The sequence below is a fragment of the Luteolibacter sp. Y139 genome, from assembly GCF_038066715.1.
Lineage (GTDB): Bacteria > Verrucomicrobiota > Verrucomicrobiia > Verrucomicrobiales > Akkermansiaceae > Haloferula > Haloferula soli.
Map to the genome: position 1 here is coordinate 115,344 of NZ_JBBUKT010000015.1, position 50,996 is coordinate 166,339.

Annotated in this window: 46 protein-coding genes, 1 tRNA gene and 1 pseudogene (1 of these 48 only partly in view); 23 read left to right on the forward strand and 25 right to left on the reverse strand. The window is 61.1% G+C overall.

Going from position 1 to position 50,996, the window contains the following annotated elements; all coding sequences use genetic code 11:
• On the forward strand, window positions 1-91 hold the 3' end of the coding sequence (locus WKV53_RS26240) for an ExbD/TolR family protein (RefSeq protein WP_341407809.1). It extends 335 nt beyond the left edge of the window; 91 of the gene's 426 nt are visible here — the last part of the coding sequence; the start codon falls outside the window, past its left edge; its stop codon occupies window positions 89-91.
• Window positions 88-570, forward strand: a complete 483-nt coding sequence (locus tag WKV53_RS26245; protein ID WP_341407810.1) for a hypothetical protein — start codon at window positions 88-90, stop codon at window positions 568-570. Before WKV53_RS26240 ends, WKV53_RS26245 begins: the two co-directional genes overlap by 4 nt.
• A 35-nt stretch (window positions 571-605) precedes the next feature.
• Here WKV53_RS26245 and WKV53_RS26250 read toward each other — a convergent pair whose 3' ends face one another.
• From WKV53_RS26250 to hisS, 4 genes are all read right to left on the reverse strand, one after another.
• A complete protein-coding gene (locus WKV53_RS26250; RefSeq protein ID WP_341407811.1) occupies window positions 606-995 on the reverse strand; it encodes a DUF3293 domain-containing protein in 390 nt (129 codons plus the stop codon).
• 126 nt (window positions 996-1,121) lie between these two features.
• Window positions 1,122-2,003 (reverse strand): ATP-grasp domain-containing protein, encoded by an 882-nt coding sequence (locus WKV53_RS26255; protein ID WP_341407812.1) that lies wholly within the window; start codon window positions 2,001-2,003, stop codon window positions 1,122-1,124.
• Window positions 2,004-2,084: 81 nt separating this feature from the next.
• A complete protein-coding gene (aspS, locus tag WKV53_RS26260; RefSeq protein ID WP_341407813.1) occupies window positions 2,085-3,905 on the reverse strand; it encodes an aspartate--tRNA ligase in 1,821 nt (606 codons plus the stop codon).
• 46 nt (window positions 3,906-3,951) lie between these two features.
• On the reverse strand, window positions 3,952-5,247 hold the full coding sequence (gene hisS, locus WKV53_RS26265) for a histidine--tRNA ligase (RefSeq protein ID WP_341407814.1): 1,296 nt from the start codon (window positions 5,245-5,247) through the stop codon (window positions 3,952-3,954).
• Between the two features lie 98 nt (window positions 5,248-5,345).
• On the opposite strand from hisS, the gene recF reads away from it, so the two are divergent.
• Entirely contained in the window at window positions 5,346-6,413 is a 1,068-nt protein-coding gene (gene recF, locus WKV53_RS26270) for a DNA replication/repair protein RecF (RefSeq protein WP_341407815.1), read from the forward strand.
• On the opposite strand, the gene WKV53_RS26275 is transcribed toward recF, so the two are convergent.
• Entirely contained in the window at window positions 6,410-7,105 is a 696-nt protein-coding gene (locus tag WKV53_RS26275) for a LysM peptidoglycan-binding domain-containing protein (protein ID WP_341407816.1), read from the reverse strand. The genes recF and WKV53_RS26275 overlap by 4 nt on opposite strands.
• 161 nt (window positions 7,106-7,266) lie before the next feature.
• Between WKV53_RS26275 and WKV53_RS26280 the strand changes: the two genes are divergently transcribed.
• A tRNA-Ala gene (locus WKV53_RS26280) sits at window positions 7,267-7,339 on the forward strand.
• Between the two features lie 88 nt (window positions 7,340-7,427).
• On the opposite strand, the gene WKV53_RS26285 is transcribed toward WKV53_RS26280, so the two are convergent.
• Window positions 7,428-8,537 carry a DegT/DnrJ/EryC1/StrS family aminotransferase gene (locus WKV53_RS26285; protein ID WP_341407817.1) on the reverse strand — a complete coding sequence of 370 codons (1,110 nt, stop codon included), beginning with the start codon at window positions 8,535-8,537 and terminating at the stop codon, window positions 7,428-7,430.
• Window positions 8,538-9,093: 556 nt separating this feature from the next.
• On the opposite strand from WKV53_RS26285, the gene WKV53_RS26290 reads away from it, so the two are divergent.
• Together WKV53_RS26290 and WKV53_RS26295 are read left to right on the forward strand one after the other, a co-directional pair.
• The gene (locus WKV53_RS26290) at window positions 9,094-9,795 is read left to right on the forward strand and encodes a WbqC family protein (RefSeq protein WP_341407818.1); all 702 of its coding nucleotides are present in this window, start codon (window positions 9,094-9,096) and stop codon (window positions 9,793-9,795) included.
• Window positions 9,796-9,999: 204 nt separating this feature from the next.
• Window positions 10,000-11,463: a lipopolysaccharide biosynthesis protein gene (locus tag WKV53_RS26295; protein WP_341407819.1), complete on the forward strand. Its 1,464-nt coding sequence runs from the start codon at window positions 10,000-10,002 to the stop codon at window positions 11,461-11,463.
• Between the two features lie 64 nt (window positions 11,464-11,527).
• Here the strand turns inward: WKV53_RS26295 and WKV53_RS26300 are convergent, their stop codons facing one another.
• The 5 genes from WKV53_RS26300 to WKV53_RS26320 form a co-directional block, all read right to left on the reverse strand.
• A complete protein-coding gene (locus WKV53_RS26300) occupies window positions 11,528-12,520 on the reverse strand; it encodes a glycosyltransferase (protein WP_341407820.1) in 993 nt (330 codons plus the stop codon).
• Window positions 12,521-12,549: 29 nt separating this feature from the next.
• Window positions 12,550-13,614 carry a glycosyltransferase family 2 protein gene (locus WKV53_RS26305; RefSeq protein WP_341407821.1) on the reverse strand — a complete coding sequence of 355 codons (1,065 nt, stop codon included), beginning with the start codon at window positions 13,612-13,614 and terminating at the stop codon, window positions 12,550-12,552.
• Between the two features lie 106 nt (window positions 13,615-13,720).
• Window positions 13,721-16,807: an efflux RND transporter permease subunit gene (locus tag WKV53_RS26310; RefSeq protein WP_341407822.1), complete on the reverse strand. Its 3,087-nt coding sequence runs from the start codon at window positions 16,805-16,807 to the stop codon at window positions 13,721-13,723.
• Window positions 16,808-16,840: 33 nt separating this feature from the next.
• Window positions 16,841-17,773, reverse strand: coding sequence for an efflux RND transporter periplasmic adaptor subunit (locus WKV53_RS26315; protein ID WP_341407823.1), 933 nt, complete (start codon window positions 17,771-17,773; stop codon window positions 16,841-16,843).
• Entirely contained in the window at window positions 17,770-19,113 is a 1,344-nt protein-coding gene (locus WKV53_RS26320; protein WP_341407824.1) for a TolC family protein, read from the reverse strand. Before WKV53_RS26320 ends, WKV53_RS26315 begins: the two co-directional genes overlap by 4 nt.
• 161 nt (window positions 19,114-19,274) lie before the next feature.
• Between WKV53_RS26320 and WKV53_RS26325 the strand changes: the two genes are divergently transcribed.
• The 10 genes from WKV53_RS26325 (at window position 19,275) to WKV53_RS26370 (ending at window position 29,952) form a co-directional block, all read left to right on the forward strand.
• Complete coding sequence (locus WKV53_RS26325) at window positions 19,275-19,961, forward strand: TVP38/TMEM64 family protein (protein ID WP_341407825.1); 687 nt, start codon at window positions 19,275-19,277, stop codon at window positions 19,959-19,961.
• A 361-nt stretch (window positions 19,962-20,322) separates the two neighbouring features.
• The gene (locus WKV53_RS26330) at window positions 20,323-20,997 is read left to right on the forward strand and encodes a response regulator transcription factor (protein WP_341407826.1); all 675 of its coding nucleotides are present in this window, start codon (window positions 20,323-20,325) and stop codon (window positions 20,995-20,997) included.
• Window positions 20,998-21,070: 73 nt separating this feature from the next.
• Window positions 21,071-21,496: an EamA family transporter gene (locus WKV53_RS26335; RefSeq protein WP_341407827.1), complete on the forward strand. Its 426-nt coding sequence runs from the start codon at window positions 21,071-21,073 to the stop codon at window positions 21,494-21,496.
• A 61-nt stretch (window positions 21,497-21,557) separates the two neighbouring features.
• Entirely contained in the window at window positions 21,558-23,066 is a 1,509-nt protein-coding gene (locus WKV53_RS26340) for an ArnT family glycosyltransferase (RefSeq protein WP_341407828.1), read from the forward strand.
• Between the two features lie 105 nt (window positions 23,067-23,171).
• Window positions 23,172-24,932 carry a phospholipid carrier-dependent glycosyltransferase gene (locus WKV53_RS26345; RefSeq protein WP_341407829.1) on the forward strand — a complete coding sequence of 587 codons (1,761 nt, stop codon included), beginning with the start codon at window positions 23,172-23,174 and terminating at the stop codon, window positions 24,930-24,932.
• Window positions 24,929-26,125 carry a DegT/DnrJ/EryC1/StrS family aminotransferase gene (locus WKV53_RS26350; protein WP_345789688.1) on the forward strand — a complete coding sequence of 399 codons (1,197 nt, stop codon included), beginning with the start codon at window positions 24,929-24,931 and terminating at the stop codon, window positions 26,123-26,125. Before WKV53_RS26345 ends, WKV53_RS26350 begins: the two co-directional genes overlap by 4 nt.
• Before the next feature lie 20 nt (window positions 26,126-26,145).
• Window positions 26,146-27,093 carry a glycosyltransferase gene (locus WKV53_RS26355; RefSeq protein ID WP_341407831.1) on the forward strand — a complete coding sequence of 316 codons (948 nt, stop codon included), beginning with the start codon at window positions 26,146-26,148 and terminating at the stop codon, window positions 27,091-27,093.
• Window positions 27,090-27,983, forward strand: a complete 894-nt coding sequence (locus WKV53_RS26360) for a formyltransferase (protein ID WP_341407832.1) — start codon at window positions 27,090-27,092, stop codon at window positions 27,981-27,983. The genes WKV53_RS26355 and WKV53_RS26360 overlap by 4 nt, the downstream gene beginning before the upstream one ends.
• Window positions 27,980-29,038 (forward strand): bifunctional UDP-4-keto-pentose/UDP-xylose synthase, encoded by a 1,059-nt coding sequence (locus WKV53_RS26365; RefSeq protein WP_341407833.1) that lies wholly within the window; start codon window positions 27,980-27,982, stop codon window positions 29,036-29,038. The genes WKV53_RS26360 and WKV53_RS26365 overlap by 4 nt, the downstream gene beginning before the upstream one ends.
• Window positions 29,035-29,952 (forward strand): polysaccharide deacetylase family protein, encoded by a 918-nt coding sequence (locus tag WKV53_RS26370; protein WP_341407834.1) that lies wholly within the window; start codon window positions 29,035-29,037, stop codon window positions 29,950-29,952. Before WKV53_RS26365 ends, WKV53_RS26370 begins: the two co-directional genes overlap by 4 nt.
• Before the next feature lie 14 nt (window positions 29,953-29,966).
• Here the strand turns inward: WKV53_RS26370 and WKV53_RS26375 are convergent, their stop codons facing one another.
• Together WKV53_RS26375 and cmoA are read right to left on the reverse strand one after the other, a co-directional pair.
• On the reverse strand, window positions 29,967-30,701 hold the full coding sequence (locus WKV53_RS26375; RefSeq protein WP_341407835.1) for a methyltransferase family protein: 735 nt from the start codon (window positions 30,699-30,701) through the stop codon (window positions 29,967-29,969).
• 13 nt (window positions 30,702-30,714) lie between these two features.
• On the reverse strand, window positions 30,715-31,512 hold the full coding sequence (gene cmoA / locus WKV53_RS26380; protein ID WP_341407836.1) for a carboxy-S-adenosyl-L-methionine synthase CmoA: 798 nt from the start codon (window positions 31,510-31,512) through the stop codon (window positions 30,715-30,717).
• 442 nt (window positions 31,513-31,954) lie between these two features.
• Between cmoA and WKV53_RS26385 the strand changes: the two genes are divergently transcribed.
• Window positions 31,955-32,341: a DUF6515 family protein gene (locus WKV53_RS26385; protein ID WP_341407837.1), complete on the forward strand. Its 387-nt coding sequence runs from the start codon at window positions 31,955-31,957 to the stop codon at window positions 32,339-32,341.
• Here WKV53_RS26385 and WKV53_RS26390 read toward each other — a convergent pair.
• From WKV53_RS26390 to WKV53_RS26415, 6 genes are all read right to left on the reverse strand, one after another.
• Complete coding sequence (locus tag WKV53_RS26390; protein ID WP_341407838.1) at window positions 32,314-34,572, reverse strand: ATP-binding protein; 2,259 nt, start codon at window positions 34,570-34,572, stop codon at window positions 32,314-32,316. The two genes, WKV53_RS26385 and WKV53_RS26390, sit on opposite strands and share 28 nt — an antisense overlap.
• A complete protein-coding gene (locus WKV53_RS26395) occupies window positions 34,548-35,288 on the reverse strand; it encodes a CheR family methyltransferase (RefSeq protein ID WP_341407839.1) in 741 nt (246 codons plus the stop codon). The genes WKV53_RS26390 and WKV53_RS26395 overlap by 25 nt, the downstream gene beginning before the upstream one ends.
• Before the next feature lie 461 nt (window positions 35,289-35,749).
• Window positions 35,750-36,022 carry a hypothetical protein gene (locus tag WKV53_RS26400; RefSeq protein WP_341407840.1) on the reverse strand — a complete coding sequence of 91 codons (273 nt, stop codon included), beginning with the start codon at window positions 36,020-36,022 and terminating at the stop codon, window positions 35,750-35,752.
• A 131-nt stretch (window positions 36,023-36,153) separates the two neighbouring features.
• Window positions 36,154-36,849, reverse strand: coding sequence for a superoxide dismutase family protein (locus WKV53_RS26405; protein WP_341407841.1), 696 nt, complete (start codon window positions 36,847-36,849; stop codon window positions 36,154-36,156).
• A 13-nt stretch (window positions 36,850-36,862) separates the two neighbouring features.
• Entirely contained in the window at window positions 36,863-37,603 is a 741-nt protein-coding gene (locus WKV53_RS26410) for a hypothetical protein (RefSeq protein ID WP_341407842.1), read from the reverse strand.
• 4 nt (window positions 37,604-37,607) lie between these two features.
• On the reverse strand, window positions 37,608-38,009 hold the full coding sequence (locus WKV53_RS26415) for a hypothetical protein (protein ID WP_341407843.1): 402 nt from the start codon (window positions 38,007-38,009) through the stop codon (window positions 37,608-37,610).
• Between the two features lie 204 nt (window positions 38,010-38,213).
• Here WKV53_RS26415 and ku point away from each other — a divergent pair, with 204 nt between their 5' ends.
• From ku to WKV53_RS26435, 4 genes are read left to right on the forward strand one after another with little or no spacing between them, the layout of a single operon-like run.
• Window positions 38,214-39,107 (forward strand): non-homologous end joining protein Ku, encoded by an 894-nt coding sequence (gene ku, locus WKV53_RS26420; protein ID WP_341407844.1) that lies wholly within the window; start codon window positions 38,214-38,216, stop codon window positions 39,105-39,107.
• A 36-nt stretch (window positions 39,108-39,143) separates the two neighbouring features.
• Window positions 39,144-41,474 carry a DNA ligase D gene (ligD, locus tag WKV53_RS26425; RefSeq protein WP_341407845.1) on the forward strand — a complete coding sequence of 777 codons (2,331 nt, stop codon included), beginning with the start codon at window positions 39,144-39,146 and terminating at the stop codon, window positions 41,472-41,474.
• Window positions 41,471-42,376: a YihY/virulence factor BrkB family protein gene (locus WKV53_RS26430; protein ID WP_341407846.1), complete on the forward strand. Its 906-nt coding sequence runs from the start codon at window positions 41,471-41,473 to the stop codon at window positions 42,374-42,376. Before ligD ends, WKV53_RS26430 begins: the two co-directional genes overlap by 4 nt.
• A gap of 41 nt (window positions 42,377-42,417) precedes the next feature.
• The gene (locus WKV53_RS26435; protein ID WP_341407847.1) at window positions 42,418-42,942 is read left to right on the forward strand and encodes a DUF892 family protein; all 525 of its coding nucleotides are present in this window, start codon (window positions 42,418-42,420) and stop codon (window positions 42,940-42,942) included.
• A gap of 9 nt (window positions 42,943-42,951) precedes the next feature.
• Here the strand turns inward: WKV53_RS26435 and WKV53_RS26440 are convergent, their stop codons facing one another.
• The 4 genes from WKV53_RS26440 to WKV53_RS26455 all read right to left on the reverse strand — a co-directional run bounded on the left by WKV53_RS26440 (window position 42,952) and on the right by WKV53_RS26455 (window position 46,443).
• The gene (locus WKV53_RS26440) at window positions 42,952-43,239 is read right to left on the reverse strand and encodes a hypothetical protein (protein ID WP_341407848.1); all 288 of its coding nucleotides are present in this window, start codon (window positions 43,237-43,239) and stop codon (window positions 42,952-42,954) included.
• 347 nt (window positions 43,240-43,586) lie between these two features.
• The gene (locus WKV53_RS26445) at window positions 43,587-44,684 is read right to left on the reverse strand and encodes a flavodoxin family protein (protein WP_345789689.1); all 1,098 of its coding nucleotides are present in this window, start codon (window positions 44,682-44,684) and stop codon (window positions 43,587-43,589) included.
• A gap of 40 nt (window positions 44,685-44,724) precedes the next feature.
• Window positions 44,725-44,997 (reverse strand): GNAT family N-acetyltransferase, encoded by a 273-nt coding sequence (locus WKV53_RS26450; protein ID WP_341407850.1) that lies wholly within the window; start codon window positions 44,995-44,997, stop codon window positions 44,725-44,727.
• Window positions 44,998-45,009: 12 nt separating this feature from the next.
• Window positions 45,010-46,443, reverse strand: coding sequence for an OmpA family protein (locus WKV53_RS26455; protein WP_341407851.1), 1,434 nt, complete (start codon window positions 46,441-46,443; stop codon window positions 45,010-45,012).
• 183 nt (window positions 46,444-46,626) lie between these two features.
• On the opposite strand from WKV53_RS26455, the gene WKV53_RS26460 reads away from it, so the two are divergent.
• Window positions 46,627-47,556, forward strand: a complete 930-nt coding sequence (locus WKV53_RS26460) for a glutathione S-transferase family protein (RefSeq protein ID WP_341407852.1) — start codon at window positions 46,627-46,629, stop codon at window positions 47,554-47,556.
• 239 nt (window positions 47,557-47,795) lie between these two features.
• A complete protein-coding gene (locus WKV53_RS26465; RefSeq protein ID WP_341407853.1) occupies window positions 47,796-49,763 on the forward strand; it encodes a hybrid sensor histidine kinase/response regulator in 1,968 nt (655 codons plus the stop codon).
• Window positions 49,764-49,769: 6 nt separating this feature from the next.
• On the opposite strand, the gene WKV53_RS26470 is transcribed toward WKV53_RS26465, so the two are convergent.
• Both WKV53_RS26470 and WKV53_RS26475 read right to left on the reverse strand, forming a co-directional pair.
• A complete protein-coding gene (locus tag WKV53_RS26470) occupies window positions 49,770-50,270 on the reverse strand; it encodes a DUF892 family protein (protein ID WP_341407854.1) in 501 nt (166 codons plus the stop codon).
• Window positions 50,271-50,645: 375 nt separating this feature from the next.
• Window positions 50,646-50,996, reverse strand: a pseudogene (locus WKV53_RS26475) (signal recognition particle-docking protein FtsY); the annotation flags it as partial.

Consider the following 50,996-nt stretch of genomic DNA (forward strand, 5'->3'; position numbering starts at 1 on the left):
CCGCACCCAGGCGGTGATGTCGGTAATCGACGCCGCGCGGGCTGCCGGGGTGGAGAAAGTCAGCTTTGAAACGAAGCTTCAGGCACCGTGAATCCGAAAGTGCTTCCTATCGTCAACGCCGTCGGCTGCATCGTGCTCGTCGGTTTCATTCTGTTCCAATGGTTTGACGGGCGAGCTCTCGGCGATGAACTGCATCAGGCGAAGACGCGCGAGATCCTCGAGAAGAATGCGCGTTTTGAAGCCGAAAAGCACGCCAGCGAGCTTCAGTCCGATATCCAAGGATTAAAGGACTCCGTGGACTCGATCCGCCAAGCGGCGGATGTCGCGGAAAAGGACTTGGCAGCGAAGAACGAAGAGATCGGCAAGTTTGCCGCCGGCCTCGAGGAGGCGAAGGCCAAGATCGTGACGTGGGAACAGGCGGTGAAGGAGCGCGACGAGGCACTCCAGAAGCGCGATGCGGCCCTTGCCGAGCGGGATTCGAAGATCAAGGAAATCAACGGCCAGCTTGTGGCGACTCGCAAGCGGTTGGATGAAGCGGTGGAGGAATTGAAGAAGGCCGGCGCGCACTGAAGTGCGGATGTCTTTATGGCGGCGCGAAGATTCTGTTAGCCTTCTGCGACGATCCTCAGGTCGAATTTGCCAACCGGTATTTCCTCGCTGTCGTCGCAGCCGATCAGCGTCAGATTACCGTTTTCGATCCACCAGATCGCCCGTTGGCCGAAGCGACGGCCGAGGGTGATGGCGTCCTCCTTCGCTATTTCCACGCCCCAGCCGGGTTCGCGATGGGAACGGTCCGGCGAGCAGCCGGTGGCCCGGAAGTAGGGAAGAGCCTTCAATTCCAATGTCCGGCGCAGTGCCTCGTCTTCGAGGAGGTTTTGGGCGGCACTGGTGGGGCGATCCATTGGATTCCAGCCGGTGATGATGGCGAACTTCCTTGGCAAAGGCATCGGCCGGATTCCGAGGAGGAAGACGGTCGAGAGGTATTCTGCGGGCATGGTGGTCATAAGAAAGCGGCAATTGTTTGATTAGAACATCGACGCGAATCCGGCTCATTCCAACGAAAGATGGTCCTAAAGAGCCGGTCATTTGTAACGGAATCCGGCTGTTGAGAAACATGACTTCTAGCCGCCGAAGCTCTTGTTCCAGAGCGAGGCGTAGAAGCGCGTGGGATCCAGGCCGACAGGCAAGCCGGAGACTTGGCCATCGCCGGTTTCGACGATTCGCCAGCTTCCATCTTCTAACAGGGCGACGTCGATGGTGAGAAAGGATGACCGGAACCTTGTTGCAATCTCTTTCCAGCGGCCTATCTCGTCGAGAGGACTCGGCGAGCGCTCGTCCGGCAGCACGAGGACTTCTCCCTGCCAAAAGAAGAGCCGGGTTTCCTCTACCAAGGGGAGGCCGCGGATGTCGCTGCCGCGCTCCACGATGGGAAGGAACTCCCGCAAGACCACGCCGCGGTTGAAGAGCTTGCCGCGCTCATGCCGGAATACTTTGAAGATCTCCCGGAAACGTTCTTCGGAAGTGCTGGCGGGAATGTAGCAGCCGTCCTTCCAGCGAGACTTCGCGGATTTCACCCAATCCTTGATAATGGCATCAGCATGCCGGAAGGACTGATAGAGGTCCCATGCATCATCCGGTGAGTCGCCTTCGATCCACGCGCTTCGCGAGGTGTGTCCTTCGGTATGCTGGTAGGCGAGGGGAAGGTAGTGCGCCTCGTCATAGGCATCGGGCGAGGTGATCGGAGTGAAGCCGCGGTCAGAGAGCCCGTCGTGAAGCTTCCGATAGGTTTCACCGGGAACCATCCATCCGCGCACCAGCACCTGCCGGTCTTCCCCGGGGTCAGGCAGTATCTTCAGGCAAGTGGCGATGTCGCCGACTTCGAGATCCTCGTGGGAGTATGCGAAACACGCGAAGCCCACCGAACGTGCGGCTTCATATTCGGTCACGAAGTCGGGATCGATTCTTCGGGGCGAAAACGGTTCGCAGGGGAAGAGCAGAATCATGGTGGTGGAGGCGGATCAGAGGACAAAAAAAATGCCAGCCCCGCGGTGGCAGGGCTGGCATTGGTGAGGAAACGAAATGCCTTATCCCTGCGCCGCGGCAGCGGGTGCGTTGCCGGGTTGGGTGCCGCCGGGCTTCTTGACGGTCTGGATGCGCAGGTCGCGGAGCTGCTTGGGATCGACCTCGGCGGGCGATTGGCTCATGAGGTCGCTGCCCTTGTTGTTCTTCGGGAAAGCGATGACTTCGCGGATCGACTGTTCGTTGCAGATCAGCATGACGGTGCGGTCCAGGCCGAGGGCGAGGCCGCCGTGCGGCGGGGCTCCGAAGCGGAAGGCATCAAGGATATGGCCGAATTCTTCTGCGGCGGTTTCGTCGGAGATGCCGAGCGCCTTGAACATCGCGGCCTGAAGCGGAGCTTCGTGGATCCGGATGGAGCCACCGCCGAGTTCGGTGCCATTCAGGACCACGTCATAGGCCTGTGCGCGGAGGTCCGTGGAAAGCTCGCCCTTCAGCAGCTTCTCCTCGTCTTCCTTGAGCGGACGGGTGAATGGGTGGTGCACGGCAACGTAGCGGCTGGTCTCTTCATCGAAGGCCAGCAGCGGGAACTCGGTCACCCAGAGGAAGTTCAGCTCCTCGTTTCCTTCGAGAAGGTTCTGCATGTCCGCGCATTGCAAGCGGACGCGGCCGAGCACGTCGCAGGCGGGCTCCCACTGGTCGGCTGCGAAGAGGATCAGGTCTCCTGCCTGGATGTTGAGCTTGCTGCGCAGCGCCTCGACTTCTGCATCCGTCATGCGCTTCACGAAAGGCGAGCGCCAGGATTCGCGGTCATCACCGCGTGCCTGGATGTAGGCGAGGCCTTTGGCTCCGGCGGTTTGCGCGAGCTTGGTCAGCTTGTCGATCTGACCGGTGGAGATGTCGGCGAAGCCCTTGGCATTGATCGCTTTCACGACGCCACCAGCGGCGACGGCACCGGAGAAGACACGGAATTCGCAGTCCTTCAGCTCTTCGGTGAGGTCGACAAAGGTCATGCCGAAGCGGCGGTCCGGCTTGTCGGAGCCATAGACGTCCATCGCCTCGCGCCACGTGATGCGGTCGAAGCTCGCCGGGATGTTCGCGCCCCGGGCTTCCTTGAAGACCCGGCCAAGAAGACCTTCGACGAGTTTGATGATGTCTTCCTGCTCAACGAAGGAGGCCTCGATGTCGATCTGGGTGAACTCCGGCTGGCGGTCGGCGCGCAGGTCCTCGTCACGGAAGCACTTGGCGATCTGGAAATACTTTTCCATGCCGCCGACCATGAGGAGCTGCTTGTATTGCTGCGGGGCTTGCGGCAGCGCGTAGAAGGAGCCGGGTTGGAGGCGGGATGGCACGAGGAAGTCGCGAGCACCTTCCGGCGTGGACTTGGAAAGGATTGGCGTCTCGATCTCGCAGAAGCCCTGCTCATCGAGGAAGTCGCGGGTGGACTTGGTCACGCGGTGGCGCGTGCGCAGGTTCTGGGTCATGCGCGCGCGGCGGATGTCCAGGTAACGGTAGCGCATGCGAAGGTCCTCGTTCGACAACTCCTTATCCAGCTGGAAGGGGAGGACATCGGCCTTGTTCACGATGATGAGGCTGGAGGCGACGATTTCGATTTCGCCGGTGCCGAGCTTGTCGTTGGTGGTGCCTTCGAGGCGCTTGGCGACCTTGCCGACGACTTGCACGACGTCTTCGCCGCGGAGCTTGTGGCTGGCGGCGGCGGCTTCGGGACTTTCCTCGGGGCGGAAGACACACTGGGTCACGCCCTCGCGGTCGCGAAGGTCAACGAAGATGACGCCGCCCTGATCTCGCACGGTATTCACCCAGCCAATCAATGTGGCGGTTTCACCGATGTGGGAGGAGCGGAGTTCGTTGCAATGGTGCGTGCGCATGGTCGGAAAAGTGGAAGGTGATCGGAGATCGGAAAGGCTGAAAAGGTTAGGCGAGGAGCGGGCCGTCGGGTTGCTTGAGGCGTTCGGTGAGCCAGTCGGCGAGGCCGAGGACATGGCAGGTTTCCTCGCCGCGGGAGGAGAGGGCCTTGAGCTTGAGCTCGGGCAGTTCGCTGCCGATGACGAGGGCGAAGCGGGCTCCGCTGCGCTCGGCGTTCTGGAACTGCTTGTTCACCTTGGCGGCGGAGAAGGGGAGATCGCAGGAGATGCCAGCATTGCGGAGGTCGCTGAGGATTTCGAGCGCGGCGGGGCGCTTCGAGTCGTCGGCGAGCACGAGGTAGATCTCGCAGGCGGCGGCATTGCGCTGCAGCCATGCGGCCATGTTCAACTCGGCATGCGGGGTTTCCTCGATCAGGTTGCGGATGACGTAGTCGCCCATCGCGAAACCGGTCGCGGGCATGGAGATGCCGCCATCAGAAATGATGCCGACCAGAGTGTCGTAGCGACCGCCACCAGCGACGGCGCGCATACTTTTCTTCGAGTCGAAGACTTCGAAGACGACGCCGGTGTAGTAGGCGAGACCGCGGACGATAGAGAGATCGAGTGAGAGGTAGTCGCCGAGACCGCGAGCGGTGAGCTCGGCGCGGATAGTTTCGAAAGCAGCGGAGGCGTTCTCGGGGTTGGCAATGAAGGCATTCACCTCAGAGGCACTGAGGCCGAGGGCAGACAGCTTCTGCTCGGTCACTTCCGGCTTCTCGCGCTCCAGCTTGTCGATGATCTGGAGGAAATCCGGGATGCTCTCTTCCTTGACGCCGCGTTGCGACGCGAAATCGAGCCAAGCCTGACGGTCGGAGACGCGCACGATGAAGTCGCCCGGCTGGAAGCCGAAGGCGAGCATGGTGTCGATTGCGAGTGCGATCAGTTCGGCATCGGCCTGGGGGCCGGCTTCGCCGAGGATGTCGACGTTGAATTGGAAGAACTCACGGCCGCGGCCCTTCTGCGGCTTCTCGTAGCGGAAGCATTGGCCGATTTCGAACCACTTGAGCGGCTTCGGGAAATCGCGTTGATGTTGGGCAACCAAGCGCGCCAGCGAGGCTGTTACTTCGGGACGAAGCGTCACGTCGCGGCCGCCTTGGTCCTCGAAGCGAAAGAGCTGCGAGTTCAGTTCGCCGCCTGCTTTCTTCATGTAAAGGGCGGTGTCCTCGAGAAGCGGCGTTTCGTATTCCACGAAGCCGTAGCGGCGTGCGACCGAGCGCCAGGTCTCAAACAAATAGTTCCTCGCCGCGGTGTCTTTCGGGAGAAAGTCGCGGAAACCGGGAAGTGCTTGGAAACGAGGACCTGCCATGAGCGGGCGGGGAGGATGCATGGGCAATCCTGCATTTCAAGGGCAGAAGCGGGTCTTTACCCTTGCCGGTTTCAGGGGTCTCCCGGCTAGCTCTTGTCGTGATCCGCACGCTGCGCGCCGTTGATTTCCGCTGCTTTTCCGGCCTGGGGCTGGAGATCCCGGAGGGCGGGGCGGTATTCACGGGGGACAATGCGCAGGGGAAGACCTCGATTCTGGAGGCGGTCTGCGTGCTGGTGCGGCTGCATTCGCCGCGGACGCGGAAGGTGCCGGCGATGTGCCGGATGGGCGGGGCGGGGGGCTTCGGGATTGCGGGAGAGGCTTGGGGGCAGGAGCGGCGGGTGCGGTGGCAGCGGGCGTTCGAGCTGGCGGTGGATGGCGAGCCGCGGGAGGGAGCTGGCAGTTATTTGTCGGACGGCGGGCTGATCGTATGGATGGGGAATGAGGACCTCGAACTGGTCAGAGGCGCGGCGGAGACGCGGCGGCACTATCTGGATTTCATCGGCTCGCAGGTGGAGCCGGGGTATCGGACGGCCTTGGCCCGCTACCGGCGTGCCTTGAAGGCGAAGAATCTCCTGCTGAAGGATCTGCGGCCGCGGGAGGAGGAACTCCGGTCCTATGAGGAAGTGATGATTTCGGAGGGCACGCTGCTGGTGGAGGCCCGGACGCGGCTGGTGGAACTCATTTCGCCTCGCGCGGCGGATTCGCAGCGGGAGGTGAGCGGGAAGGAAGAGCTGCTCGGCTTGGAATACCGTCCGGCGGGCGGACATGATCTACGGCTCGCGCTTGAGCAGGCGCGGGATCGCGAACGACGGCAGCGACAGAGCTTTGTCGGTCCGCACCGGGATGACCTGTTGCTTTCGATCAATGGACTTCCCGCCGGGGAGTTCGCGAGCGAAGGACAGCAGCGGACACTGGCGCTCGCGCTGAAGCTCGCGCAAGGGGAGGCGCTCGCGGCGGTTCGCGGCAGCCTGCCGGTCTATTTGATCGACGACGTCTTCGGCGAGCTCGATCCCGGTCGCCGGAATGCCGTGCTGCGGGTGCTACCCGGCGCGGCGCAGAAATGGATCACCACCACTCACCTCGGCTGGCTCAATGAGTCAGCTGGCTTGGAGGGGATGGCCCGCTTTGCGGTGAAAGCGGGCAGCGTTGCGAACGCGATCGATTAGCGGGGGATGACCAGCGATTGTCCGGGCTTGATCATCGCGCTCTTCGAGCCGTTGGCCTTCTGGATGGCAGCCACGCTGGTGCCGTAGCGCTTGGCGATGTTGTAGAGGTTGTCGCCGGACTTCACCGTGTGGGTGCTGGACTTCGCCTTGGGCTTGGACTTCACCAGTTCCTTTTTCACCGTAACCTTCGGCTTCGGCGTGGATTTCACGACCGAGGAGGAAGACGACTTGGTGGACGTCTTGGACTTGGGAGTGCTCTTCGACGAGGTGGTGTTCTTGGCGACCGCGCGCTCGGGTGCGGTTCGCTCGACCGTCCTGCGCGCGGGAGTGGACTCTTCCACCTTGCTCGACGACTTCGTCGGCTTCTTGTAGACCACCGTGGTGGTGGTTGGGCCCTGCTGGTAAGGTACCGCGTTGCTCGGTACTTCCTCCACCTTCACGAACTCCGGAGAGACCGGGATATTGGTCGCTGCCGCGCGATCAGGCTGGGCATCGGCGATCTGGCGGGAGGAGCCTTTCTTCCATTGGGAAGGACTGTCTGCCCAAGCTTCAACGTAGTTGCCGCGGCTATCAAACGGGCCGAGGCCTTGCGGGTTGCCACCGGCGGTTGCACCGCCGCCGCCGTGATTGGCGCAGGAGGCGAGGAAGAGGGAAAGGAATGCTGCGGGAAGGAAAAGCCAACGCGATTGCATGGGCCTCACTATGGGAAATTCGCGGCGGTTGGCAAAGCTTGATTATTAGTGTTAGAAGCAGGTCCGGGAAAGTACGGAGTCCGAAGGGGTTTTCCGTGCTCGGATTTGCCCTTGATTCCGGCGGTCCGGTCTGGCAACCCGTGGACCGTCCAAACCGGAAAGGGGCATTAGCTCAGTTGGTAGAGCGCTTCGTTCGCAATGAAGAGGTCAGGAGTTCGAATCTCCTATGCTCCACTTTTCCTGTTGGCCTTGAAATCCGCCCCGCACTGGGGGCTTTTTCCTTTTCGGCTGTGAATGCCAAAGTCGTCACCCGGACGCAGACTCAGCCCCGAATGAGCTCGCAAACGCGGGCCACGTCATCCTCGTCCATAGAGGTGGAAAGCGGCAGGCAAAGCACGCGGCTGGATACGTCTTGGGAAACCGGGCAATCGCCCCAAGAGCCCAAGCTCGCCACCGTATCCAGGCTTGGGTGGAAGTAGCGGCGAGGGAACACGCTTGCCCTATGGAGGCGATCAACCGCCCGCAGCAACATGCGCTCCGACTCAAAAAGGACAGAGTAATAGGCATAGTTGCGCGAGGCACCGGTGCGCCACGCAATACCGTCGGCCAAGCCGGGACAGCCGGCCAAACCAACGTCATAGTCTTCCGAGCGAGAGCGCCGAAGGCTCAGGATCGTGTCCAGATGATCGAAAACGCAAAGACCCATGGCTGCGTGAAACTCGCTCATTTTGGCATTGATGCCCACCCCATGGAAATCGCCGGGCCCGTTGTGACCAAAGCGCCGCATCCACTCGAGCTTCGCATCCACCTCGGGCGTTTGGGCCACGACGAAGCCACCCTCCACCGAGTGGAAGAGCTTGGTGGCATGCAAGCTGACCATCGATACGTCGCCCCACTCCAAGATGCTGCGCCCTTTGAAATTCACCCCGAAGGCATGGGCAGCGTCGTAGATCACCGCCAGGCCGCGCTTTGCAGCAATGGCGGCGATGGCTTCCACGTCGCAGGGATTGCCGAAAACATGCGGGGCAACGATCGCCTCCGTACGCGGCGTGATCGCCGCTTCGATGGCCTGCGGATCGAGCGTGAGGCTGTCGGGCTCGATGTCGGCGAAAACCAGGCGGCACCCTTCCCAAAGGGGGCAACTGGCAGTAGCGACGTATGAGAAAGGGGACGTGATGACCTCTCCCGCCACGCCCAAGGCCTTAAATGCGATTTGCAGGCCCAGAGCTCCATTGGCCAAGCAACGCGCCATTCGTCCCAAGCCATGATGGGTCTGCAGCTTCTGCTCCAATTCCTGAACCAGTGGGCCATCATTGGTCAGAAGCTTGCGCTCCCAAATCCCTTGGAGGCGCCGCACGTAGTCTTTGAATGGTGGCAAAAACGGCTCAGTGACCGGGATCGCCTTTGTAGGCGGCATATGGGTGATATGCATAACGGGAGGGGGAGGGTGAGGGTGGGGTGGAGCCGGAGGGTGAGAGCCCGGCTCGGCTGCGATAATAGCAGCCAGCCTGCATATACTGTAGAATATTCTTGTAAGGGAATCCCCTACTTATTTCCGGGTTATTTCAGGACAACAGATTAGAATTAGATTAGAATTAGATTAGAAACAGATTAGAGGAAGGTGAGAATCTCCCGAGGCTGCCGGGAGTCGTCGTCGGAACATCCGGCGATGGTGACCTGATCGCGGGCCGCTGGCGGGCGATTCCAGAGGGCCGCCGCGCGGGACTTTACATTTGGCTGGCAACGGCATTTCCCGGGGCCTACTGTGTCGGCGGATTATTGAAAACCGCTGTTCCCCCAATCACCCTCACCCTCACCCTCGCCCGCGCTTTTCCGACGCCTCTCTCAAGGCGGTCGGTCGTAAAACTCCTGCCCTGCCGCCCCCTGACAGATGCCAATCCTCCTCCGCTGCCAAGTTATCACTCGTTCTCAAATGAAGAGATTGGCTTCATTCTGAATGTTTTTGTGTGCCCGTAATCAAGTAGCGTATGAAGCTGGCAATCATGCAGCCTTATTTTTTTCCCTACATTGGTTACTTTCAATTGATGCATGCTGTAGATGAATTTATCGTCTATGATAATATTCAATTTACCAAGAAGGGGTGGATTAACCGGAATCGGATTTTGGTGAACGGTGCAGATTCATATATTGGAATTCCTTTGAAAAAAGATTCGGATTATTTGAATGTGGTTGATCGATATCTCGCGGACGTGTGGCCGGAGGAACAAAAAAGTTTGTTAAACAGGCTCACGGGATCCTATCGGAAGGCGCCCCATTTTGAGAGCGTATTTCCGCTGATCAAAGAAATAATACAGAGCGAAGAACGAAATCTGTTTGGGTTTTTGCTGTCATCGCTCGTTAAGGTTAAAAATCACATTGGAATCACTACGCCGTTAATTGTGTCGTCGTCCCTCGCGATTGATCACGCACTGCGTTCGGAAGAAAAGGTGATGGCCTTGTGCAAAGCTCGTAACGCACAAGTCTACATGAATCCAATTGGCGGTGTTGAGCTCTACTCGAAAGAGTCTTTCAGGGGCGATGGTATCGAGTTGCAATTTTTGAAAGCGGATAATATCCAATACCCTCAGTTTTCAAATGAGTTCGTCCCCTTCCTGTCGATCATTGATGTGTTGATGTTTAATTCGCAAGAACGGGTTCGTGATTTTCTTAATCAATACACCCTTCAGTGAAAATATGCTCGGTGGACCTCGCCGCAATCGTCGCCGCCCTCCACCAATACCAAGCGAATCTTATCCGTTTGGCACAAGCCGCGTGATGAATCCCCCCACTGACCATCTTTCGAATATCGCCGGAATACTCTGCGGCCGAGGCAGCAGAGTTCGTGTGCCGTTGTCACCCTTGGTGCCGACCGGGAAAAGCCACACTTCCGTGCCATGATTACGTTGAAGCAACGAGCCTTCTCCGGGTTCCTATGGAGCTTTATCGACGCCCTTGGCGCGCGTCTGATGCAGTTCGTCATTGGCTTGACGCTAGCCCGGCTCCTGCTGCCCAAGGAGTTCGGGCTGATCGGGATGCTGACGCTGTTCATCATGGTGTCGCAAGCCTTTGTGGCGGGGGGATTCGGCTCGGCCTTGATCAGGAAGAAGGATGCCACAGACCTGGACAGCTCATCCATCTTCTATTTTAACCTCGCACTAAGTGCCTTGTTAACCGGTTTGCTTTGTCTGGCCGCGCCATGGGTGGCGGGGTTTTTCAGTGAGCCTCTGCTTGTGCCGTTGCTGCGCGTCCTTTCCCTGCTGATCGTCATCAACGCCTTCGGTCTGGTGCAAGGCACCTTGATGATGAAGGCCATGGACTTCAAGACGCAGGCCAAGATCACCGTGATCGCCAGCGCCGCGTCCGGTGCCATCGGCATCAGTCTGGCCCTGTGCGGATTCGGCGTCTGGAGTCTCGCCTACCAGCAGCTAGCCCAGGCTATCTTTCGTGTGGCCCTGCTGTGGATATTTAACAGCTGGCGTCCCCGCTGGGCCTTCAGTTTCGACTCGCTGCGATGCCTTTTCGCCTTTGGTTCCAAAATGCTGGCCTCCGAGCTGCTCAACACGATATTCGAGAACGCGTATCTCCTCCTTATCGGGCGTGTCTTCTCGGCTGCCGACTTGGGCTTCTACACGCGGGCCAACACCCTGCAGGAAATGCCCTCCAAGACCTTGTCGATGGTGGTGGACCGCGTCGCCTTTCCCCTGTTTTCCTCCATTCAGGACGACCTGCCGAGGGTGAAGCAAGGGATGAAGAAAGCCTTGGCCATCCTCGGCTGTCTTAATTTTCCCATCATGGTCGGCCTAGCGGTGGTGGCGGAGCCGCTCGTCGTAACGCTGCTCACCGACAAGTGGCTGCCCTGTGTGCCCTACTTCCAACTGCTCTGCGTGGTCGGGCTCCTCTATCCCCTGCATTTGGTGAACCTGAACGTGTTGAAAGCCTTGGGACGTTCCGACCTTTTCCTGAGGCTGGAGATCATGAAGAAGGTGCTGGTCGCCCTCAATCTCGCGATCTCCTGGCGATGGGGCATCTCCGCCATGATCGCGGGGCAGGTGATCATCTCCATTGTCTCTTACTTTCTCAATTCCCACTACAGCAAGGCTCTGCTCGGCTACAGCTCCATCGAACAGCTGGGCGACATGGCTCCCTACTTGTTTACCGCCCTGCTGATGGGAGTGGGCACCTACATGCTGCGTCTGCTGGAGTTCCACTCCATGCCTCTGCTGCTGGTGGTGCAGGTGGCGACAGGCGCCCTGCTCTTCACCCTCATCGCCCGCCTGGCCCGGCTCTCCGCCTTCTTGGAGGCCGAAACCACACTCAAGGATAAAATCGGGGGGCTCCTACGCCCCCGGGCCGGTTGATCTTCTTTGGCGAGTCTTGCGTCTTCGCGCGGAACAACCATGCGCTGCCGCGTTGGCAGTCGGCTTAACGCTGGAACTCCAATCCAGCCTTGCCGAGTTGTTTGAGCCGGCGGGCCAGCGAAAAGACAGCCCCAAAGGCCGGGTAGCGAATCGCCGCCAGCCAAAGCTTCTCGCTGTGGCCAAGCGGCTTGTATGCGCGGGCAAAGGACTCTCCCATCTCGTTATCGCGGCGCAACAGGGCCAAGCGCAGGATGCGCCGGCGCATGGCCCTCTCAAACTTGGCCACCAACTCCTCGCCCAGATTGTGTTTGCGGCATAAGTACACACACAGCTCGGAATTCGAGAGCCAAAAGCGCATCTCCTTCTCTGGATCCCTGCTGCGCGTGGCCGATTCGGGCAGCATGCCTCTCGTGGCGAAGGATTCCTCGAAGCGGTGGGCCCGACCGTGCAGCAGGAGTTCGGCCCAAAGCTGGGTGTCGCCCATCTTGAAATGGCCACTCTTGTGCAGAAACGGATCGGCTTCGGTAATGCTCCGGACCAGGTCGAGGCGGGACATGGCAGTGCAGGTCAAGATGCCTCCGTGGCCGTGCAGGAGATCCTCGATTCGGGGATTGGAGACCGGCGGTTTCGGGCGAGTGCCAAAATAATTGGTCACCCGTTCGTCCGTCTCCACGTAAAGGCGGTCGTAGTCCGAGCAAACAAGGACGCAATCCTCATGGTCCTCGAGATACTGCGCCTGCAGCTGCAGCTTGTCATCCCGATGCCAGTAATCGTCTCCCTCGCACCAGGCCATGTACGTGCCCCGCAAGGCGGCATGCGTGCGGACAGAATTCTGGGTAGCGCCCACATTTCGTTCGGAGGTGATGACGCGCACCTTATCCGGAAACCGACGCTGATAGTCGAAGACGATGTCTCGCGTATCATCGGTCGAGCAGTCCTCTCCGATGACCAACTCGAAGGGAAAGTCCGTCTTCTGCGCCAGCACGCTTTCGATCCCGCGCGCGATGTAGGGCGCGTGATTGTAGGTGATCATCATTACGCTGACGAGCGGACGCATGGTGGGGTGGGGGGTAGAAGGGTGGGGTGTTAGAATAATCCTTGGCCGATCGCCTTCTCCCAGCGCTTGGCCTGGATGCTGTCGGACCATGACATTTTTCCTTGGGTGGCTGGCGCGGATGGGGCGTCAGGGGAAGCGGGGCCGGGGAGGCGACCGCGGGTGCCGGTCATGATGCGGACGAGGCTTTTCAAGCCCATGAGGTGGAGCCGCCGGTTGGTGATGAGCATGGGATCGGAGCTGATCGCCTTGATCATCGATTTCAGGCAGCCGGGGTAGTCGGTCCAGAGGAAGCACTTCGAGCAGAGGTAGCTGTAGAAATTGCCGGCGGACCAACGGAAGACCTCGCGCGGGATCCCGGGATTTCGCTCGCGGGCGCGGCGCATGGCGATCTCGTAAGAGAGGCTCATCCAGGGGATGTTCAGACTCATGCAGGCCTCGACCTGCCGGTAGCCGACGAGAGGACGGCGGACTAGGCCGATGGTGTATTTCTCGGCGACGCGGATGCAGAGATCCCAGTCCTCGCAGCCTTGCGAGCCTTCCTGTTCCTCGCAGTTGAGGTAGAGGCCCACATCGGCCAAGGCGGAGGCGCGGAACATGGGGACGCTGGCATTCCCGATGAAGTTCCGGAGGATGAGCGGCACGGGAGCCCGGCCCTCGATTTCGAAAGGGAAGGAATCGGTAAGCCGCTGGCCTTGGGAATCGATCTTTTCCGACCAGCAGTAGGACATGCCCATTTCCTCGCCGCCGGCCTCCATGCAGGCGACTTGGGCTTCCAGTTTTTCGGGGAACCAGAGGTCATCCGCGTCCAAGGGCGCGATGTATTTTCCGCGTGCTTCGCGGATGCCCGAGTTCCGCGCGGCGCCGACCCCGCCGTTCTCGCGCTGGATCAAACGGACGCGCGGATCCCGCGCGGCGTAGTCGAGGGCGATTCGCGCCGTCCCATCGCGCGAGTCATCGTCCACGACGAGGATCTCGATTTCGCGCAAGGTCTGCGAGCAGGCTGATTCCAGTGTGAGGGACAGCCAAGCTTCGGCGTTGAAGGCGGGGATGACGACCGTTACAATCGGCGAGTCAGCCCGGGGGGAGGAGGGCATGGTGGCAGGATAGGAAGCCTGGAGCAGATTGGCAATGAAGAAGTCCGGGCGGTTAGCCACGCGATCACGGAGGGCTGGCGGACTCGAATGGCGGTGGATGGAGAGTTCAGAGGGGGTGTGGGTCGGGGAAGTGGGCGAAGCGCTCGGCCAGTGCGGGGAGGAGCAGCAGGGTGAGTAGGGTGGAGGAGATCAGGCCGCCCAGGATGACGATGGCCATGGGGCCCTCGATTTCCTGGCCGGCGGCGGTGGGCCGCAGGGCGATGGGGATGAGGACGAGTGCGGTGACGAGTGCGGTCATCAGCACGGGGATGAGCCTTTCGCCGGCGCCGCGAATGGCGGTCTCGCGGTTCCAGGGCAGGCCTTCGTCGAGGACCAGATGCTCGTAGTGGGAGATCATCATGATCGCATTGCGGGCGCTGATGCCGAAAAGGGCCACGAACCCGACAAGCGCACCCAGCGACATGGGGATGCCGGTGAGGAAGATCGCGAAGACCCCGCCGATGAGCGCGAAGGGCAGATTTGCCAAGACGAGGGTGAGATGCCGGCCATTCCGGAAGGCCATCCACAGGATGAGCACGATGATGGCGAGGGCCAGCGCCGACGAGACGATGAGATTCCGGTTTGCCTGGGACTCCGCTTCGGCGGCACCGGTGTAGGTGATCTGGGTTCCGCCGCCGGGATGGACCTTGCTTGCGATGGTGTGCTGCGCCTCGGCCATGACCGCGGAGATGGGTCTTGAACCGGCATTGAAGGTGACGCGCTGGAGCCGCCGGCCGCCCTCATGCTCAATCACCGCGTGGCCGGAGCCGATGAAGATCTCCGCGACATCCGCGAGGCGCACTGTTGGTCCCGGCGGCTGAATGAGCGGGAGATCGCCCAGGCCGGCGATGCTGCCCTGCGAGCCGGGGCCGACGAGCACGACGGGGATGATTTGACCCCATTGATAGAGATTGGAGACCTCGGCACCCTGATAGGCGGTCTGCACGGCGGTCATGACGTCTGCGGGGAGGAGCCCGAATTGCTCCATCGCGCGGGGCTTCATGCGGATGCCGATGCGAGGGCTGCCTTCGGTGGCCTTGGCGATGACGTCGGTGGCACCAGGTGTCTCCTTGAGCAGGCCGGCTATGGTAGCCGCCGTGTCCGCCAGGAGGCCAAGATCATTTCCGTAGATGCTGACAATGCCGGCCGCTGTCTCGCCGCTGATCGATTCTCCGATGCGGTCACCCAGGAAGGTGAGGACTTCGGATTGGATGCCGGGATACTTGCCAAGGAGATCCCGGAGGTCGTCTTGAATCGCCGCCTCATCAAGGGAGGGGTCCGGATTCAGCTCCACATGCATCTCGGCACGCTCCGGTCCCCAGGTGTCCACGCCCTGCTCGGCGCGGCCGGCCTGGAACTCGACGGAGAGGATGCGCGGGTCCTGAAGCAACTCGTGCGAGATCCGTTCTCCCAAGCGATTCATCTCCCGAAGTGAGGTGCCGGGAATGGCTGCGACCTGGATCACGAAGTGGCCTTCGCGGAACTCCGGCAGGAACTCGGTTTTCAGCCGGGGCACCAGCATTGCCGCGCCGACTCCTGCTGCGAGGACGAGGAGGCTGGCCAGCACGGCGTAGCGCGTGAAGAGCGTGAGCAAGGCGGTGTGAATGCTTCTCAGCCAGCGCAGATAGAAGGGCTCGCGATCCTCCGCGTGTCCATGCAGGAACAGCGAACAAAGTGCCGGTGTGACGGTCACGGCAATCAGCAGCGAGATGGCGGTAGCCACGACGAATGCCAGGCCCAGTGGGGCGAAGAAGCGCTCCTGAACGCCTCCCAGAACGAAGACCGGGATGAAGGCCGCGATGACGATGAGCGTGGCGAAGACGATCGCGCCGCGGACTTCGATCGATGCCTCCAGGACCACTTCCGCGGCGGGCAGTGGAGTTTCTAACAGGGCATTCAGGCGAAGGCGGCGGACGATGTTTTCCACATCGATGATCGCATCATCGACCACCACGCCGATGGCGACAGCGAAGCCACCGAGCGTCATCGTATTGAGGGTGATGCCGAAGCTCCGGAAGACGAGCATGGCCCCGATCAGCGACATCGGGATGGAGATGAAGGAAATGAAGGCGGTGCGCGGACTCCGCAGGAATAGCAGCAGCACCACGACGACGAGCCCGATGCCAATGAGGATGGAGTCGCGGATGTGATGGATGGCCAGCTCGATGAAATTGGCCGGCCGGTGGAGACTGCGGTGGAGGGTGATCTGCTCGGTGGCGAGGGCGTCGGCGTAGTTGTCCAGCGCTGCCTCGACACGACGGGTGACCTCCAGGGTATTGGCACCGTATTGGCTGGTCATGGCCAGCAGGACTCCGGGCTCGCCCTGAATCAGCGCGTCGCCGAATTTGGGGGCTGCGGCCAGGGTTACATGCGCCACATCGCGGAGGTGGATCGCGTCCCCGCCGCTGCCGCGAACGATGGTTGCGCCGAGCAAGCCGGGGTCGACAGGGATGCTCTCTGCATCGAGCACCAGTCGCTGATTCGGCGTCTCAATGTATCCCGCTCCCTGAGTGCCGGTGGCACCGGTGGTGGCACGGGTGATATCGGCGAGGGTCACGCCGTAGCGGGTCATCTGATCCTGGTCGAACTTCACCTCCATGCGGCGCGATTCGCCACCGACGACGCTGACCTCCGCCACGCCGGGGATGGCGCGGAGGAGCGGTGCCAAGTTCCAATCGGCGAAGGTGCGCAGCTCGAGTGGTGAGAGCTTGGTGGAAGTGATGCCCACCTTCAGCAGGTCCATTGTGGAAGAGACCAGGGGCGAAAGGGTGGGTGCCTTGGCCTCCTTCGGCAGGCGTGTGCCCATCTCCGCCATGCGCTCGGTAAGCAGCTGACGGTCGGCGAGAATGTCCGAAGAGTCAGCGAAGGTGATGGAGACGACGGAGAGACCTTGTCCGGACTCCGAGCGGATCATCTCGATCCCGGCGATGCCACTGACCGCGGCTTCGATCGGATAGGTCACGAGCTGCTCGACCTGCTCCGGTGCGAGTCCCGGTGTCTCCGTCTGGATGGTGACCTGGGGAGGGACGAAATCGGGGAAGACGTCCAACGGCATCTGTGGCGCTTGCCAGACCCCGATGGCCATCACCAGCAGGCCTGTCACGACGACAACGGCCCGATAGCGCAGCGAGAAATGAATGAGGGAGCGAAGCATGGATGAGCCGTCGTTATCCGATCGATCGGTCGGTCACTCTTCCTCGGCTGGTTGGTTGGCGAGTGCCTCCTGAGAGAGGAGGACCTGGGCGCCGCTGATTACTACCTCGTCCTTGCCCGCTTGCTCCTTACTCACATACCAGCCACCTGCCACGGGGTGATCGATGGGGATTTCGATGCGCTCGAACTCATGATCCTTCCCATGCATGCGGAAGATCCAGGCCCGGCTCTCGAAGAAGACTACAGCGCTCTCCGGGACCAGCACGCCCTCCTGTGCCTGACCGAGCAAATCCAATGCTCCGGACGCCGTGGCACCCACGGGAAGTGCAGTCCCTTGTGTGGTGAAGATGGCGAGGAAGGCTGGAGTCTGGAACGCGGGATCGGTGGTGGTGGCGGGATAGATGGTTTCGGTGTGCAGAGGGTCGGCGCGGCCGGCGAGGTAGAGGGATGCGCCTGCGGGAGCGGCATCGGTCCAGCGGTGGGCGGAGGCGGTCATGCGGACGAGGAAGCGCTTTCTCTCCAACAGATCCTTGATGAGGCTGGCCTGATCCGCAGCTGGCATTGCCGTGAAGGCCGATCCCCACTCCAGCGAGATCCGGTCTTCAAGGCCCTGGATGACCGCTTGATCCTGGAGCTGCTGGCTGCGCGCGGCATCCACGTCCTTGCGCGCCACGAGTTCTCCATTCGTGAAGAGCTTCTCGGCACGCGCGAGTGCCTCCTTGGATAGATCTGCGGTGGCCTTGGCGGTTTCTCTCTGACGCAGCAGGTCGATGAGGGTGGCTGGAGAGATGACGCTGCCGAACGCCGGACTGGTGGGAGCCACGGCGCATTTCTCCAAGGCCGCGGTGCGCAGGCCCAACCTTTCCCGGGCCGCCGAATCGATTTCCAGAGCTCGCAGCGAGGGGATGAGCGATCCCGAGGCGAGCAGGAGGATGGCCAATGAGTGGCGGGTGGAGGGGGGCTTCATGGCGAGTCGAAAGAGAGGCGGGCGCTGTCCTGAAGTTGCCCGAGCGATTGATTGGCTTGGGCGATGGCGTCGATCACGGCGAGCTTCGCCTGAAGGATTGCTCCGTTGGCTTCCAGCACGGGAATGCGGGTGACCTCGCCATGGCGTGAGAGCTCGGAGGTATTTCCGGCTTCCTTTTCCTGTGTGGTGAGCAAGGCCTGGACGTCCTTCAGGCGAGTGAGGTCGGAGCGATAGGAGGCAATCGCTTGGGAAAGCTCCCCGCTGATGCCGATCTGCGCGCGCTGGAAGACCGCGGCTGCTTCATCGCGCTTGGCGGTGGCCTCGCGGATCGGGCCGAGATTGCGATCCACGGGCAAGTTCATGCCGATGCCCAGGGCCCACTTCGACTGGCCTTGGTCGAAGGTGTAGCCCGGGTTCACGTGGAGGTCCGGGTATTGTTTGGCGATCTCCAGTCGCAGTGCGGAGTCGCTGGCGGCATAGTCCTCAAGCGCGGCGAGAAGATCGCTGCGCTCCAGCAGTGCGGACTTCCTGAGCCTGGACTCCGCAGGTGGTGCCGGCAGCTTGTCAAAGGCAGACCAGCCAAGAGAGGCTCCTTTGAGTGCTGAGGCCGGCATTCCTATCGCGTCCGCCAGCTTCGCAAGGCCGGTATCGATACGGCTGCGGGCTTCGGCGAGATCGATGGCATTGCGACCGCGTTGGGTTTGATAGAGAGCGAGCTCGCTGTGGGGCGATTCTCCGGCGCTAATGCGGGCGGTGAGGGCGGCGACCAATTCGTCGTCATTCCGCTGCTGTTCCTCGAGAAGCGAGAGGCGTCGCCTGGATGCTTCCAGATCGACGAGGGCGGAGCGGACCGCGGACATGACGAGCCATGACTTGTCGGCGATTGCCAGCACGGCCGAGTTGGCTTGGTGGCGTGCCTGGGTGGTGCGCTCCTGGCGCTTTCCTGCGGTCTCGATGGTAATGTCCGGCGAGAAGCCGAGAACCCATGGCGATACGCCGGCACCGGGATTGACGCCATACTCGGGCGTGAAGGACAGCGTGGGATTCGGGGCGGTATCGGCCGTGGTGATGGCGGCGATGGAAGAGGCGGCCTTGGCTTTCGCGACGGCGATCTCCGGATGATAATGAAGAGCGGCTGCCTGGAGATCGTGAAGGCTCCAGCTTTCCAGTGGCCAAGCGTGCTTGGCGTGCGCGGAGCCTGCCGCCACCAGATGGGGGCGGAGCGCCGGGTCATCAAGGCGGCGGTGGGAGAAGTCCGCAGCGGTGGTGGCGGGATCGAGTGCCAGGGGCTGATAGTGGATGCAGCCCGATAGCGTGACGAATGCAAGCAGGGCAGGCATTCTCCACGAGAACGATGAATTTGAGGAAAAGAGGCTAAAGGACGGCAAGCGTCGGTTTGCTAGCAGGGGCAGGGTTAGAAAACCATGAGAGTGGGCGCCGGGGTGTGCGCAAAGGGTTGACTCGGGTGTGCGTTCATAGGTTGTTCGCGTTCTGAACGTGGATGAAGCGACTTCTTCACAGGCACCGGCATCTGCTCGCACTCGTGGTGGTCGGGCTTCTTGCACTTGGGATTCTGGGGCGCTACGTCGCTCCGGATCATCCATTGGCGAGCTTGCATGAGTGGCTGGACCTGGTGCTGCAAAAGACGCGAGGGTTGCCGCTGGCTGTCTTCATTGTCGCAGCCGGGACGTTACCACTGGTTGGTGTGCCTATCGTTCCGCTCTACCTGATGGCTGGGGCGGTATATTTGCCCCTCTATGGACTGCCGGTGTCGTTCGGAGCGATGATGATCGCGCTGCTGATCAATCTGGTCATCAGCCATTCGTTGGCGCGCTGGATGAGGCCGTTTGTGGAGAGGATGGTGGCTCGCTTCGGTTTCACCATGCCGCGATTGGGGCGGCTTTCGGTTTGGAAGGTGATCCTGCTGGTGCGCATCACTCCTGGTGCGCCCTTGATGGCGCAGAACTATCTGCTGGCCCTGGCCGGGGTGCCGCTGCTGCCCTTCCTGTTAGTCTCCCTGCCGGTGGAATCGATGATTTGCGGCGGTTACATGGCGATGGGGAAATCCTTTGCCACGGGGCACTGGGGATGGCTGGTGGGCGGGGGAGGGGCAGTGATTTTCGTCCTGCTCGCCACGATGCTGGTCAGGGAACATCTGGCCGGAGCGGATTCTAACAAGAGCCTCTGACCTGCAACCCGGGCCGGTGTCTTCTTGTGTCCGGGCTTTCACAGGAGGGGGCATCCCCCGTCCCCCCCCGGGGCAGGGGATGCCGGTCGTTTCTCTTGCCGGGTCCCGAGGTCGGGGTTCCTGGCAAGGATGCGAAACGACATCCTGTTCCGGCGCTGATGGTAGGTGACCCACGATTAGAGGATCGTTAGAATCCGAATGATTTCCGAAAATTTCCGATGAGCGTCAGACTCGAGGTGGGTGATGGCGAGCGTGGCCGGCTTTCCCGAGTTATATTCGCAAGCCATCGGGGATTCATGAGAGAATTATGAGGAATTCCACGGTTGCCCGATGAGATCCGCGCCTGCTTCGCTGGAGGGATATGCGCTTGCTCGTGATCGAGGACCATCCGCCGCTGCGCGAGGCGCTCTGCCAGTACCTGCGCGAAGCAGGCTATCTGGTGAACAGCGAGGCTCGTGGGGAAGAAGGCCTGTGGGCGGCCCAAGGCAGCGAGTATGATGCGGTGATCCTCGATCTAATGCTCCCCGGGCTGGACGGGATGTCCATTCTTCGCCTGCTCCGGGCGCAGGGTAACTCGATCCATATCCTGGTGATCAGCGCGCGTGACAGCTTGGAAGATCGTTTGGCTGCCCTTGATGCCGGTGCGGACGATTATCTGGTGAAGCCCTTTCCGCTGGCTGAGGCGCTGGCCCGGATCCGGGCGCTGCTCCGGCGGAGCTTTGGCAAGAAGTCCCCGGTCATCGCGATCGGTGATCTGGAGATCGACCCGCTGCGCCGCAGGGTGAAGCGGAGTGATCGTCACATCGAGCTTACGGCGCTGGAATACCGGTTGTTAGAGTACCTGGCGCACCGTGATGGCGAGGTGGTTTCGCGGACCGAGATCTGGGAGCATGTCTTCGAAGACGGGGTGGGCGGCGGAAGCAATGCGGTGGACGTATACATCGCCTATCTCCGGAAAAAGCTGAATGCCGGCGCGCTGCCGGACTTGATCGTGACCCACCGGGGCCAGGGGTATTCGCTTGAAGTTCCGGGGTGATGGATGGGTGCGGTGTTTGCGGAGTGATGCTTTCGTCCTCGTGCTTCGGATGGTTCGCGGCTAGCATCTCCTGATGAATTGGCTTCACTGGTCGTTGCTGTCCGCCCTCTTTGCCGGCCTGACGGCCGTGCTTGCGAAGACCGGCGTTTCGGGTGTGGATTCGAATCTGGCAACGGCGATACGCACGACTGTAATCCTCGTATTCAGCTGGGGCATCGCGCTGGCTACCTCCAAGCCGGCCTCATTGTTAGGGATCCCGGGGAAGGCTTGGCTGTTCCTCGCTCTCTCGGGCATCGCCACCGGGCTATCGTGGCTGTGCTACTTCCGCGCGCTCCAACTCGGCGAGGCCTCGCGGGTGGCGCCGGTGGACAAGCTGAGCGTCATCTTCGTGATGATTTTCGCCGCCGTGATCCTCAAGGAGAAGATCACCTGGCAGCACGCGCTGGGCGGTAGCCTGATCGTGGCCGGGGCGGTGGTTCTGGCGTGGCCGAGGCCCTGAGCCCTTCAAAAAGCGTCCGTCTCACCGGATTCTCATCATCCTCCTGCTAGGCAGGCGGCGGATGTTTTCTCCGCTCCGACGCTTGTGCTCGCCAAGGATTCTGGTGGGGATCCTGCTTGCCTGTCGACTGGCGCTGCTCGTCTTCGCTCCTCACACGGATCCCTCCGAGTCCCGCTACGCGGAGATTGCCCGCAAGATGGTGGAAACGGGTGATTGGATCACGCCGCAGTTTGACTATGGGATCCCGTTTTGGGCGAAGCCGCCGCTTGCGATGTGGATGTCTGCGCTCGGCATGGAGTTTTTCGGGGTGAACGAGTTCGGCTCGCGGATCTTCGTGTTCCTGGGCGCACTGGTGGTGCTGGCACTGGTCTGGGATGCGGCGAGGCGGGAATTTGACAAGGAGGTGGGCTGGGTCGCTGTCGCCATGCTCGCGGGCATGCCGCTGTTCTTCTTTTCCTCGGCCGCGGTGATGACTGATCTGGCGCTGCTGCTGGGCATCACCTTGACCATGGTCGGTTTCCGCGGGGCGATGCGCAAAGACTCCCGATGGCATGGGTACGGGGTCTTCGCTGGGCTGGCGATCGGCCTGCTGGCAAAGGGGCCGGTGGCGCTGCTGCTTTCGGTGCCTCCGATGGCCGGATGGCTGTTTCTAACAGGCCGGTGGCGGGACGTGGGGAAATCGCTACCCTGGTTCTCAGGCACGCTGCTGATGCTGGCCCTGGCCCTTCCCTGGTATATCGCGGCCGAGCTCAAGACACCGGGCTTCCTGTCGTATTTCCTCATCGGCGAGAATTGGGACCGCTTCGTCGTTCGTGGCTGGGATGGAGATCTTTACGGTACTGCACACGCCGTGGCACCCGGCTCGATCTGGCTCTACCTTTTGCTCGGGTCATTCCCGTGGTGCCTCGGTTTGCTCGGGTCGTTTCCCGGGAATATCCGGAGGGTCCGGTCATGGGCGATGGCTCACAACGGGCACGGTCTCTACTGGGCCCTGTGGCTGCTGTGGCCGGTGATCTTCTTCACGCCGGCGCGGAATATCATCGCGACCTATCCCTTGGTCTCCTTGCCCGCGCTCGCGATGATATTGGCAGAGCTACATTGTTTCGACGCACGCGCGGACTCGCCGAGGGAAGAACCCCAGCCGCTGTCCCCACTGCTGGTGAGTGCCACGCTGGTCCTGGTCGCCGCTGCCTTCACGGTGTCGCTGGTGCTTCCCCAGTACTCGCCGAAACACTCGGAGAAGATGCTGGTCCGCCGATTTGAAGCAGAACGCTCGCCCGGCGACAATCTGGTCTACTATGGGCCTCGTAAATACTCGGCCGAGTTTTACACCGGCGGTGGCGTGGACAGCACGACATCGGCCGCCGTGCTGGAGGCCCGGCTGGATGCACCGGGACGCACCTTTCTGGCGATGCCATCCTATTGGTTTCCATTCATTCCCGCTCCGATCCGTCGCCACCTGCAACTGGTGGCGAGCTGGAATCACGGGCCATCTCTCTACGTGGAGCGCACCGACGTGCCGGACCTGAGCGGCATCGATCCTTCCCGTACCTCGCCCATCGGAAACTAGGATGTACACGGCCTTACGCTTGAAGGGAGCTCCCGGAAAAAGGGGCCTGCTCATCGGATTCTAATGAGGAGTCCGTTTCAATAACACCGCGACCTTGATTTTGCCTTGAGACTACGCTACGCCATTGATCCTGAATTCCCTACCGCCGGAGGCGGCGAGGCTCCGGCTGCGGCATGGCCCGGCTTTCGCAAGCTCGTGACGGTGGCGCTGCTGGCGTTATTCTGGTTCTGCGCCTTCATTGGCCTGCGCCCCCTGGCGAATCCGGATGAAGGTCGCTACACCGAGATCGCCCGCGAGATGGCGGAGAGCGGGGACTATGTGACGCCCCGCTTGAATGGCGTGAAGTATTTCGAAAAGCCGCCGCTGATGTATTGGCTCTCGGCGCTCACGTTCAAGGCATTCGGCTTGAATCAATTCACGGCGCGCCTCTGGGTGGCGCTCTTTGCCACGCTGGGCTGCCTGCTCACCTACGTTGCGGCGCATGTGCTCTACGGCCAGCGGGCCGGGATTTGGTCGGCTATCGTGCTCAGCAGCTCGCTGATCTACTACGTGCTCGGGCAGCTGGTCCTGCTGGACATGGCGGTCTCGGTGATGATCAGCGGTGCGCTGTTCAGCTTCATTCTCGCGGTTCGCGAGCCGGCGGGAAGACGCCGCTTCTGGCTCTTCATGGCGCACTATGGGTTCATGGCGCTGGCAACGCTGAGCAAGGGCTTGATCGGGTTCCTAATTCCGGGCGCGGTGATGTTCCTATGGCTGCTGATGCTTGGCAATTGGCGGATGCTGCGCCCGCTGCACCTGCTGCCGGGAGCCATCCTCTTCCTAGCGATCTCCGTGCCCTGGCACATTGCCGTGGCCACGGCGAATCACTCGGCGAATCACCAGATGGATTTCGCGTGGTTCTATTTCATTCACGAGCACTTCGAGCGGTTCACGACGACGGTGCACCAGCGATATGAGCCATGGTGGTTCTTCCTGCCGTTCGTGATCGGAGGACTGTTTCCGTGGGTTGTGCTCGCATGGCAGGCCGTGTCGCGTGCACTTGCGGGCGGCTGGCGCGAGCGGACGAAGCATGCGGAGGCTTGGTTCCTAGTGCTTTGGATCGGCTTCATCGTCCTCTTTTTCTCGGCCTCACAGTCGAAGCTGATCCCTTACATCCTGCCGGTGATTCCCGCGTGTGCGGTATTGATTGGCCGGTATGTGGCGGAGTGTTGGGACACGGTGGCGGGCAAAGGGCTCACGCGGGGAGGGATGGCGTTCGCGGTGCTTGCGATCGTCATCGGCATCGCCGCTTTCGTGGTGAAGCCGCCCGCCTATCATGATGCGCTGGCGGAAGCTTTTCCGATGCTGCGCGCGATGGTGGCGGGGGTGTTTATTCCTGCAGGTCTGCTGGCCGTATTGGCCTCGCTGCGGAAGAGTCCCCGCTGGGTGATCGGCTGTATCGCCGGGTCGGCGATCCTTCTCTTTCCGGGCATCGCCGCGATGGGACGCGTGATGGATGGTGAGTCGACAGTGCAGCTTTCGCATCTGCTCCAGCAGCGGCTAACGCCGACGGACCGGGTCATTCACTTGGGCATGTATGCGCAGGACATGCCTGCCTACCTTGGCCGGCAGGTGGATGTGGCGGCCTACAAGGGCGAACTCCAGTTCGGCATCGATGCCGAGCCGGAGCGCACGGACGCCCGCTTCATCTCGCGCGCTCGCTTTATCGAGGAGTGGCGGGAGCCTCACACGACTTACGCGCTGATGCGGACCTTCTACTACGACAAGTGGTTCCGCCTGCAGGGCGTGGATCACGAGGTGATCGGCCACGAGGGCGATCTTTATCTGCTGGTGAACCGCAATCCGAACTCAGTCTCGCAACGATGAGCGCAAGCCTATCCGCATCTCCTGTTTCGGCGCCGCCTCCGAGTGCCGCCGCATTCCTGCCGATGACCCGGCCGACGATCGACGAGAAAACGATTGCCGGTGTCTGCGAAGTGCTGCGAAGCGGCTGGATCACTTCTGGTCCGAAGGTGAAGGAATTCGAGCAGATGCTTTCCGCGCTTTTTGGCGGACGACCGGTCAGGGCATTCAATTCCGGGACCGCGACGCTGGAGATCGCGCTGCGCCTTGCCGGGGTAGGCCCGGGGGATGAAGTGATCACCACGCCGCTCAGCTGGGTGGCCACGAGCAATACGATTCTCACGGTGGGAGCGCGGCCGGTTTTCGTGGACATCGATCCCTTCACCCGGAACATCAATCTGGACCGTGTAGAGGAGGCGATTACTCCGGCGACGAAAGCGATCATGCCCGTCGACCTCGCGGGTCTTGCCGTGGACCGCGACCGTCTTGCAAGGATCGCGGCGGCTCACGGGCTCCGGGTGATCGAGGATGCGGCGCAGTCGCTCGGCAGCCGTTGGGATGGCCGTCTGATCGGCTCCTCCGGCGATCTGGTGTCGTTCAGCTTTCACCCGAACAAGAATGTCACCTCGATCGAGGGAGGTTGCTTGGTCATGAACTGCGATGCGGAAGCGAGCCTCGCCGAACAGTATCGGCTGCAAGGGGTGGTCCGGAGCGGCACCGATGGCATGGACGTGTCGGTGCTTGGTGGGAAATTCAACCTGACCGACGTGGCCGCGCGCGTGGGTATCGGCCAGCTGGAGAAGCTGGAGGAATTCACCTTGGCTCGCCGGGATCTGGCATGGCTTTACTTTGAACTACTAGAGTCGGCGGAGATGAAGGAGCTGGGCCTGCGCCTGCCGTTGCCGGACTTCAGGCAGACGAACTGGCACATGTTCCAAGTGGTGCTACCGGACCGGCGGATTAGCGGGGGACGCGCCGCGGTGATGGAGGCGATGAAGGCGCAAGGAATCGGCACCGGCGTTCACTATCCGCCCATCCATCTTTTCACCCTCTATCGCGGGATGGGCTGGAAGCCAGGTGACTTCAAGTATGCGGAGGAGATCGGCCGGAATATCCTGACGCTCCCGCTTTTCCCCGGCATGACTTCCGAAGATGTGCGCCGCGTGTGCGTGACGCTGGCGTCCGTGATTCGTTCTCTGACCGTCCAAGCATCATGAGTTCAAGAACCCTGCTACCCATGATCTCCCGAGCCACCGTGCAGGTTTCCGTGGTGATCCCCGTTTACAACGAGGAGGGGAACCTGCCCCTTTTGTTCTCCCGGCTCTATCCGGTGCTCGATGCGCTGGGCCGCAGCTACGAGGTGATCTTCATCAACGACGGTAGCGTGGACCGCTCGTCGCAGATGTTGGAAGAGCAACACGCCCTTCGGCCGGCGGTGACGAGGGTGATCGAGTTCACCTCGAACTTCGGCCAGCACATGGCGGTCATGGCGGGGCTGGAGCGCACCCGGGGTGAAGTGATCATCACGCTCGATGCCGACCTGCAGAATCCGCCGGAGGAAATCCCGGCCTTTCTCAAGGAGACGGATGCGGGCTCTGACTGCGTGGGTGGTGTACGCCAGGAAAGGAAGGATAGCTTTTTCCGGCGCCGTGCATCACTGCTCATGAACGGCATGCGCAGCCGCATGACCAGCATCCGCATGACGGACCAAGGCTGCATGCTGCGTGCCTACTCGCGGGAGGTGGTGGACGGCATCGTGCGCAGCGGGGCGATCAACACCTTTATTCCGGCGCTGGGCTACAGCCTGGCAAAGCGACCGAAGGAGATCCCTATCAAGCATGAGGAACGCCACGCGGGTGTGTCGAACTATTCGCTCTACCGGCTGGTGCGCCTGAACTTCGACCTGATCACATACTTTACGACAGCGCCGCTGCAGATTTTCACGCTCTTCGCGATGGCCTGTTCGGCGGGGAGTTTTCTGCTGGTGATTGTTTTGGCCGGGCGGCGGTTGATTTTCGGGCCGGAGGAGGGGGGGGTATTCACGCTCTTCGGCATTCTCTTCTTCCTGATCAGCGTTTGCATGGTCGGGATCGGGCTTATCGGCGAATACATGGGCCGGACCTATCAGGTGGTGCGCAATCGTGAGCGCTACCACATCGACCATATCCTGGAGGTAACGGAATGAACCGGCCGCGCGTCATTTTCTTCGGTTACAGCGAGGTGGGGCATGATTGCCTCGACCTGCTGGTCCAGCGTGGCGTGAATGTGGTGGCGCTGATCACCCATCAGGACAGCGCGGGGGAGAATATCTGGTTCAAAACACCGGCACGCGTGGCCGTGGAGCATGGCATTCCGATTCACACGCCGGATTCAGTGAAGTCTCCCGAGTGGATCGCGCGGATCGCGGAGCTGAAGCCGGACATGATCCTCTCCGTTTACTACCGGCACATGATCCCGGAGGCGATCCTCGCGCTCGCCCCGCTCGGGGCCTTCAACATGCACGGCTCGCTGCTGCCGAAATTCCGCGGTCGTGCGCCGGTGAACTGGGCGGTACTGCACGGTGAGCCGCGGATCGGCATGACCCTCCACCGCATGGTGAAGCGGCCGGATGCCGGCGAGATCATCGACCAGGAAGGCGTGGACATCGGCCCGGACGACACCGCGGAGCAGGCTTTCCGGAAGGTGCTGCCCTGTGCCACCGAGGTGCTGGGGCGGCAGCTTGATGCCTTGCTTGCGGGAACTGCAGTAGGCACCCCGCAGGATGAATCCCAGGCGTCCTACTACGGTGGACGTACTCCGGAGGACGGCCGGATCGATTGGTCCGCCAGTGCTGGTTCGATTCACAATCTGGTGCGGGCCGTGACCGATCCCTATCCGGGTGCCTTCAGCGACGTGGCCGACGCGCGCCTGATGGTCTGGCAGACCAACGTCGTGGACGGCGGCTGGGGCATGCCCGGCGAAATTCTCTCCCTGGAACCCTTCATCGTCGCCACCGGTGAAGGTGCCTTGCAACTGCTCCGGACCGAGTGGCGGAGCCAAGCCGACCCCGGGCTCATCGTGGGGGATATCCTATGAACGAAAAGCAATCACCCCTGAAAGTCCTGATCCTGGGAGCCAATGGATTCATCGGTAGCAGCCTCACTTCCGCGATGCTGCGCCGCACCGATTGGGAAGTCTACGGCATGGATGTGGGCGATCACAAGCTCACCCACGTGCTGGGGCACAACCGCTTCCACTTCGTGGAGGGTGACATCACGATCAACCGCGAGTGGATCGAGTATCACGTGAAGAAGTGCGACGTGGTGATCCCGCTGGTGGCAATCGCCAATCCGGCGCAGTATGTGAAACACCCGCTGCGGGTCTTCGAACTCGATTTCGAGGCGAATCTGGAAATCGTCCGCAAGTGTGTGAAGTATGGGAAGCGCCTGGTGTTTCCATCGACTTCCGAGGTCTACGGCATGTGCCCCGAGGAGGTGCTGGATGAGCAAGCGAGCAACATGGTCTACGGGCCGATCGACAAGCAGCGTTGGATCTACGCCGCGTCGAAGCAGCTGCTCGACCGGGTGATCTACGCGTATGGCTTGGAGGGCTTGGACTACACGCTCTTCCGGCCCTTCAACTGGATCGGGCCGAAGCTGGACAATGTGATGGAGCCGAAGGAGGGCAGCTCGCGTCTTTTCACGCAGTTCATCAGCAACGTGATTTTCAAGAAGCCGATCCAACTGGTGGACGGAGGGAGCCAGAGCCGCTCCTTCACCTTCATCGATGACGGCGTGGATTGCCTGCTCAAGATCATCGAGAACAAGGATGGCTGCGCGAGCCGGAAGATCTTCAATATTGGCAATCCGAACAACAATGTCTCGGTGGCCGATCTGGCGAAGATCATCATCGAGGCCTTCAAGCACTACCCTGACTACCAGGAACATGCCGAGCAGGCGCAGGTCGTCTCGGTCTCCTCGCAGGAATACTTCGGCAAGTATTACCAGGACATTTACACGCGGGTGCCCTCGATCGAGGCTGCGAAAGAAGCGCTCGGCTGGTGGCCGACCGTTGACTTGCAGACGGCGATCCGCCGCACACTGGACTATCACTTGGCCCACGAGGACTATGAGCTGACCTCTGCCGCATGAATGCGAACCCGGTGCTGGCGCTGAAGGTGGATGTGGACACCGAGCGTGGGACGCGCGAGGGCGTGCCCGCGCTGGTGAAGCTGCTGGAGGAATTCGGGATTCCCGCCACCTTCCTGTTCTCGCTGGGACCGGACAACACGGGGAAAGCCATCACGAGGATCTTCCGGCCGGGTTTTTTCAAGAAGGTGTCACGGACCAGCGTGCTGCAGGCCTACGGGCTGCGGACGCTGCTGAACGGGACGTTTCTGCCCGCCCCGCACATTGGCCAGCGGCATGCCGGCATCCTGCGGGAAGTGCAGCAGCGGGGATTCGAGGTAGGCATCCACTGCTACGACCACTATCGCTGGCAGGATCACTTGTTCCGCTTTTCGCTGGAGGAGACACGCGATCAATTCCGCCGGGCGAGGGGTGAGTTCTTCCGGATCTTTGGCAGCGAGGCCCATTGTGCAGGGGCTCCGGGCTGGCAGGCGAGTGAGGCGAGCAAGCAGGTTTACGACGAGGCCGGCTTACTCTACGCGAGTGATTCCCGCGGCACCTTGCCGTTCTTTCCAAAACTGGGAGACCAGACATTCAGGACCCTGGAGATCCCGACCACCCTGCCTACCTTCGATGAGCTGTTAGGCCGCCCGTCGTTTCCCGACGAGATGATCCCGTCGTATTACATGGGGCTGATGCGGCGGGACCGGCCGAATGTGATGACCATCCATGCGGAGATCGAGGGCGGGTTCAAGCTGCCGCTTTTCACCAGCCTGATTCGGTCTGCTCTCGACCTCGGCTGCTCGTTTGTTCCGATGGAAGATATTGCCGACGATGTGCTGGAGGGCGGCAAGGGTGCGGAAGTCCATCCCATCCAGATGGGAATGATCGACGGCCGGAGCGGCACGCTCGCCCTGCAAGGCAGCGTGCCCGCCTAGGGGTCAAGTCGGTCTCAAGCCTGAGCGACCCGCTTGCGCGAGGCGTTCTTCTTGATGGAGTGGACCACCAGGCTGAAAACAGCGGCTCCGGCAAGCACGGCGGCGCCGATGATCAACCGGACGGTGTCATCTCCGGGCACCCGGTAGCCTTCATACATGAAGAGCAGGCTGACGATCACCATCCAAGTGCAGCAGGTGCTGTAGTCCTTCAAGACCACCTTGCCCCATTGGAAGGTCATCCCATCGGTGGCCCCGCGGAGCCTGGAAAGCCGCGGCCGCCAGCGTGGAACCTCACGGCAGTATTGCTCGAATTCCTCGCCGAACTTGTTCCGCAGGAAGCGCTCTTCGGTGAGCACGATCGCCTGGTAGGAGACCAGCGTGAACAGGCCCGCTATCAGGTAAACCATCGGGTGATTGTGGACCACCAGGATGCCGGCGGCTGCCAGCAGGTTGCCGACGTAGAGCGGATTGCGCGTCACGCCGAAGATCCCCTTGGTCACCAGGGTATCGGCGTAGACCTTCTTGTTCAGGCCACCGCGTTTGATGTAGGCGAAGCCGATCACTGCACCGCGAATGACCTGGCCCAGGACACAGAGGCCCACGCCGAGAAGGTCAAGCGGCAGATCGCTTCGCAACGTGCCGCCATAAAGAACCGGCGGGAAGATCACGAACAGAATCGCCAAGAACACCGGGAAAACGGTGTTGCGATGTTTGAAAAGGAAGCTGCCCCAGAGGTAGACGAGGTTCATGAGAGGGCCGTGATTATTTCAGGGCGATGACGCCGGTAAAGTTATACCAGCGGAAGAATTCCTCCACGCAGTGGAAGCCGCTTTGCTTGAGAAGCGTCTCGTTTTCTTCCGGGCGGTAGGGGATGAGGACGTTTTCCAAGGCCTCGCGCTTCTGGGAGATCTCGATGTCCGAGTAGCCCACGCGCCGCTTCATGTCGTAGTAGTTCTTGATGAAGAGGCGGTTCAGGACGGTGTTTTCGGTGGTGACCTTTTCGACCAGGATCAGGCAGCCGTTCTTGTTCAGGCCGTCGTAGATGCGCTGGATCATGCGCTCGCGGTAAAGCGGGCGGATGAACTGGAGGGTCAGGATCAGCATCACCACGGACGCGTTCTCGATGACCGGAGTCTCGTGGAGGTCGCCCTGGATGAGCTGGATCGGGCGGGTGGTGCCGGAGCGTTTGATCTTGGCGGCGGCTTCCGCGAGCATTGGCGCGGAGTTGTCGACGCCGATGAAATGGGTGGATGGATCGACCTTGCCATCGAGGGCAAGGAAGGTGGTGGCGGTGGAGACGCCGAGGTCGTAGAGATTCGAGCCCGGAGTGGCGAAGTCGGCTGCGAGCTCGCAGCACATGCGCTGGATTTCCGAGTAATAAGGGACCGAGCGGTCGACCATGTCGTCGAAGACGGCGGCAGTCTCGGAATTGAAGGTGAAATCCGCAGACCCTGAGCCCTCCTTGGCGAAGACCTGATCGAGCTTTTCCCTCGCGGGAGCCGCTCCTTCAGGTCCGGGAAACGAGGTTATGGAAGCAGAAGAGGGTGATTCAGGGGTCATACGAGGTCTCGCACGGGTGACGGCGGAGCCTATCCGCCTTTTTATGAGAAAATGATGAGAGATTGCGGCCTGATTGTATTGCCAATCAGTTACAGCGAGCGTGCGAGCTGTCAGGGCGACTGCCAAGCTCGATTTCGTTCATGGATCAGGAGGTCGGCCGGGTTTGGGTGGAAGGCAAGCTGGAGGCTAGGCACCCACCTTAAGGAAGAGGCTGAAGCGATGGCAAGCCGTCGATCCTTGACGCCATGATGCCAACCGGGTCACGCGATCGGGATCCAAGGATGCAAACCGCAAAGGAGCCTTCCGCAATGTGCAAGTGAGTTTCGCGGCCGGTCGTTGGAAACCCTAGGTTTCATCAGGTTCAGGGCTGCGGCACTCCGTTTGCATGAGGGATGGGCAAGCGGGGGCAGGTGCTTCCGATAACGAAATAACCATTGATGCCATGAAACGAAACCATCGTTTGAACCTGCTGGCCGCCCTTGTCTTGGGAACCCTCGGCAGCTGCAGCTACTATGAAACCCCGACCAATGCCGGACCGGACTATACCACCGGTCACGTGGTGACGACGCTTCCCTCGGGATATCGGACCGTCACTGTTGGCGGCACCCAATACTACTCCTACGGCGACTCCTACTACCGTCCGCAGGGGAGTGGCTATGTGATCGTGGACTCGCCCTACGCCACCACGACGGGCAGCGTCAGTGTGATCAGGGAGCTTCCTTCCGGATACCGGATCGTCAGCCGCGATGGCCAGCGCTACTATCAATCCGGCAGCTCATACTACCAAGCTCGCTCCGGCGGCTATGTGGTGGTGCCGAATCCATTCTGATCCGAGGCCTCGGCCTCTTTAAGGATTGCCGCACGAATCCTCGCCAAGCTCACGGGCTTCGCGAGGACTTCGTCGGCACCCAGGGTCCTGACTTGATCGATTCGCTCGGGACGCGCATCCCCGGAGATGACGATCTTGCGGGCGATGGTTTGCCCGGACTGAGCGAGATGCTGGAGGATGGCCGTCCCATCCATGTCCGGGAGATTGAGGTCTAACAAGAGGATGTCGAATCCGGCTTGAGCGATGGAGGAGAGGGCGGAGCGGCCGTCGGCTGCGGCAATTACTTTCGCGCCCTCTCCGGCCAACAATTCTTCCACGGAGGCGCGGGCGACTTCGTTGTCCTCCACCAAAAGGACGCGCAGGCCATGCATGCGGGCTTGGAAGCCCGGCTCCGGGATGATTTCGCGATGGCTCAGACCTGGCCCGACGACGAGTTCCCCCGGGATGATGAGAGTGAAGGTGGTGCCATTTCCCACGATGCTTTCCAGTGAGAGGGTGCAACCGAGGGATGCCACGAGGCGGCGGCAGATGGCGAGACCCAGGCCGGCGCCCTTTTCGCGATTTCGTTCGGGATTGCGGAGTTGGAAGAACTCGTCGAACACCTTGTTCAAAGCGTCGCCTGGGATGCCGATACCGGTGTCGGTGATCGAGATGCGCACGTCACTGCCGATCGTCACCTCGACCCTGACGCTGCCGCGTTCGGTGAATTTCACCGCGTTGCTGAGGAGATTCGAGATGACCCGCTTGAGCTTGGTCGGATCCGTTGCGAGTTTGACAGGGACCGGCGGCATGACCTTTGCGATGGTCAGCCCTTTGCCCGCGGCGGCGGTCTCAGCCTGGAATACTTCCGCATCGACCAATTCGTTCAGGAGGAACTCTGTGACGTGCAAGTCAGCTTGACCCGAATCGAGGCGTGTCAGATCGAGCACATCGCTCACGAGTTCGACGAGCGAGCGGGCATTCGTCCACAGGCTGCGCGCCAGTTCCGGGACGCGGTGAGCCTGCTGAGGATCGGAGCTGGCCCGTTCCACGAGCTCTGCAAGCAGCGAGATCGCATTGGCCGGGGTGCGAACGTCATGCGACACCGCGGCGAGGAACCGGCTTTTTTGAAGTGCGGCATCCTCGGCGTCGCGCCGCCGGGTTTCGAGTTCCTTTTGGATGCGGATGGACTGGAGTGCGAGGGCGCCTTGAGACGCCAGCCATTCGGAGATGCTGAAATCGTGGTCCGTCCATTCCCGAGGCTCCACGCTGTAAACGCAGAGGATGGCCACTACCTTGCCCTCGTACCAAATCGGTGAGGCAATGGCGGAAGCCAAAGGACGGCCCGCCCGAAGCGAAGGCAATCGCAGGTCATGGCGCTGATGGATATCGTTCAAGCCTGCCGTGCGTTCGCTCTCTGCCGCCAGGCATGCGAAGGAGCGCTCGAAGGAGATGCCATCGTCCATGCGACCCTGAAGCCCGAACCCACAATCGCCCCACACCTCGTAAGCGTCGCGCTGTACCGCAATCACTTCCGCCGCGGCGACCTCGTCCAGGATCTGAAGCGCGGCCTGGCACACGCCGCTCATCACGTAGGACTCACTCATGTCGCCTCGCATCCAGCGGCCCGAGTGGAGAAGGGTTTCCAAGCCCTTCTCGCGGCGCATCAGCTCGCGATTCAGCTCCTGGAGATCGGACCCTTGCTGCTCCAGTTCTTCCGCTTGCTGGCGAAGTTCTTCCGACTGTTGTTCAAGTTCCTCCGTCTGGCTCTGCAGCTCTTCATTTTGACGGGCGATCTCCTCTTCCCGTGCGGCGAGTTCCGCGTTGCCCTGCTCGAGTTCGAGATTGAGGACCTCGAGCCGGTGTTGTTTCTCATCCAACCGCGTGTGCACGCCAAGCAAGCTATGGATGGCGAGGGTGACCACTCCGATGTTTACCCATTCGGAGGCCAGCCAAAACCACTTGTAGTTTCCGGCGACGATATCCTCCGGAAGGATCACGAGGATCTTCAACGCTGTGACCCCGGAGAGGATCACGGCCATGGCATGGAGCAGTCCCTTGCTGCGATTCCATAGGCAGAGCAGCAGTGGAAGCACCACGGATACGGGAAAGATGCGGTCTTGAAAGACGAAGAGCCGCATCCACCCGAAGAAGGCCACGGCCAACGCGCAGATCAGTGTCGACAGCCAGAGAGGTGGCTTTGTGCCGTTGGATGAGGACGAGGTCATCAACTCGTGTGGGGGCGGGGGCATTTGCGATAGATCGAGGGGGAAATCCGATGCAGGGAGGAGATGCGGGGCTTTTCGGCCTTACCGACGATGAGGAAGCCTCCCGGTGCAAGTGCTTCCGCCAGACGCCCCCAGAGCACTTCGGCGGCGAGAGGTTCGAGGTAGATGGCCAGATTGCGACAGAGGATCAGGTCCCAGCTTTCCCATGGCCGAGGAGCGAGCAGATCCGACTGCTCCCACTGCAACGCCTCGCGGATTTCATGGGACATGACGATCCTGCCGTCGGCGAGTTCCTGCGAATGAAAGGCGGCTGAGACAGGCTGGGCTCGCTCTCTCGGGAGATACACGCCGCGCTTCGCGTGTTCAATGGCATCCGGACGGCAGTCGCTGCCTAACAGATGACTGCCCTTGAGACTGCCGAGCTTCGCCAACAGGATGGCCACGGAGTAGAGCTCCGCGCCATCGGAGCATGCGGCGCTCCAGATGCGGAGGGAAGGGGAGCGCTGGGTCAGCTTTGGAAGGATGTGCTGCTCCAGGTGTGCAAAGACCGAGGGATCGCGGAACAATTCCGTGGTGCCGATCAACAATGATTCGAGTGCTTTAAGGGCCAGCGCGGGATTGGCGGCCAGCACGCGCTCCGCTGCCGCCAGCGTATCCACGCGGAGGGCTCGCAAGCAGGCAGGAAAACGTCTGACGAGCGGGGCGGTGCGGTAGAGCCAGGGATCCAGACCCGCTTGCATGAGAGTCCGTCGTAGGAACGAGGTGATGGCGTCGTTCGTTGGTTCGGGGCGGGGAAGGGGAGGGATAGGCCGTGGAGCCAGCGCCAGCTTTTTCCTTCCGCTTGGAACGGATGGAGAACCACGAAACAGCACGTGGCGGAAACGCGCTTCGTCGGGGGTCTCCGAAGCCGGCTGCGTCGCGATTGCTGTGACCGCGCCACGGGGATTGGGAAGAGGGGAGGTCGGGGTGTTGCCAAGGCCGGCAATTTCCATGGTCTGGAGATCTTGGCTTTGCCCCGAATGAAGGTCCAGCGTTTCGGCCGTGAGGATGGCGATGGCGGTACGCCGGTATCGGGATCACGGGGATCGCGAGCCCAGCGATGCAAAGCACTAAGTGTGGTTCCCCGTGCTCTACCGCTGGTTTTCACCGAAATGCCGATCCGGATTTGCCTGAAGCCGGGATCGCGAGCTTACGATGTCGGCTAGAAGACCGGTGCAATGCGAATGTCGGAGTAGTCCTTCCGGGCAAGATACTCGAAGGGGCCGACGCCAACGGGCATCCGGGGAAGCCGGAGGGCGATGAGTGCTTCGCCCTCGGTGACAAAGCATGTGTCACCGAAGTCATCCAATAAAGGCTCTTCAGAGCGGATCAAGCAGCCGTCTCCCCAATCGTCGACCACTTCGGTGCCTTCCCTGAGGAGAAATCCACCGCGGCCGTCGCGCATATAAATCTCGGGATGAAGAATGGTGCTCATTGAATACTTCCTCGCAGGGAACATTCCAAGATGAGATCCCTTCACAGCGCTTGGATATTAGGTGCATGCGAGTGATCCCCTCGATGCAAATCGCTCGGGGGATCATTGCAGGTCGCCTGATGAGGCGGCCCCTACTCTCCCTGAGACTCGTCGCTATCGGGGGTGGTCGGCTTGGTTTCCTTCTTTTCCGGGTCGCTGGAAGCCGATGGAGGCGGGGCCGTGGGCGGCACTGACTTCGGAGCGGGGGCCGCCTTGGGTTTTGAATCCTTTGAGATGCCGATCACTCCGGCTCCGATCCGGTCTCCAGCATTGCCGGATGGCTGGCCGCCATCATCGGCTTTGGCATGGACGATCACGGAGCGCCCGAGGATCCCGCTCTTCCCGGAATCCAAGGTAATATTGTTCACCACCAAGGTGAGGGTGGCATTGCCATCGCCGTCCGCCTGGAGATTGCCGAGGTCACCCGCATGGCGATTGCTATCGTCGGGGATCGCATGAGGGTGTCCCTCAGGATTGAAATGATCGCCGGCGCTGGTGGCATCATCGCTGCCGAGATCGCCGAATTCGTGGATGTGAATGGCATGATTGGCATTTGGCGTCAGGCCGCCGATTTTGGCGGTGACGAGAATGCCGTCGTCCACCTTTTCGAATTCGACGCTTCCGCGGACGTTGCTGTTCATGGTGGGCCGGATGATGGCGACGAGCTTTTTCAATTCCGCCGACGACACGTGAGCCGGTCGCTGGGGCGCTGAATCTTGCGCGTGGATCGTGGGAGCCACCGAGACGAACAGAACTGCGCCGAGGCCCAGAGAGTGGATGATTTTCATGGTGAAGATCAGTTTATGGTGAGACGGCGACGAGCTGCGGTTGAGCTTGGGGCCGCTGGCGAAGCAGGCTGTTCAAGTTCTCTTGAACTCGCGGCAGCAGGTGGCGACGGATCAGGGTCTTGTGATCTTCGCCGAATGAAGCACTCAGAAGAGCTTCTTCCAACGCCCGCACCGTCGCTTCTTCGGCAGCGAGCATCAGAGGAAACAGTGATGAGCCGATGAGGCGCCCGCCGGTCGCGTGAGCCAATTGATCGACGAGTCCATCCCAAGGTGAATTGCCGAGCAGTGGGAAGACACCTGACTCTTGCACGGCTCGCTTCAGATGGCGCACCGCATCGTCATGAACGGCGCGGAGGTGTTCGACTAGCCGGCGATCTTCTCCTTCGAAGCGGGTGGCCGCACGACCATAGCTTTCGCGACTGGCCAAGGCGGTGGCCAGTAGTTGATTGAGTGCTTCGCCTTCTTCCCTGGCGGGAACTTCGCCAAGTGGGGCCGGAGGGGCTAGGAGGTTCCATACCCGTGCGGCACCGACCACCGCGAGGGCAGCAGGGCCCAAGGGAAGTGCCAAGCGAACTGCTCCTGTGATGAAGCGAAGGATTGGCAATTTGCCTGCGAGATATCCCGCTCCGAAGCAGGCAGCAATGCCTGCTGCGGGATGACGGGCGATTTGCTGGGAAAGCTCCCGAGCGTGACGGTCTATGGTGGCCCGGGCGGTGGATACCGCAGGTCCGGACTGGAGATCGGAGGGTTGCATGGCGTTACCAACGGGACTTGAGTTTGCCGAATTGTTTACCCAGATCGCGAAGCGTGTCGTTGTCACGCAAAGCATCGTAGGCATGGTGGACCTTCTTCGAGGCGGTCGGCAGCAGCGAGCCGATGAAAAGGTCGCGCATCGCGTGAGATCGTTGGCGACTCGACATCAACCAGCCCGCTGCAAATCCGGCTGCCGCGGCGATGGCAATCTCGCTCCACGGGCGTTGAGAGATTCCCTGGCGGAGATTGGTGAGGAAGTGACGCGCGCTGCCATTGCCCGATCCATGGAGTTCATCCCAGTGGGCGTGGCGAGTGGAGGTGGAAGGCTCGCGAGCGGGGCTTCGTTCTGCCTCTTGCTCGGCATTCCGGTCCGGCTGCTGGGTCTGCGAAAAATTTTGCGTTCTCATACCCTTCCTTCTCTCGCAGGGAGCGGGCCAACGTGGCTTTGGTGAGCTTGGGCGCTTCGTATTGCATTGACTGCAGGGAATCTAAAGTGCCTGGCGAGAGGTGCCAAAGTTGGCATGATGCGCCGCCTTCACGGCAATTTGCATAGTGCCGGGTGCCAATTGGCGCTCCGGCAAGGGAGGCACGGCGCGTGCGAAGAGAAAGGAATGCCACGCTCAATCTGGAAAGGTGCCATCGAATTCGGACTGGTGAACATACCTGTCTCGCTCACTGCGGCCGAGGTGAAGCCGGACATCCAGCTCCATATGGTCGATAGCAAGAATCACGCGCGCATCCGCTACGAGCGCGTGAATGCAGACTCCGGCGAGGAGGTGCCATGGGACCGGATGGTGCGTGGCTACGAATATGAAGAAGGCCAGTTCATCCTGCTTTCCGATCAAGAGCTTGAGGCCGTGCAGCCAAAGCTTACCAAGACGATTGGCATTAGTGATTTTGTGAATTTGGACGACATCGATCCACTGCTCTTCGACAAGCCCTATTATCTGGAGCCAGAGAAGCGTGGGAGGAAAGCGTATGTGCTGCTGCGCGAGGCGCTGAGGAAGACGGGAAAAGCTGGGATTTCCCGCGTGGTCATCCGCACGCGCGAGTATCTTTCGGCGATGTTCGTGCGGGGCGATGCCCTCGTGCTCATGCTGCTGAGATTCCCGCAAGAGATCCGCGCGATCTCGAAGCTCGATTTGCCGACATCGAAGGAAGGCGACGTGGCAAAGCGCGAGATGGACCTCGCCACACGCCTGATCCACGACATGTCGGCGAAGTGGCATCCTGACGGATACCACGATGAGTATCGCGATGCGCTGATGACATTCATCGAAAAGAAAATTGAAACGGGCGAGACGGTCGAGGACGTGAAGGAAAGCGATACCGAGCGTGAGCCCTCGAAAGGCAAGGTCGTGGATCTGGCCGAATACTTGGAACGCAGCTTGGGGAAAAAATCTGAACCCGCTCCCAAGAAGAGTTCGAAGGCCAAACCAGCTGCAAAGAAGGCGGCCAAAAAGGCCGCGAAGAAGACCGCTCGCAAGAAGGCCAAGTCGGCGTGACGGAGGGCTTGGAACGGGAATTGCGAAAGCGTTCCCATGGCCAGCGGGAAAACCAAGACCACGACGCGGGGTGGCACCCTTGCGAAGTATCGGACAAAGCGGAACTTCAGCAAGACCCCTGAGCCGGGTGGCAAGAAGGCACGGCAGAAGGGGAATTCGTTTGTGGTTCAGGAGCACCACGCACGTTCGCATCACTTCGACTTCCGGCTTGAGATCGATGGGGTTTTGGTGAGTTGGGCGGTGCCGAAGGGGATCCCGGAGGAGATGTCCGCAAAGCGGCTGGCCGTTCATGTGGAAGACCACCCGCTGGAGTATGGGAAATTCCAAGGGACGATTCCCCAGGGAAATTACGGTGCAGGCAAGGTGGCGATCTGGGACAAGGGCACGTGGGATCCTTTGGAGAAGAACTGGCAGAAGGATCTTGCGAAGGGGAAGCTGAAGTTCGTGCTCCATGGCGAGCGGCTGAATGGCCCTTACCTCTTGGCCCGGATGAGCGAGGAGCCGAATTGGTTGCTCCGGAAGCTGGATCCCGCAACTCATCCGGAAGCTCTCGAGACCGAACCGAAGAATGAGGTGGCGGCGTTCGTATCGCCGCAGCTCGCCCGTCCGGTGACCTCGGTGCCGGGTGGCAAGGACTGGCTGCATGAGCTGAAGTTCGATGGCTATCGGCTGATCGCGGTAAGGAGGAAAGGGGAGGTGAAGTTATTCACTCGCAAGCAGCTCGATTGGACAGCGCGCTTTCCGGAATTGGCAGGGCGGCTGAAGAAATTGGGGGGAGGCGACTTTGTAATGGATGGAGAAGCGGTGGTCTTCGATCGCAAGGGGCGGTCGAGTTTCGGCGCACTGCAAGAAGCCCTGAAGTCGGGCAAGGGTATTGATTTCGTGGTGTTCGATCTTCTGCATCTGGATGGGCACAACCTGCGTGGCTTGCCGCTCACGCGGCGCTTGGAAATGCTGGCGAAACTGGTTCCGGCGGAAAGCGGCCCGATCCGCCGGTCAAAGATCTGGTCCGGTGACGAGGGTGAGGAACTGTTTCAACAGAGCTGCAAGCTGGGACTCGAAGGCATCATCAGCAAGCGCTCCCATGGCACCTATCAGCCTGATTCGCGACGGGACTGGACGAAATCGAAATGCCGGCCCCGACAGGAGTTCATCATCTGTGGCTTCACCGAACCGAAGGGTGCTTGTCCCGCCTTCGGGGCGATCCTGTTAGGCTCGGTTGAGAACGGGCGGATGATTCCACGAGGCAAGGTGGGCACCGGCTTCACTGACGCCTACCGCCACCAGCTGCTGAAACAAATGAAGCCGCTGATCGCAAAGGAGGCTTCATATTCGACGACGGATCGCGGGGTGACATGGCTTAAGCCCCGGCTGGTGGCGGAGGTTGAATTCGCCGAGCTGACGAGGGATGGGGCGATTCGCCAGGGGAGTTTCGTTTCGCTGCGCGAGGACAAGCCGGCATCAGACGTTCACCTCAATCCCGTGGAGGCGATGGGTAGTCTTGGCTCAACGGTATTGGGCGTGGAAATCAGTCACCCGGATCGTGTCGTGTATCCGGATGACGGGGTGACTAAGCTGGAGGTGGCGCGCTACTACGAGCGGGTGGGCGAGCTGATGCTTCCCCACGTGGTGGACCGACCGCTGGCGCTGCTGAGAACTCCGGAGGGTATCGGGGGCGAGAAGTTCTTCCAAAAGAGCTTCAAGGCTCACGTGCCGCCGCACGTGAAAGTGAAGACGCTGGATGACGGGACGGAGATCCTCTTCGTCCGCGAAATCAAGGGGCTGATCTCCCTCGCGCAGTTCGGGGTGATCGAGCTGCATCCCTGGGGCAGCCGTCTACCTCAGGTGGACAAGCCCGATGTGCTGGTATGGGACCTAGACCCGGATGAAAAGGTGCCGTGGAAGGAGACGCTCGGTGCGGCTTTCCTGCTGCGCGATTGCCTTGCGGAGTATGGTCTGGAGACGCGGGCGAAGAGTTCAGGTGGGAAGGGAATTCATGTGATGATGCACCTCAAGCGGCAGCACACCTGGGAGCTGCTGAAGCCTTTCACCAAGGCCGTGGCAGCCAAGGTGGGAGAGCAGAATCCGAAGCGCTTCACCATCACGGCCTCGAAGAGCAAGCGCTCCGGGAAAATCTACATCGACTGGCTTCGCAATGGCAAAGGTGCCACGTGCATCGCGCCGTGGGGGCTTCGCGCAAGACCGGGAGCGCCGGTCTCGATGCCGGTAACATGGGAGCAGCTCGCCGAGATGGGGCCGCGAGGCTTCACGATCCGCGAGCCTGCCCAAGAGCCTGAGAACTGGATGTCAATCGAGCCCCAGTCGCTCCCCATCTCGCTCGTGCGGGAGATTTCGCGTGGATCATGAATGCAGGACCTACCATGCAAGCCGGGGTTGGAGTGCTGCTCAAGGAAACGGCGCAGGGATTCATCAAGGATGAGGGGTTGCGATTGAGTGCGGCGCTGGCCTTCTATTCCGCCTTCTCGCTCGCGCCGCTGCTATTGATCGTGTTGTCGATTGCCGGAGCTGTGTTCGGAGACGAAGCCGTGCGCGGGATGCTTTACGACGAGATCTATCGAGATCTCGGCCGCAGCGGAGCGGAAGTGCTGGAGGACATGGTCGCCCATGCGCGCGATCCCCAGCAAAGCCTGGTCATGTCCCTGGTGGGGCTCGTCGTGCTGCTATTCGGGGCCGCGGGTTTATTCGGCCAGCTTCAGGCTGCGCTGAATGCCATGTGGAACGTGCCACCGCGAGAAAAAGGTGGCGTGAGGCAATTCGTGAAGAGCCACTTTCTTTCGTTCACCATGGTGCTTGGCACCGGGTTCCTGCTGCTGGTGTCGATGGTGGTTTCGACCGTTCTAAATGCGGTCAGCGTGAGGGTGGGGGAAATCGCCAACATCCCGGCGCCTCTATGGGCGGTGGTTGGCGGCTTCCTTTCATTCGCGCTGATCACGCTGCTATTCGCAGCGATCTTCAAGGTCTTGCCGGATGTGATCATTCGCTGGAGGGATGTGTGGGCCGGGGCGATTTTCACATCGGGCCTGTTCGCGGTGGGGAAGTCGGCGATCGGCTGGTATCTGGGCCGGGAGGCTATGGCTTCGAGCTATGGTTCGGCGGGCGCGGTGATCGTGATTTTGACGTGGCTCTATTATTCGTCGGCGATCCTGCTCTTCGGAGCCGAGTTCACCCAGGTTGTGGCTCGTGCGGCGGGGCGCGAGATCGTCGGCCGGGCGGTCCGGAGACTTTTGGATCAAGAAGCTGTTCGCTGAAGGCCCACGCTGTGCCACATTAGCTGCGGACCCCTGGACGAATGAAGACTTTTGACGATGTATTGGCGGCTGAACTGAAGGAGCTCTTCAGCGCGCAGCGGCAGTGGTTGCTGGCGCTGCCGGGGGTGATCCGTGGCGCTTCGAACGCAAAATTGTCCGAACATTTCCGCAGGGAGGCCCGTGAGACCAAACGCCACATCGAGCGCATCGAGGAGATCGCGGAGATCCTGGGAGGATCTCCGCGAGGCCGGGTGCATGCTCCGATGAGGGAACTGGTGCAAACGGCGCAAGAGGTGCCGGGCTCCGAGCCGGACGGAGCGATTTCGGACGCCCGGCTGATTATCGTTGCGCAGCGTGTGGCCCACCTTTTGATCTGCGGCTATGGCACGGCACGCACGCTTGCCGGGATACTTGGCCACGGGGCGGTGGAGGCATTACTGGCCACGAGTCTGGCCGAGAAAAGTGCAGACGACCGGGCGCTCACGAATCTGGCGATCGACATTTATACGGTGTCGGGTCCGGCGGAGCCCGCGGCGCCGTTGCTGGACGAGCCGTTCGTCCCGTGATTCGGTGGTTTACCGAATCAGAGCGGCTTGATTGTGGCGCGGCAGGCAGCGGTCCCATTCGATGATCTTGTGGAAGAGCGGCTCGAGCTGCTCCGTGGGAGGGAGAGGATATTCGCCGTGCGCATAGTCCAAGAGATGATCTGACAGGGGGACGGCAGCCGCGCTCACCTTGATCTCGGCGACCAGTTCGCGCCGGTCTTCCGGGCAATCTTCCGGTGAGCGGAAGTCGTCGTCATTGTAGGGGCCGAAGCGGCGCTCGTATTCGCGCTTCCGGGCGATGGTATAGTCGCTATTCATGGTGGTGAAGGATTGTGAGGTATCGTGAGGATCCTACTAGTCACCCTTCATTCAGCCGATGCCGTGCCGCTGGGATGGAGGTGGCAAATCCCTGATATTATAAGGATTGCGCCGGCGAACGGCTTTCTCGACGTGTGGGAGAAATCGCAAATGTCTCTGCAAGGGGTGCAGTTCGCTTGTTGTCCGGAAATAGTTCGGCGGCAAAGGGACGCTGGGAGTACAAAGGTGAGCCGGGCGAGATTTCCGACTGCTATCAGGTCACCAACGAGGGTTTACTGACGTTGCCATTCGGAACCGTCCGGCTCTGGTCACCAGTCGCACCGTTGATCCGATTCTCAAATGAAAACTTATTTCATGCGTGGTGCGGGGAGGTCCTCGCCGGGAGGACGGCGCCCGGCGCGCATCTCGGCCGTGGCGCGTGCGAGGGCGATCGCCGCGTGGCGCGTTTCCTCCTGGATCGCGGAGTCTCGGTCGAGCGCCTCATGGCTGCTGGCGTAGGGTTCGAAGTAGCCGATGTAGCGGTCGACGATGGCGGTCGGCCCGGCGGAGATCAGACCTATTCCTGTGAGCCAATCATGAAGATGGCGGCGAACTCCTCCTGCTCCCTCCGCATCGCCATGGACGATCAAGGAGAATACTCGCCCGGCAAGATGCTTGGGATAGTCCCACCCCTTGAGCTCGATTTCCTTGGCGAGAGCTGGGTCCTTGCCAGCGGTAGTGGTGGGATCTGGATTTCCGCCGTCGGCACAGACCAAGCGATCAATCATCAGCTTGAGGCCCGAGGGAACCTGAAACCAGTGGACGGGAGTGATGATCATGATCCCGTGAGCCGCGACCCAGCGAGGGTAGAGTTCGTTCATCCAGTCCTGCACCTGGCCCAAGTAGTGATTCGGGTAACAGGAGCAAGGCCAGTGGCAGAGTGGCATGGCAGTGGAGACGCAGGCCTTGCAGGGAAAAATGCGGCGTCCGTATTCCGCGCCGAGCAGTGAGAGATCGAGCAGGTCGACATGACAGCCTTCCGCTTCCAGTGTGGTGCGTGCGATGCCGGAGAGACGAAACGACTTGGAGATCTCACTAGGGCAGGTTTCGTCGGTCCGCGGAGATGCATTGATCAGGAGCATGCGGGTGACGCTGCCGGCATCGTTGAACTCCTGTTGCGCGTCGTGAATCTTTTGGCGGGCATCGAGCCATTCGGTGGAGAGCTCATGCGAAGGATCTTGGAAGCCGGCTCCTGCTGGCCGTGAGGAGATGGTCTTGCGGCGTGCCTCATAAGCCTCAGCCGCGATCCTTGTCACCTGATCCACGGCCTCCTTGGCTTCAGCAAACGCGGGATCGGCAAATTGTTCCCGGTAGCGGCGCTCGAATTCGTCGCGATCCAGTGGCACTGGCCCTTGGCCGATCCGCACGATGGGTGAAGAAGGCGTTGCAGATGACGGCGAGTCCATCCGCCAGCCTAACACAATAGCGATGGGCGAGCAGGTGAATTCAGCCGATGAGGTCGTGATACTCCGGATGCCGCTGGATCCATGCTTTGGCGTATCCGCAGACAGGCCGCACCTTTTCTCTCCGCGAGCGGATGATGTCCAGCATGCCGGCCATCAGGCGACCGGCCGTGCCGTGACCGCGCAGGGCCGGATCGGCGTATACGTAGGGAATGATGAGCAGGTTCGATTCCCTCCGGTAGTCGGCATAGGCGAGCTTTCCTTCTTCCTCCAGCTCGAAGCGTTGGCGGGATACCTGATCGATCACTTGGCTCATGGGAGAAGGAAACTACCGGTCGGCGGGAGCGTCGATGCGGGAAATCACCACGCGACGATCCTGACGGAGAAGATTCTCTGCGGCGTCAGCCGGATGATGGGCTTCACTCTCGCCGTAGCCGACGGGAACCAAACGATCCGCCGCCACGCCACCGCGGACGAGCTCGCGAACAAGCGCTTCCGCCCGCAATTGAGAGAGCAGTTGATTGTCCGAAGAGGTGCCTTCCGCAGAAGCGTGGCCTTCGATGGCAAAGCTGGCTTTGGCCAAGCCGGGATCGAGAATGGCTTCGGTGAGGGCCAGCACCATGTCGTAGGAATGGCCGTCGGCGAATTGCGTGGAGCCTTGTTGGAAGAGGATATCGTGACTGGTGATGGTGGTGGTTGCAACGACGGGATAGGAAACCACCCAAACATCGCGGCCACGATACTCGGCCGGGATGCGATCATTGAAGACAGCGGCATTCAATCCGGCGACGGGCATTACTCTCACCCGCTCGAGCGCGGCATCGGCTAACAGAACGGCCGGAATGTCGTCGCGCGACGGATAGAAGGCGTAGCGGCGGCCTTCATGGATGAAGAATGGCTCCGGAAGCACGGACTCGCCCGGGGCCGCCTCGGCGGGAGCGGGGGTGCGGAAGAAAGGCGGCATCTTCCGAATATCGGCATCGCCGCGTAGCCGTTGGCGCAAGAACTCGGCTGCCGAGCGGCGATCTTCTCGGGGTGCGCGGCGGACCTCGCTCTGATCGAGGCGGTTCAATTCGGCATGGGAGAGGCGACTATCCTTGCCGAGGATATCATTCACCAAGCGGCTCGCATCGTCGCGTCCCTGGATCTGGATTTTTCGCTGATGGAGATCGCGGGCGAGATCTTCATGGGCACGTACCACATCGGCCTCGGCGGGTGGCAAGTCATCCAGCGCGTTGGGATCACGGGGGACGGTGTCGGGCTGGCGATCCTTCGGGGAGGTTTTGTGTGCGTCGGGGCTCGCCTTCTGGTCATTGGTGTCCTCCACCTTGTTCGAGGAAGGGTCGGCCTTGTCATTGACGGAGTCGCGGTTCCGCCTGGCATCGGGGGAAGCTTTGCGAGCGGTGGCATCTTCGGTCTTGGTTGATTCCGGGTTGGCGTTCTTGGACCGGTCAACTTCGCGTCGGGAGCGCTCGTTGGCTTTGGAATCATCATCCCTTACCGGCTGGGCCTCCTTTCCTGCGGGCTGCACGCGATTCGGGTCGCCCGCGCTGCGGCGTTGGTCTTCGAGCGGCTGGGATTCGTTGCTTGCCCGGCGCGTGGTGTCTTCGACACGGTCTGAATCCGGCGATGCTTTGGCGGAACGATCCTTCAAGGGCTTCGAGTCGGGATTGGTGGGTTCCGCGGCGGTGGCGATAGGGCTGGCTACCATCGTGGCAGCCAGAGCCGCGATGAAGGAGAACGGGCGTGATTGAGCTTTCATGCCTGCCCTCCTGCTTAATCCGTTCCGCCCTGGGAGGAGCGTAGTCATAGGGATTTTGGCGGCTTTGCCCTTGTCTGAGCGTGCAACGCGACCCGTTTCCGGGTGCAGCGTGCAATATCAGGCGCACTTTTCTTTTGAATCTTCCCGGATGCACACCGACGCTTGTGATGCTATCCGATGACAATGGCCGAGTTTCCCGAGGAGACGAAGGACGGAGAGTTCGAGCGACAGGAGGATGCCTTCCGAATGATGGTGGGGAAGGAAGGTGGACCGCTGGCGGTGGATGGCCGCTATCACCTCTACGTTTCGCTGGCGTGCCCATGGGCTCACCGCACGCTGATTGTGCGGTCGCTGTTAGGGTTGCAGGACAGCATCGGCATCAGCATCGCGGATCCGGTGCGGGATGAACGAGGGTGGGCATTTCGCGAGGGGCATGGGCATCATCCCGATGAGGCAGAGGGCTTTCACTTTCTGGGAGAAGCTTACCTGAGGAGTGATCCCCGTTTTCGCGGCCGGTATACGGTGCCGGTTTTGTGGGACCGCCAAGAGAAGTGCATCGTCAACAACTCCGAGGACGACATTTGCCGGATGTTTCAGGAGAGCTTCGCCGGTCCCGGGGCACGGGACTTGTTCCCGCTGCACCTAGCGGAGGAGCAAGCCGAGATCAGCGACTATCTCTACGAGAAGGTGAACAACGGGGTCTACCGAGCAGGCTTCGCAACCACGCAGGCCGCGTATGAGGAGGCGGTGCGGGACTTGTTCGTGGCGCTGGATGAAATGGCGGTCCGGCTGGAGCGCTCGACCTTTCTGTTAGGCGAGCATCTGGTCGAGAGCGACTTGCGGTTGTTCTGCACCTTGATCCGTTTTGACATGGTCTATCATGGCCACTTCAAGTGCAACCTCCGCCGGGTGGTGGACTGCCCGCCGCTGCTGCGCTTCATGCGGGACGTTTATTTACAGCCGGGTGTGGCAGCGACGGTGAACTTCGATCACATCAAGCGGCATTACTACGGCACCCATCGTGAACTGAACCCGAGTGGCATCATTCCGCTGGGGCCGGCGGCGGTTTTCGAGAAGCCGGGTTGTGGCGAGCGGGATGCGGGCTCGAGGTGACGGATACCCTTGTCCGTATCTGAGGGTGCCTGACGGCAGCAGTTTGACATGGTTGCTGACTGGTTTACGGCATTACGGCAGGGTGCACCCTGCACGATGCTTTGCCTCCGAGCGGGCGAAATGCGCTCAGGGGAAGATCCTAGGACTTCATGGAATGGGATTCCTTACGGGCACTGTGTGTGCTGGGATTCTCGCAACCCCTCCGACCGAATTCCGCCGCGCGGATGGTCCCCTGTGTCGTGGATACTACCGTTACTTCCGAAAAGGCTGCTTCGCGAGACGCAGAGCCTGATGTCGGCGCTGCTTCTTGGCTTCAAAGCAGGCTCATCGCCTTCGACGAAATCGTAGCTGTCGTCGAGGAGTATGCGATTTTCACCATGACGCCGTCCGGTGAGATCCTCGATTGGAATACCGGCGCCGAGCGCATCATGGGCTACCGCCCCGAGGAAGTGATCGGACAAAGCAACGACTGCTTTTTCTCCGAAGTCGAAAGAGTGGGCGGGGTCCCGCAAGGAATCCTTGAGATCGCGACGAGGGATGGCTCGTTCACTGGTGAGGGATGGCGCTCCCGGAAGGATGGCGAGCGCTTCTGGGGGCATGTGACGATCACGGCGCTGCGGTCTCCCGAGGGGGAGGTCCAGGGATTCCTCCAAATCACCCGCGACCTCACCCAGCGCCGGGTGACGATGGAGGCCCTGCGGCAAAGCGAAGAGCGCTTCCGACTGCTTGTGGAGGGGGTGCGCGACTACGCGATTTTCATGCTTGACCCGGAGGGTCACGTGATGAGCTGGAACATCGGAGCCCGAAGGATCAAGGGCTACGAGCAGGATGAGATCGTGGGCCGCCACTTTTCGATCTTCTATCCCCCGCAGGCATTGGAGGCGGGCGTGCCCTTTAAATTGCTGGCCTTGGCATTGAAGGAAGGCCGCGCGGAGCAAGAGGGCTGGAGGATGCGCAAGGACGGCACCCGTTTCTGGGGTCACGTGCTGATCACACCACTCTTCGACCACAGCGGCGAGCTCCGGGGCTACGCCAAGATCACGCGCGATCTCACCGACCGGCGCCAAGCGGAATCCCTGCGTGAGGCTGGCCGGCGCAAGGACGCGTTTCTCGCCACCCTCGCCCACGAGCTTCGCAATCCACTCGCTCCGATCTTGCCAGGAGTGGACATCATCCTGCGCTCGCCCGGTGACCCGGAGAAGGTTGCGGGCGTGGCATCGATGCTGAAACGACAAGTCGACCAGATGGCCCGCTTGATCGATGATCTGGTCGATATCTCACGGATTACCACGGGCAAGATCGAGCTTCGGAAAGCCCATGTGCCGCTGTCCGAAGTGATGGAGCGTGCACTGGAGGCGATCAAGCCGATGATCGATCGACAGGAACAACAGCTCGAATTGGACATTGGGATTGAGAATCCGGTCGTTGACGCGGACCCTCACCGGTTGGCGCAGATGCTCTCCAACCTGCTTTCGAATGCCGCCAAATATACTCCCTCGAAGGGTCACATTCGCGTGTCGGTGACTCCGGATGCGGACGAGGATGAGATGCTGAAGATCTCCGTGAAGGACGATGGCCGTGGCATCGCGGCCGAGTTCCAACAAGCGATCTTCGAGCTATTCGATCAAGGTGGCAGTGGTCCTGCGGAAGGGCTTGGCATCGGCCTGACACTGGTAAGGTCGCTGGCAGAGATGCACGGCGGTACTGTTTCGGTGGCGAGCGGTGGGGAAGGTCAAGGGAGCGAATTCACACTTTTGCTGCCTATTCTGGTGCCGGGCGAGTCCGCAGCAGGCACCGTTCAAACTACAGCCGCTCAAGCCAATGTATCTGCGGCGCTGCGCGTGGTGGTCGCGGATGACTCCCGGTCTGCCGCGGACATCATGGGCATGTTCTTCCGCATGGAAGGTTTCGAGGCTGCGGTAGCCTACGATGGCGAGGATGCCGTGGCCCAAGCGAAGGTCCTCCACCCGGACCTGGTGGTGCTCGACCTCGGCATGCCCAAGATCGATGGCTTCGAAGCCTGCAAGCGCATCCGCAAGCTGTTTCCACAAGCGGTGATGGTCGCTCTGAGCGGGTGGGGGAGCCGGGAAGACCGCCGCCGATCATCCGACGCGGGGTTTGATGAGCATCTCGTCAAACCGGTGTCACCGGATGATCTGCGGGCGTTCCTCGCCAGCTACTTCAAGAAAAGCCGGCGGGCCGGCTGAGACGGCCTAGCGAAATGCGGGCTGGTCACGAGCAAGCAGGCCGGCGGGCACGAGCGCGTCACAGGTTTCGGGATAGCGATCGAGAAGCAGGTCCAGAAGGGAATCGAGCTTTTCCACATCATCGGCCAACCGGACTCGATTGGCCAAACTACGAGCAACGCCGTAGTTCAGGATTTGAAGGCGATGAAGGGCACCGCTGATGGAGCGAAGGTCGTCGTCTCCAGGGAAGTGCCACGCGGGTGCACGCAAGACTTCTCGGCTCTCATTGATCAGGCGACGCATCGAGTCGCAGTCGTCGCCGGCCGAAGAGATCCGGTGGATGGCGGCCATGATTTCCAGCGTGTCACGGCGCTGGCGGGAAAGCTCCAGCTCTTGCTGAAGTCCGGCCCGCAAGCTTCTTTCGCTGGTGCGGTCGGTGAGTTCCGGAAGGAAGCTGATCAATTGAAGTTCGCTGCAGTACAGCATGCGCAGCTTCCGGAAGAACAGGCTCAAGAGGTCGGTTGGCATGGGAGACGGGCGTTCGCAATCGTGATGCCAGATTCGCGACTGCGGGGACACGGCCTCCCAGCGCGATTCCACGTACACAATGAACCGCTGGGCGCGGCAATTTGCAAGTGGACATCGCAATCGGCAGCGACGTGCTCATCATTCTCACTTGATCCAAACGACCGCTTCAGTGGGGGGCTGGATGAATCGTGGGAGTGAGTGCAGGAACCGTCACCGCTTCAACCGGCACCGAGAAGGTATGAAGGCGATCCTGAATCGACCACTTCGGGACCGAGTGCCCGCGGAGAAAATCTCCGACGGCACACTCGTCCGGTGTTGATCGCTCCGATGTGACGGAGGCGCCTGTGACTTGGTCAGTTCAGAGTGGCGAGAACGTCACTCGTTCTTCTTGTCGTCCTTTTCCTTGTTCTTGTCGCGCGGTGCTTGGCGTTCACGCTGCGGTTGGGCCTCGCGCTCTGGCTTGGCTTGCCGCTCGGGCTTCGCTTCGCGCTGAGGTTGAGCTTCTCGTTCTGGCTTGGCTTGGCGCTCTGGCTTGGCTTCTCGTTGTGGCTGGACTTCGCGTTGAGGCTTGGCCTCACGCTCGGGCTTGGCTTCGCGCTCGGGCTTGGCTTCGCGCTCGGGCTTGGCTTCGCGCTCGGGCTTGGCTTCACGCTCGGGCTTGGCTTCACGCTCGGGCTTGGCTTCACGCTCGGGCTTGGCTTCACGCTCGGGCTTGGCTTCACGCTC

Excerpts from the sequence above, each read along its gene's own strand:
- WKV53_RS26250 (WP_341407811.1), bottom strand. The coding sequence starts at position 995 with ATGCCCGCAGAATACCTCTCGACCGTCTTCCTCCTCGGAATCCGGCCG.
- WKV53_RS26255 (WP_341407812.1), bottom strand. The coding sequence starts at position 2,003 with ATGATTCTGCTCTTCCCCTGCGAACCGTTTTCGCCCCGAAGAATCGAT.
- aspS (WP_341407813.1), bottom strand. The coding sequence starts at position 3,905 with ATGCGCACGCACCATTGCAACGAACTCCGCTCCTCCCACATCGGTGAA.
- hisS (WP_341407814.1), bottom strand. The coding sequence starts at position 5,247 with ATGGCAGGTCCTCGTTTCCAAGCACTTCCCGGTTTCCGCGACTTTCTC.
- WKV53_RS26275 (WP_341407816.1), bottom strand. The coding sequence starts at position 7,105 with ATGCAATCGCGTTGGCTTTTCCTTCCCGCAGCATTCCTTTCCCTCTTC.
- WKV53_RS26285 (WP_341407817.1), bottom strand. The coding sequence starts at position 8,537 with ATGCATATCACCCATATGCCGCCTACAAAGGCGATCCCGGTCACTGAG.
- WKV53_RS26290 (WP_341407818.1), top strand. The coding sequence starts at position 9,094 with ATGAAGCTGGCAATCATGCAGCCTTATTTTTTTCCCTACATTGGTTAC.
- WKV53_RS26295 (WP_341407819.1), top strand. The coding sequence starts at position 10,000 with ATGATTACGTTGAAGCAACGAGCCTTCTCCGGGTTCCTATGGAGCTTT.
- WKV53_RS26300 (WP_341407820.1), bottom strand. The coding sequence starts at position 12,520 with ATGCGTCCGCTCGTCAGCGTAATGATGATCACCTACAATCACGCGCCC.
- WKV53_RS26305 (WP_341407821.1), bottom strand. The coding sequence starts at position 13,614 with ATGCCCTCCTCCCCCCGGGCTGACTCGCCGATTGTAACGGTCGTCATC.
- WKV53_RS26310 (WP_341407822.1), bottom strand. The coding sequence starts at position 16,807 with ATGCTTCGCTCCCTCATTCATTTCTCGCTGCGCTATCGGGCCGTTGTC.
- WKV53_RS26315 (WP_341407823.1), bottom strand. The coding sequence starts at position 17,773 with ATGAAGCCCCCCTCCACCCGCCACTCATTGGCCATCCTCCTGCTCGCC.
- WKV53_RS26320 (WP_341407824.1), bottom strand. The coding sequence starts at position 19,113 with ATGCCTGCCCTGCTTGCATTCGTCACGCTATCGGGCTGCATCCACTAT.
- WKV53_RS26325 (WP_341407825.1), top strand. The coding sequence starts at position 19,275 with ATGAAGCGACTTCTTCACAGGCACCGGCATCTGCTCGCACTCGTGGTG.
- WKV53_RS26330 (WP_341407826.1), top strand. The coding sequence starts at position 20,323 with ATGCGCTTGCTCGTGATCGAGGACCATCCGCCGCTGCGCGAGGCGCTC.
- WKV53_RS26335 (WP_341407827.1), top strand. The coding sequence starts at position 21,071 with ATGAATTGGCTTCACTGGTCGTTGCTGTCCGCCCTCTTTGCCGGCCTG.
- WKV53_RS26340 (WP_341407828.1), top strand. The coding sequence starts at position 21,558 with ATGTTTTCTCCGCTCCGACGCTTGTGCTCGCCAAGGATTCTGGTGGGG.
- WKV53_RS26350 (WP_345789688.1), top strand. The coding sequence starts at position 24,929 with ATGAGCGCAAGCCTATCCGCATCTCCTGTTTCGGCGCCGCCTCCGAGT.
- WKV53_RS26355 (WP_341407831.1), top strand. The coding sequence starts at position 26,146 with ATGATCTCCCGAGCCACCGTGCAGGTTTCCGTGGTGATCCCCGTTTAC.
- WKV53_RS26360 (WP_341407832.1), top strand. The coding sequence starts at position 27,090 with ATGAACCGGCCGCGCGTCATTTTCTTCGGTTACAGCGAGGTGGGGCAT.
- WKV53_RS26365 (WP_341407833.1), top strand. The coding sequence starts at position 27,980 with ATGAACGAAAAGCAATCACCCCTGAAAGTCCTGATCCTGGGAGCCAAT.
- WKV53_RS26370 (WP_341407834.1), top strand. The coding sequence starts at position 29,035 with ATGAATGCGAACCCGGTGCTGGCGCTGAAGGTGGATGTGGACACCGAG.
- WKV53_RS26375 (WP_341407835.1), bottom strand. The coding sequence starts at position 30,701 with ATGAACCTCGTCTACCTCTGGGGCAGCTTCCTTTTCAAACATCGCAAC.
- cmoA (WP_341407836.1), bottom strand. The coding sequence starts at position 31,512 with ATGACCCCTGAATCACCCTCTTCTGCTTCCATAACCTCGTTTCCCGGA.
- WKV53_RS26385 (WP_341407837.1), top strand. The coding sequence starts at position 31,955 with ATGAAACGAAACCATCGTTTGAACCTGCTGGCCGCCCTTGTCTTGGGA.
- WKV53_RS26390 (WP_341407838.1), bottom strand. The coding sequence starts at position 34,572 with ATGCCCCCGCCCCCACACGAGTTGATGACCTCGTCCTCATCCAACGGC.
- WKV53_RS26395 (WP_341407839.1), bottom strand. The coding sequence starts at position 35,288 with ATGCAAGCGGGTCTGGATCCCTGGCTCTACCGCACCGCCCCGCTCGTC.
- WKV53_RS26400 (WP_341407840.1), bottom strand. The coding sequence starts at position 36,022 with ATGAGCACCATTCTTCATCCCGAGATTTATATGCGCGACGGCCGCGGT.
- WKV53_RS26405 (WP_341407841.1), bottom strand. The coding sequence starts at position 36,849 with ATGAAAATCATCCACTCTCTGGGCCTCGGCGCAGTTCTGTTCGTCTCG.
- WKV53_RS26410 (WP_341407842.1), bottom strand. The coding sequence starts at position 37,603 with ATGCAACCCTCCGATCTCCAGTCCGGACCTGCGGTATCCACCGCCCGG.
- WKV53_RS26415 (WP_341407843.1), bottom strand. The coding sequence starts at position 38,009 with ATGAGAACGCAAAATTTTTCGCAGACCCAGCAGCCGGACCGGAATGCC.
- ku (WP_341407844.1), top strand. The coding sequence starts at position 38,214 with ATGCCACGCTCAATCTGGAAAGGTGCCATCGAATTCGGACTGGTGAAC.
- ligD (WP_341407845.1), top strand. The coding sequence starts at position 39,144 with ATGGCCAGCGGGAAAACCAAGACCACGACGCGGGGTGGCACCCTTGCG.
- WKV53_RS26430 (WP_341407846.1), top strand. The coding sequence starts at position 41,471 with ATGAATGCAGGACCTACCATGCAAGCCGGGGTTGGAGTGCTGCTCAAG.
- WKV53_RS26435 (WP_341407847.1), top strand. The coding sequence starts at position 42,418 with ATGAAGACTTTTGACGATGTATTGGCGGCTGAACTGAAGGAGCTCTTC.
- WKV53_RS26440 (WP_341407848.1), bottom strand. The coding sequence starts at position 43,239 with ATGAATAGCGACTATACCATCGCCCGGAAGCGCGAATACGAGCGCCGC.
- WKV53_RS26445 (WP_345789689.1), bottom strand. The coding sequence starts at position 44,684 with ATGGACTCGCCGTCATCTGCAACGCCTTCTTCACCCATCGTGCGGATC.
- WKV53_RS26450 (WP_341407850.1), bottom strand. The coding sequence starts at position 44,997 with ATGAGCCAAGTGATCGATCAGGTATCCCGCCAACGCTTCGAGCTGGAG.
- WKV53_RS26455 (WP_341407851.1), bottom strand. The coding sequence starts at position 46,443 with ATGAAAGCTCAATCACGCCCGTTCTCCTTCATCGCGGCTCTGGCTGCC.
- WKV53_RS26460 (WP_341407852.1), top strand. The coding sequence starts at position 46,627 with ATGGCCGAGTTTCCCGAGGAGACGAAGGACGGAGAGTTCGAGCGACAG.
- WKV53_RS26470 (WP_341407854.1), bottom strand. The coding sequence starts at position 50,270 with ATGCCAACCGACCTCTTGAGCCTGTTCTTCCGGAAGCTGCGCATGCTG.